Origin of the sequence: Paraburkholderia sp. 35.1, assembly GCF_050436525.1 — a bacterium.
Classification (GTDB): domain Bacteria; phylum Pseudomonadota; class Gammaproteobacteria; order Burkholderiales; family Burkholderiaceae; genus Paraburkholderia; species Paraburkholderia tuberum.
Genome location: NZ_JBNDMJ010000001.1, coordinates 283,041 through 338,120, shown reverse-complemented (window position 1 = coordinate 338,120; position 55,080 = coordinate 283,041). Strand labels below are relative to the sequence as shown.

Genomic DNA, 55,080 nt, shown 5'->3' with positions numbered 1-55,080 from the left:
CTTGGCTCCATGCGACCTTGGTCGGCGCGAACGTACCGATCTGGAATCGCCTGTAGGAGTTGATGTGGGGCGCCAGAAAGAGGGTGATGTCGTTCGAATATTTCTGCAGGCCCCCAAGGTAATGGTGCATCAGATTGAGACGTTTATATGCGGATGCGGTACGAACGCTTTGCCGCGCGGCAACGTTTCACAGGGGAATCTTCCTCTCCGTGCAAAATCTGGTGGTGGGCGAGTGCCGAGCTGCTTGCGGTAAGGCTCAGTAGCTTCCAGTTTTCACGGAGTCGACGGATAAACAAATCGTTAGTCGGTAAGGGATTTTAGAAACCAACTGCTAGATTCTCAACGGAAAGCACGATCGTCTCATAGCATCTAAGATAATTGGCGTGCACGATCACTCGTCGCTACAAACGCCGTCGTATGCCACCACCAACGTCGAAGAATCGCGCGTAAGATCCGCTCTGCCAAGCGCCATCGCAATACCGAAAATTCTGTAGCGTTCGGTCCCGCCTTCGGGTTTCCGGTGGCGGCCTGTTTCCACCCCCGTGTGGTACGTTGGCAGCAGCGCTTCGTGACAGCCAATCGCTATTGCTCAATGTACACAGCGCATAGACTTTCAGGGAGAGCAAGAGAAAGAGGTTAATGGGTGTGTGAAGAGAAAAGCCAAGAAATCGAAGCTGGCGAGCGCGAACCGATGCCACGCTACAGCGGATCATGGTCGATGATTCGATTATCAGGGCAGTCCACCACGGCACTGTCGCTGTCAATGCGAGCTGCGCGAGCCCCGCTAGAAGCGATAAGGCGAGAAATAGCGAGCCCAGATTCTGTCCGATCACGTCCAGCGTAAGGTAGCGATCTAGACAGGGCAGCAGGCGCAGCGAAAGCGACGTGTCCCGATAAGTACTGCGCGCCCAGCGCAGTTGTTGGCGCAGATACGCCCCCAGTCTGTCCGGAACGACTGTCGCCGCTATGGCGTCCGGAACCTACTCGGTCCGATAACCTGCCGTCAGCATGGGAATCGTCAGATGACGGTCCTCGCCGAAGTCGCTCGGCTTCCCGCGAAAAAGTTGCGTCTCGTACTGATCTAGCAGCAAAAGGACCGCGGAGCGCATAAGACGAGACAGCGACAGTGCTAGTTGCGCCAAGCATGTTCATAGGGTGTCTGGTTCGTCCGGTCAGGTTGAGGAAGCGATCGGATTGCAAACCCCCGGTCATGCAATGCTGGAATCATGAGGGAAAGCGCCATGAGGGTCTGCTCGCGCCGACCAGCGTGAGTGCATCGTCCCAACTCATCGGGAGGGCATCCGTCGTGCAAGAGCACAATTGCACCCGGCCGGACAGAGGCCAGCACTGCGCTGACAATCGCGTCCACGCCGGGACGAGACCAGTCTCGCGGGTCTACCGACCAGTGGAGGGGCGCCAGACCAGCGCTCGCTGACGTAGTGAGCACTGCTTCGGTCCACATGCCATACGGGGCACGCATATACCGCAGCGAAACACGCGGGCTCGCCATCCTGATGACCCTGCTTGCCGTTAGTATTTCCTGTTGTACTTCGGTGGGTTCGCATCTGGACAGGTCCGGATGAGTCATCGAGTGGTTTGCGACCTCGTGTCCTTCTGCGATCATCCGTCGGATCAGCTTCGGCTGGTCCGCTGCGTACGCGCCGATGACGCAGAAAGTCGCTGGCACCCGGTGTTGCGCCAGCACATCGAGGACGTCCGGTGTGCAAAGTGGATTAGGGCCGTCGTCAAACGTCAAATAGACGTCGCGACGTCCGTTGGTGTCAGCGCACTCGCTGCGCGCTTCGGATAAGCAGTGCCTCACAGCTCTGGCCCGTTCCGGTCAATTATCGTTCCGGTCGGCCAATCGCTCATTGGCCGTCCAATCGGTAAGACGACAATGAGTACGTCCTCGATGCGCGTGGGCGGCGTGTCGAGATGCACTTCTCGAAGGGTCGACCTCACGCGAACTCCAGACACAATAGTCGCCAGACCGGGTCGGCCGAGCAGCCTTGCAATATGTTGCCGCAACGCGTGTCGAACCGTGCCGAAGCCAAATGGAACGCCAAGTTCCTGCAACACGGGATACATCACGCGCATTAATTGAGGGATTCCGAGTCCCTCAAGATCCGGACGTACCGCGTACAATCCTAGTTCGGCCACTAGTAGATCGACTGCGCCAACCTTGATGAAACGACGCAGTGCGCCGATATGAGCCGCTACGCCGCGCGCGTCGTAGCCGATTGCACGGAACTCTGGCCTCGCACCAGCCCAACTGTGATTGCCTTCGAATGGTTTTGCATTAAACGCCCCGGTCGGTCCGTAGGTCTTTCGGAAGAACTCGGACAGTTCGATGTGGTCGGCGAGTCGCAACTCATTTTCCCAAACCAGCCTCCACCGCACCTGAGAGCGCACGGAGAGAGGTCCTCTATCTGTGGACACGGCCAAATTCACGACTGCCTCCTATGCGCCGTCCGGCCTTTGAGGGTGGACCTGACGGACGCGAAGGACTTGCTGAGAAAGCGGTTCGATTTCAGGATTCGTCGCGAAGCCAAGGCGAAGTCGAGGTTTGCCTCAACTGTACGAAGGTAAGCGGCCGATATAGAAAAAGTTTGGAGAACTATGCGCAGTTTTGCCGGTAGTAAGCGCCTACGCGACCTGCCGGACGCTTGTCGCGTCGTGTCGGCGCGATCCGGCTTGCCCATGCCGCCGAAGACCGTGGCCGCATTGGACATGTGCCTCGGTTGATGGTCGGCGTACACCTGAGGATTTTTCTCGGCGTCAGGGCAAAGACCGACAACCATCTTGATATGCCCAAATTCTATTTCTCCGGCCCGACGTTTTGCCACAGTATTCATGAGAGCGTCCACGAGAAATTGACTTGAAATTTGGTGCCGTGTCCGCCGAGAAAGTTCAGCGAGTTCGGGATCTGCGATTTCCTTCGTCCAGGCGATGAGGCGTCGCCAGTGGTGCTTCATGTGCCCACCGTTATGGCCGCCCATCGGGCCGGACACGCCGCTGTTGCGCCATGCGTGAGCCAGTCACAGATCGACTGCGCGCTCACGCCGAGTTGCTCGGCGGTGAGCTTGCGCTTGATCCTGTGTCCGAGCGGCGACAGGGCCGCCGCTCGCGTGCGCGTGTCCCGATGCATGTGATTGATCGACAACTGCTGCAACGTCATTTCCTCGGCTTCGCTCAGTTCTACGACACACTTCATCCGCTACCCCGGCACGACGAAGGCGCCAGCAGGTTTGCGAAATTGAAATGGATTTACCAGGAACACTATCCTCCATGCCGTACATTTCGTAAAATCGATTGTTTTGATGGAACGCATCCACACTATGGATAAGTTGGGATCATGCGTTTCAAGGGCCTCGATCTAAATCTGCTCGTCGTGCTCGATGCTCTGATGACCGAGCGTAATCTCACCCCGGCGGCACGCAGCAAGGCCCAACTCAACGTCGTTCGCTACGCCGATGACTTTGTTGTGACCGGTATGTCGAAAGAAGTGCTCGAATTCGAGGTGCTTCCGGCGCTCAGGCAGTTGATGGCCGCTCAAGATCTGGAGCGCTCGGAAGAGAAGACCCGGATCACGAACATTGCAGACGGTTTCGATTTTCTTGGCCAGAACGTGCGCAAGTACGACGGCTACTGGCCCAGCGCCTGTGAAGATACTTTGGATTGCCAAAACAATAGAGGTGGTGAGGATGGCTGGCACCTAGAGCCCGGAGGGGCTTTTTTTGCACTTGAAACGTTACGCTAACGCAGCCATGACTTACCAAACCAGATTGATCGGACCGATAGACTCGCATCTAACGATCTGAAAACAGTTTCCACACGTCCTCGGCCAGTTCAAGACGGACATTTTGTCGCCCGACACGGAAGCGCTTTTTGTGCCAAATATCCCGCTGCGCCGGGCGGGCACGCCCGAAGAGGTCGCAAAGATAGATCATCTTCGTCCTATGCTCGGATGCGGCGAGTTATCTCACGGGCACCGAGGCAGCAATCAATGATGGACGACACCTGTAATCGGCTGCACCTGGAGTAGACAAATCGCAGTTGATTTGAGCGACATCAATGGAACTCGCGTTCCTAACGGAATCCACGCAGCGAAATCGCAAAAGCAGAAAATAAGTACATCAAGGCACTACAGTTTCACCGTCCTTCCATGAAAGGGCATTATCTTTTGAAGTCAGCCCGTGAAATTGGGCGCTAGATCGAGGATGATATGCAACACAATGCCCGCAAATCCGAACAAGGTGACGGGGAGCACGGTCCCCACAACGGGGACGTCGTCATGCTGCATATCGCTTCCGTACGCGAAAGGCCTGGCTCAAAGTCCGAGACGGACCACGCGGTCCCTATTGTGCAGTGGCACGAGAGCGTGCTTACCGGCATCTTCGAAATATCGAAGGTACTCACCGCCCCCTACCGGCTCGAAGTCGCGTTGGCCAACGTCATCGATCGCCTGCAATCGTTTGTTCAGATGCGGCTCGGTATCGTCTCTCTCTTCGACGATGATGGCGTACCGGACATTACCGTTGGCGCGGACTGGAGCGAAGGCAGCGATGAGCACTACCGGATGCGCCTGCCGCAGAAGGCAATTGACCAGATCATGGCGACGGACAGGCCGCTCGTCGCCGAGAACATAGCGGTGCATTCGGGCTTCAGTGCCGCCGACATGGGCGTGCTCGGTGCCTCCGACAACATGCGAGTATCGTTCATTGGCGTCCCTATTCGTATCGACGCGAAAGCCGTAGGCACGCTGACCATCGACCGCATCCTGGACTATGGGTCGAACTTCCGGCTCGATTACGACGTGCGGCTGCTTACCATGGTCGCCAACCTGGTGGGGCAGACGGTGAAGCTGCATCGCTTTTTCAAGAGCGACCGCGAGCGACTGATGGCGGGGAAGGACGGGCTGCAAAAGCCATTGTCCGAGCTCAAGCACCCTGCAGGTGAGCGTAAGAAGTTTCAGATCGAGGGGATCATTGGCGACAGCCCGGCGCTGCGCGGGCTGCTCGCGAAGATCGCGGTGGTAGCCGAATCGAACAGCACGGTTCTGTTGCGCGGCGAATCCGGTACCGGGAAGGAGCTGGTCGCCAAGGCCGTTCACGAGCTGTCGCCGCGCGCCAAGCGGCCTTTCATCAAGCTCAATTGCGCGGCGCTCCATGAGACGGTGCTGGAATCCGAATTGTTCGGTCATGAGAAGGGTGCCTTTACCAGCGCTTTCAATTCGCGCAAGGGGCGCTTCGAGCTCGCCGACAAGGGGACGCTGTTTCTGGACGAGATCGGCGAGATCTCGGCCTCGTTCCAGGCAAAGCTGCTGCGCGTCCTGCAGGAGCAAGAATTCGAGCGCGTCGGCAGCAACCAGACCATTAAGGTCGATGTTCGCGTGATTGCCGCCACGAATAAAAACCTGGAAGAGGCTGTGGCAAGGAACGAGTTCCGCGCCGACCTTTATTATCGCCTCTGCGTGGTTCCCTTGCTGTTGCCGCCGTTGCGTGAAAGGCGCAGTGATATTCCGCTCCTCGCCGTTGAGTTTCTCGAGAATTTCAACAGCGAGAACGGCCGTACGCTGAGCTTCGATGCGAGCGCGATTGAAGTATTGATGAACTGCGGTTTTCCCGGCAATGTCCGCGAGCTCGAGAATTGCGTGCAGCGGAGCGCGACCTTGGCGCCGGGACCAGCGATCGTGAGAAACGACTTTGCCTGCTGCCACGGTCAGTGCCTGTCCGCGATGCTGTGGAAGAGCCGATCGGACGAAATCGCGCCGCAGCCCGGGCCAATCGTACCAGTGCCCGTGAAGCCGGCTACGCTGCGGGCTGAGGCTGCTACGTCGGGCGCAGTTGCTGCGGTCCAGCCTGTCGGCAGCGAGCGGACTCCGTTAGCGGCTGGCGGCGCAGTCCTCGGAAGTGATGCGAAGATGACCAACCGCGAGCGTCTCATCGCCGCCATGGAAAGATCCGGCTGGGTGCAGGCAAAGGCGGCGCGGCTGCTTGGACTGACGCCGCGCCAGATTGGCTACGCGCTGAGGAAATACGGTGTCGAGATCAAGCGCCTCTGAAAGGACTGTCGGACTTGCGGCGTGTCGGGGCCGCGACATCGCGACTGGGGCGAATGGCTCGGACAAGTCAAATCTGGATTTGGCGTGGACCTTGGCACGATCACGATGGGAAGCGGTCCGTATCTCGACTAAGGTGGTGCGAACGCGGCGCTGTCATCGCCGGTTCGTTGGCCATGTGTCTCCTCAGACGGACCGTTGCAGCAACGCTTCCACTACGGGCCGAGGCAGCCCGAATACGTAATCGCGACGGTATCGGGCGCCTGGCGTTTCTGCCGTTCCGCCCAGAAGGCCTTCAGCAGCGCCGTCGAGCCCTTGCCGCCCGGCGCCCCGCGGATGCGGCGGCGGCCGGTTCTCGGTGCAAGCAAACACATGTCGTTCTGGTCTGGCAATGACGATGTTCCTCAACCGAACTTGAACAGGATGCCGTGACCACCGCGCGGGTAGTCCCACTCGATATTCTGGTGGTCGGTACAGAGGATGCGGCAACTGCCGCATTCGAGGCAGCCGTCGGTGATCAGCGTCACCGCGCCGTTGCCTTCGGCCTTGTAGCACGAGGCCGGGCAGACGAAGGTGCAACTCTTCGCGCTGCATTCGCTCTGGCAGACGTCGGCATCCTTGATGTGGACGTGCGGCCGTCCTGCATCGACGCGATAACGGTTCTGGAACAGCTTTTCCTCTACGTTGACGGGTAGGGTGCTCATCGGAAGGCCCTCAGGAGTTTGTAGGCGTCACCCACGATGCCGGAAAGCGAACGGGCTGTGCGGAAGCTCGAAAAAATCTCGCGCTCCTTGCTTTTCTTGTCCTTACCGTCGACCGTGATCATCGTGCGCGCGGCGCGCGCCATGAGGTCGGGGTAGGTCGTGAAGAACTGCGGATTCTGGTGCAGCACGGCCGGCATGTCGCGGTACTTGTGCAGGTCTTTCATCACGAAGCTCTGATCGAGCGCGGCCTTGTAGGCCTTGAGCGTGCCGGCGCGGTAGCCGTGGCCCGCGGCTTTAGCGTGGATCACCGTTTCGGCGGCGAGGCGTCCCGTGGTCATCGCAAGATTCGAACCTTCTCGGTGCGCGGCGTTCACGAAACCGCCTGAATCGCCAACGATCATCCAGCCGTTGCCGTAGACCTGCGGGATTGCGTGAAAACCGCCTTCGGGAATCAGATGCGCGCAATACTCCTTCATCTCGCCGCCCGCAATCAGCGGTGCGATCGACGGGTGCTGCTTCATCTTTTCGAGGAGCACGTAGGGGCTCGTGCGGTTGGGGTTTTTCTTGAAGTCGCTCAGCATGCAGCCCACGCCTATGGTGAGCGATTCCTTGTTGGTATAGAGGAAGCCAGTGCCCATCATGCCGTCGGTGATCCTGCCGACCATCTCGATCACGACGCCGTCGTCCTCGCCGACGTTGAAGCGCTGGCGGATCGTCTCCTCCGGCATGAAGAGAATCTCCTTGACGGCGAGTGCAACGTTGCCGGCCCCGATCTCTCCATGAAAGCCCGCCTTGCGCGCGAGCGTCGAATTCACGCCGTCGGCGAGCACCACCACGTCGGCATAGACATCGCCGTGCTCGCGGTCGCACTGCACGCCGACCACCACGTCGCCGTCCATGATCAGTTCCTTCACCGTGGTCTCGCAGAGCAGCAGTGCGCCGGCTTCGCGCACTTTCGATGAAAACCACTTGTCGAACTGCGCGCGGATGATCGTGTAGCGGTTATAGGGCGGCCTGTTGTAATCCTCGCTGCGCACATGTGTACCGACAAACGACGTATCGTCGAGCACCCACATCCGCTGCTCGATAATGTGGCGCTCCAGCGGCGCATCGTCGCGGAACTCCGGGATGATCTCTTCGAGCGCCTTCGCGTACAGGATCGCTCCCTGAACGTTTTTGCTGCCCGGATATTCGCCCCGCTCGATCTGCAGCACTTCCAGACCTGCCTTGGCCATCGTGTAAGCGGCAGCGTTGCCGGACGGACCGGCGCCGACCACAATCACATCGAACTGTGAAGGTTTTCTCATCGTGATTCTCCTCAGGCAGCCTGCTTGCGGCGCCGGGTCAAATGCTCCACAAAAGCCTGCTTCAGCGCGGGCAACACTTGCAGTGCATTGCCGACAATCCCGTAGTGTGCGAAATCGAAGATGGGTGCGTTCGGGTCGGTGTTGATCGCCACGATCACGTCTGCGCTTTCCATGCCCACGCGGTGCTGGATCGCGCCGGATATGCCGGCGGCGATGTAGAGCTTGGGCCGCACCGTCTTGCCGGTCTGTCCCACCTGGCGCTCCCCCTCGACCCAGCCGGCCTGCACGCATGGCCGGGTCGCACCCACTTCGCCGCCGAGCACGTTCGCCAGATCGAACGCCAGCTGGAAGTTCTCCGGGCTCTTCAACCCCTTGCCGCCGCTCACGATCACATCGGCATAGGGCAGGTTGATCCGGTTGCTGCTCGCATCCGGGATAAAGTCGAGCAGCCTCGTGACGATGTCCGTCTCGATCATCCCCAGCGTTCCATGGACGATGTTGCCGGTGCGTTCGGCGTCGCGCAGCGGCATCGGCATCACGCGCGGGCGCACCGTCGCCATCTGCGGACGGTACGCGAGCGTCATGATCGTGCACAACAGCGAGCCGCCGAAGGTGGGGCGCGTCGCCGCCAGCGCACGCGACGCGGGATCGATGTTGAGTTCGGTGCAATCGGCGGTCAGCCCGGTCAACAGGGTCGTCGCTACGGAGCCGGCGAGGTCGCGGCCCATCGACGTCGCGCCCAGCAGCAGGATCTCGGGCTGATGCCGGTTGACGAGGTCGGTCAGCCCTTTCGTGAACGGCTCGTTGCGATAGCCTTGCAAGACCGGGTCGTGGACGATGTACGCATCGTCCGCGCCGTAAGTGAAGGCTTCTGCGGCGAACTGTTCGAGCGGTTCATTCGCGCCGCCGAGCACCGCGATGCCCACTCGGCTGCCGAGCGTGTCGGCCAATTTGCGCGCTTCACCGAGCAGTTCCCACGAGACGCTGTGCACGTGTCCACGGTCGTGCTCGATAAAGACCCAGACGCCTTTGTAGACCTTCAGGTGTTTCGGCAGTTCGAGATTGCGTCCTGCGCGGCCGGCGGGTTTCTTCGCGGGGGCGGCGGGTGCATTCATGAACCCTCCTTCATCAGCAGGTCAGCTTCCAGGGTAGGATGGCGCGCGAAGATCTTTTGCAGCAGGTTCACCGACACGTCGCAAAGACTCGATGCGTCGAGGTCGAGCATCTCCGCTTTCTCGCTGCGCGGCGTCGGTCCAAAGACTTTGCTGACCACTGTCGGCGAGCCCTTCAGGCCGATCTTGCTGAGATCTTCGATGCCGGCCTGTTCGCAGTTCCATTTGTGCACCGGATAGCCGGCCGCATGAATCATCGCGGGCAGCGTCGCAAAGCGCAGTTCGTTGGTGTTCTCCAGCATTGTGATCAGGCACGGCAGCGCAGTCCTGAGCACGTGCACGCCGCCCTCGGCGCGGCGCTCGACGGTGATCGTGCGCGCATCGAGAGCGGTCTCGACGATGCGCGACACGTAGGTCAGCAGTTGCAGCCCGAGGCGTTTGGCGATACCGGGGCCGACTTGCGCGGTGTCGCCGTCGATCGTCTGCTTGCCAGTGAACACGATGTCCACCGCCTGCTCCTTCGCGATCTGCTGGATACCCGCTGCCAGCGCGTACGACGTAGCGAGCGTATCCGCGCCGGCGAATGCACGGTCGGTGAGCAGCACGGCGTCGTCCGCGCCGAAGCTGATGCACTTGCGCAGCGCTTCCTCGGCCTGCGGCGGGCCCATGCAAAGCAACGTGACCTTGCCGCCGAAGCGGTCCTTCAGTCGCAGCGCCTCTTCGAGTGAAAACAGGTCATACGGGTTGACGATCGCCGGAACACCCTGGCGCATGATCGTGTTGGTGACCGGATGAACGCGGATCTGCGTCGAGTCCGGGACCTGCTTGATGCAGACGACAATGTGCATGGTCTTAACGATGTGCATGGTCTTGCTCCACCTGTCAGGCAAGGGTGCGCGCGGGCAGCGACGCGCGCAGACTGTCGAGTGAAACGTGCTGCCGCCCATTTGTGTCCCGGAACACCTTGAACACTTTTTCCTGCGCCGGCGTGGAGGTGACGAAGTCGCCGTAAGCCTTCAGCAGCAGCGCGTGATATGACGCGAACAGGGCGGGTTCGTCGCCTTCCGGCAGCGCGTCCTGTTGCTGGATGTACTGAAAGAAGCGCTTGAGGATGTGCAGTCGACTCACGTTGACGACCTTCTGGTCGAACGCAATGCCGAAGAACTGCAGGAAGTCCTCGGCTGAGGACAGCGCCTTGAGTTGCTGGACAAAGCTTTCCATCGCGTTTACTCCTTGCAAGCGGATGAGGATAGGTATGGACAGAGCGTCGGCTCGGCGAAGTACTTGTCGCAGGCGCCGCTGCTCGCGCACGGCGCCGTCGTGCCTGACTGTTCGGGTTTCGCGACGCACTTCGTGAAGCCGACCACAGCGCCGCTCATGACAAGTCTCCGACGGTGTAGCGCAACTCGATCAGGAAGCGATACAGGTCGGCGGCGCTGGGCGTTTGCTTGTGCTGGGCGGCATGGTGGCGGATCCGGGTCAGCAGCAGCACGAGCAGCTTTTCACTGACGGCCAGGCCGAGCGCGTCATAAGCCCGGCGCACGCTTTGCGAACCCGAATGCTTGCCAAGCGCGACCGAGCGTTCGCGACCGAGTTCGGCGGGATCGAAGCTCTCGTAGGTCGATGCATTCTTCGTGAGCCCGTCTGTGTGGATGCCGGACTCGAGCGTGAAAACGCTGGCGCCGACAATGCTTTTGTTAAGCGCGACCGGGCGTCCTGAAGCCCGTTCGACAAGCCGCGAGATGCTCAATAGCGCGGTCGTGTCGACGCCGGTGTTGCGACCCATGATATGGCGCACGCCCATCACGATCTCCTCCAGCGCGGCATTTCCGGCGCGTTCGCCGAGACCATTGACAGTGGTGTTGGCGTGGGTTGCGCCGGCGCGCAGTGCGGCAAGGGTGTTCGCGGTCGCGAGCCCGAGGTCGTTGTGCGCGTGGATTTCGATTTCCAGATCGACCGCGTCGTGCAATCGCGCAATCGCTTCATAGGTCGAAAAAGGATCGAGGACGCCGAGCGTGTCAGCAAAGCGGATGCGTTGCGCACCGCACTGTTGCGCGTGCCGCGCCACGTCGGCAAGGAACGAGGGGTCCGCGCGCGAGGCATCCTCCGCGCCCAGCGAAACCTTGCGGCCGCTTTTGACGGCGGCGCTGATCACGCGATTCACCTGCGCGAGCACCCACGAGCGCGGCTGGCGAAATTTGTGTTGAAGTTGGATATCGGACACGGGAATCGACAGGTGAATGATGTCGGGATTGCAGCACAAGGCCGACGCCAGGTCCGCGTCGGTGAGACGGCCCCAGACCATCAGATCGGCGTCGAGATTCAGCGCGACGATGGTCTGGATGCAATCGATTTCCTCGGCACCCCTCGCGGGGATACCGATCTCCAGTTCGGGTACGCCGGCGCTTGAGAGCGCCTCGGCAATCGCGCATTTTTCGGCAACCGTGAATGCGACGCCAGCGGTCTGTTCGCCGTCGCGCAGTGTGGTGTCGTTGATGATCGGATTCGACACGGGAAGTTGTCCTTTTGGCATTTGAACATACGGTTTGCAAGTACTGCGCCATGCACCGTTAGCGCGAATAGCCGCTTGCCGCGGGGCTTTCCGGTGTTCGCTGGCGCTGTGATGAAGCGGTTCCAACGAAGACCTGTCGCGAATGTCCTGTTTCGAACAGCCAGGTGTAGCGATGAACACGGCGCTGCAGAAAGCGATGCGCGATGCGATGGGCGTGGTCAGCGAGGACGTGCGGACGCGGCGATGACCGCTATGGCGCTTGAAGAGGCCGCACAGCGCTAAGGACGCATGCCCTCAATGCTCACGCGCGAGCTCGCGCGTATGTGGCGGCAGTTCGATCGTCAGGTCGGCATCGCGCAGCTTCACGCAGCACGCGAGACGCGATTGCACGTCAAGGCCCCACGCATTGTCGAACTGGTTGTTCTCCTCGTCGTCGGGAGGCGCCAGTCAGTGAGATTTCATGATTGCCTCACACGGAAAACGAACTGCCGCAGCCACAGGTGCTCTGCGCATTGGGGTTGTGAATGACGAAGCGCGAACCTTCCAGGCTGTCTTCGTAGTCGACGCGCGCGCCGGGCAGGTATTGCTGGCTCATCGAATCGACCAGCAGCGTGACGCCGTCCGTGACGGTCTGCATGTCGTCGTCCGCCACCTGGTCGTCGAACGCGAAGCCGTACTGCAAGCCCGAACAGCCGCCGCCGGACACGTACAGCCGCAGCTTCAGGTTGGGATTGCCTTCTTCCTCGATCAGCGAGGCCACTTTCGCAGCGGCCTGAGGCGTGAATTCGACTAGGCCGGGCATGACGCCGGGTGTGGCGGAAGCCGGTTGGGTGAGCGTTTCCATGGAGGTTCCTCTCAGGCTTGAATGGACTCACTTCGGGTTAGACGAGCAGGTCGGTTGCTCGGCGAGTTACAGGTCGTCGGCTGCTGCGCCTCGAATCGTCTGGCGCGAGCGAAAGTCAGACACGGCCGCCTTGATCGCGTCCTCGGCGCGAGAATCGAGCAGTGGATCTCGACCGGCGGCAATGGCAGTACCTCGACGATCTGATGCGTGCACAACGTCCCCGAGCGCATGCCGCGCTCGTGGACGCCGCCGTGCATTTGGCGCGCGATCCGCATGCGCGGCCGGAGCTCCACGAGGTCCAGACAATCTCGTGCGGGTCCCCGTTGACGAGCGAGCTGAGCTGCTCGCGGGCCAGTTCCACCGCTTCTTCGCCGAGCCAGCCGTAGGCATGCGAACGGCTGGCGGGATTGCCGTACATCTCGCTCAGGTAAGGCAGCATGCGTCTGATCACGCGCGGATCGACCGGCGTGGTGGCGGCATGATCCAGATGCACCGGGTTGGCGCCGCGCGGATGGAGGCCGGTACCGACGCGTTGGAAATCCGACATTGCAGGCTCCTAAAGCGGGGTAATGCGACCTTCAGGGCAACTTCCATGCCAGCGGATTTTCACGCTCTAGTGGCCTCTTTCAACTGGGCCGCTGTTGTTTCGCTGTTGTTTTGTGTCGATGCGCCCGACGAGTGAGGATTGCCGCCGTTCTTTTTGTCGGATTTGTCGTTACGCGCGCGGGATTGACATCGCGATGGCTGAATCATCAGGCGTAGAAATGCACTTACTTCAAACGCTGTGTCTTTGCGTCGATCGTGCGCCTTGCGCTGGTACATCGAAAGCGCGCAGCACACGAAGGGGAAGTCAACGGTGAACATTCAGGCAAGCGTTGGACGGCGTCTACGAGGTGAGCAAGACGCTGGTTTCGTCGCTCGATGTGGCGAAAGCCTTCCGCGAGTCCCTGAACTATCTTGTGCAGACGATGGAGTGGCGGCGCGCCCTTGTGGTGCTGGCCGAACCGGACGGGCAACTGCGCGGCCTGAGCGCTACGGGTCTTTCGCGTGACGAGCAGCAGCGGACGACCACACGTTCGCGACATCGCAAGCCGGGGAAGCCGGAGGGTGAACGCGAACGATTGATCTGGTTTGTGCGGGTCCATCTCGCTGGTTCAGAACATGCTGTCCGGGTCGTGTGAGATTTGTCGCGACACCGACACGACGCAACGAAATTGTAGGGATACGTCGCGCGCCGGGATCAAACAGAACTGCGAAATATATCCTAACCCGTTGATTCCTGGCGTTCTTGTCGAGTGGCATGGATCTGGCTCTATGGCTTGCGCGCGGCCGCCGTTGGTTGCGAGGAGATATCCATGCAAGCGAGTTCAAATGCGAGCGACTTGCCCGCAGCGGCCTATATCAGCGTCGGGCAGATTAAACCGCTCGGCGTGAAGATCGAAGACCCGTCCACCGGTGGCGGCTGCGGCACGCACGGTGGCGAGGGTAAGGCCAGCTGCGGCGCGTCGGGTAGTCTCGACGACATGCCGCCGGACATCTGGGAGAAGGTCAAGAATCACCCATGCTACTCGGAAGAAGCCCATCATCACTATGCGCGCATGCATGTGGCGGTGGCGCCGGCTTGCAACGTCCAGTGCAACTACTGCAACCGCAAATACGACTGCGCGAACGAGTCGCGTCCCGGCGTGGTCTCTCAGAAGCTAACGCCGCAACAGGCAGTGAAGAAGGTCGTGGCGGTCGCAAGCGAGATTCCCCAGATGACGGTGCTTGGCATCGCCGGTCCCGGTGATTCGCTGGCGAGCCCCAAGAAGACCTTCGAGACGTTCCGGATGCTGCAGGAACAGGCGCCGGACATCAAGCTGTGCCTGTCGACCAATGGCTTGGCGTTGCCCGACCTCGTGGACGAAATCTGCAAGTACAACATCGACCACGTGACAATCACCATCAACATGGTCGACCCGGCGGTGGGCGAGAAAATCTATCCGTGGATTTTCTGGAAGCACAAGCGCGTGACCGGTTACGAAGCAGCCCGCATCCTTCATGACCGGCAGATGAAGGGTCTCGAGATGCTCACCGCACGCGGCGTGCTGACCAAGATCAACTCGGTGCTGATTCCCGGCATCAACGAGGAGCACCTGATCGAGGTCAACCGCGACGTCAAGAAACGCGGCGCGTTCCTGCATAACATCATGCCGCTGATCTCGCAGCCCGAGCACGGCACTCACTTTGGCCTGAGCGGCCAGCGCGGACCGACTGCGCAGGAACTCAAGGCCGTGCAGGACGCCTGCATGGGCGGCGCCAACCTGATGCGTCATTGCCGCCAGTGCCGCGCGGATGCGGTTGGCCTGCTGGGCGAGGACCGCAGCGAGGATTTCACGCTCGACAAGATCGACCGGATGGAAGTGGTCTACGACCTCGACCGCCGCCGTGAATACCAGCAGCGCGTCGAAGCCGAGCGTCAGGCGCAGCACGACGCGAAGCAGGAAGCGCTGGCTGTCTCTCGCGAGATCGACGTCGCCGACGACATGAAGGTGCTGGTCGCGGTCGCAACGAAGGGCGGCGGCCGGATCAACGAGCACTTCGGCCACGTCACGGAGTTTCAGATCTTCGAGGTCTCGGCAGCCGAAGCGCTGTTCGTCGGCCATCGCCGGGTGGACCTGTATTGCCTGGGCGGTTACGGCGACGACGAGCAACTCCCGTCGGTCGTGCGCGCGCTCGACGACTGCCACGCGGTGCTGGTCGCGAAGATCGGCGCCTGCCCGAAAGACGAACTGGCGCAAGCGGGCATCGAGCCGGTCGATCAGTACGTCGGCGAATTTATCGAAAAAGCGGTGCTTGCCTGGTTCAACGACTACCGCAGTCGCATCGCCAGCGGCGCCATCGTGCACCGGGACCGCGGCGATGCTTCGATCCGCCAGGGCGCTTACACCTCGTCAGCCTCAGCGGCGTGACACCCCACACCCTTCCAGACAGGACAACAGGAGAGCCTCCATGCCTCTGAAGATTATCGCGTCCACCTGTACGGGATGCTCGGCCTGCGAACCGGAATGCCCCAATGTCGCGATCAGCGACAAAGGCGGCGTGTTCGCGATCGACCCCAAGAAATGTACCGAATGCGAAGGCCACTTCGACGACCCGCAGTGCGTCGCCGTGTGTCCCGTGGACGGCTGCATCGTTCAGGTTTGAGTCTGGCTCGTGGCCGGGCCGGCCATTCATCCATCAGGAGACTACGCATCATGCTGTCCAACGTAACTGTTACGAGCGCCGCCGAGAAGTTCATGCGTCGTATCGTGCGCTTTTCGGGCCTGCCGGCTGGGGCCGGCTTTCGTCTGGTGGTGAGCGCCGGCGGCTGTTCCGGCTATACCGCGGAATTCACCGCCGAGCCGGCGCTGCAACCAGGCGAACAGGAACTCGACATCAACGGCCTGCGCGTATTCCTGCCGGCTGAGAGCCGGCTGATGCTCGAAGGCATAACGATCGATTTCGCCGACACGCCAACCCAGTCCGGCTTGATCTTCTTCAATCCGAACCAGGCCGCTTGTGGTTGCAGCAGCAGTGCGGAGTCGGCGCCGCCGGGCGTGGCGACCATCGATGTCAGCGCGATTGGCCGCGGGCGGCCGCCGCTGCCGCGTCAGATCTCCTGAAGAGGAGCGATGGCGATGGAGTCCGGCGACCGTGCCCTCGACGACGTAATGACCGCATTTGCGCAGAGCGCGATTGGCGGCGGCTTGCCGTCGGGCGTCAATGCATTGATCGCCGAGGCGGGTCGGTTGCGCGAGCGCCCCGACGAGGCGCTCGCGCTGTTGCAACGCGCCCGCGCCGCCGCGCCGCGCCATCCGGTGCCGTTGATCGCGCTGTACCGCTTTTACTTCTACGGCCATCAATTGGCGCAGGCGCGTGCGATCGGCGAAGACGCGCTGGCGGTCGCCCGCACCGCGCTGGGCTCGGATCTCGGCGACGAACCGCTTGCGGCCGCGATCGTGACCACGCGTTATGACGCGGCCGCGCGTTTTTATCTGTTCACGCTGAAGGGCCTCGCGTACCTCAACATGCGTCTCGGCGACTTTGAAGAAGCGCGCATGCGACTGCGCGAATTGCGCCGGCTCGATCCCGAAGACCGGGTGGGGGGCGCGCTGCTTTCGCAAGTCTTGGATCGTCATGAGACCGGCGTCGGGTCCGACGATGCAATGGATGCGCTGAGTGCGTATCCGACGCGCGGCTGGACGGGGACGCAACCATGAGCGTACAGAACGTGCGCGTACCAGGCGGCGACATTGCACCGCGCCATTGGCAGGGCGGCCCGCTCGACTGCGCCGGCCGTCGAGCGAGGTCGCGAACCTGATGACCACCGGACAGACGCAACGATCCAGCAGGAGTAAAGCATGGCTGACATCAACCGCGACGACGACCTGCTCGAGGTCGCGTTTCCCCCGCGCTTCAACTACGGCGAGCGCGTGATCGCACGCGCGGTGATCCGCAACGACGGCACCTACAACGGCAAGGACATCGGCGAAGTGCTGGTGAACAAGGGCGAGATTGGCTACGTCACCAGCATCGACACCTTCCTTCAGCAGTTCTATATCTACGCGGTGGATTTCGTCGAGAGCGGCCACCGTGTCGGCATGCGCGCGAAAGAGCTATGCACGCTCGACAACCTGCCGGACGACGTGCTGCAAGGCTTGGGCGAGCGGGCCGAAGCGCTGCACAAGATCGGCACGCGGGTCCAGCCGGAAACGTCGCAACCGCAGGAGCCGTCAGCATGAGTATCGAACCGGTTCAGCCTGCTTATCAGTGGGGCATGCGCGTGATCGCGCTGGATGACCTGTGCAACGACGGCAGCTTTCCGGAGCGCGGCCAGGACGATTGTCTGGCCGAGGCGGGTACGGTCGGCGAAATCGTCAACGTCGGGCAGGTGGTTGAGAGCGGCGAGCCGGTCTATCTGGTGCAGTTCGGCAACTGTGTCGTCGGATGCACGGAGAATGAAATTGCGCCCGCACCCGCCGGCCTGCTACCCGAAGAAGGAGCCATGTCATGACGGTTCAAGCGAGCGCGCCAGAAGCGGCGCCGCCGCGCGACGGTTTGCGCGCGGGCCGCCCGTTCGACCTGACCCAGCGCCAGATCGAGCAAGCGTTGCGCGAGCGTACCCGCTACCGCTATGTGCTGCCGCGCGTGCTGCGCGACGGGCAGGGGTTCCGTGTCGAGAGCCCGTGCTGCTCCCGCAATGTCGACGCGAATGGCGGGCTGATCGACATAGCCTGGCTCACGCGCGATGAAGACGGTATGTGGCACCTGAGCGCGCGCGATCATGCGTCGCACCGATGGATGCCCCAGCATGAGAGCACCGATCTGGCCGAGCTGCTGGACACGCTGTGCATCGATCGCGAATGCGTGTTCTGGCCGTGAAGCAAACTAACGGAGCCGGCCGACGATCTATCTCGACCACAACGCGACCATGCCGCCAGCCTCCGCCGTGGCAGGCGATGCTGTCCATCCTGACGGATGTGTGGGGCAACGCGTCGTCGCAGGATGCCGTCGGGCAGCCGGCGAAGGGTACGCTCGCTGCGGCCCGCGCGACGATCGCGCGAGCGCTCGGTGGCAAGCCCGCAGAGTTGATCTTCGCCAGCGGCGCCACCGAAGCCAATCACCTGGCTGTGTGCGGGCTGCACGCGGCGGCGCCGGAGGGCCGGGACCGTGGCGTATTCAGCGCGATCGAACATGCAGCGCACCTGAAGCCGGCGCGTGCGCTGGCTGCACACCGCTGGAGGAAGCAGCGCATCCCGCTTGAACCTGGTTTGAACCTGTCATCAATCTCCGGAGTCCGCAACCATGAAAGTCATGATCCGCAAGGACAGCAAGGGCGCGCTGAGCGCCTACGTGCCAAAGAAGGACCTGGAAGAGCCCATTGTCGCGATGGCGCAGCCCGGAATGTGGGGCGGTCTCGTCACACTTGCGAACGGCTGGCAACTCGAATTGCCCGCGATGGCCGACGATACGCCACTGCCCATCACGGTCGAAGCGCGGCGCATTGCTGGCGTGGAGGAGTGAGATGAGCCTGAACGCCGAGCAATTGGACTTCGCGGCGAACCTGCTCCGCACGGCACCGACGCTACGCGACGCCGCCGCGCAATGGCACGAACGTTATCCCGAGGTGCGCACAATGCATGTCAGCGCAACGGTGATGCGCGACGAGACAGCAGCGCTCCGGTTCGGTGTGCGCAGTATCTATTTCGCGATATCGGCCGGGTATTACAGGACCATCACGCAGCGGCCTGAAGAGGCCGATGGGTTGATCCTGACTGAGGACAAGGCGCATGGAAATCGATGAGATCGCGCTGAGCGAACCGGCCTGCGCGGCGCGCGAGATCGATCTCGTCAACGCGGTGCTGCAATCCTCGCGTTGGAGCGACGGGCCGATGCTTGATTCGTTCGAGCGCGCGTTTGCGGGCTGGGTTGGCCGGGAGCATGCGGTCGCGGTCGCGAGCGGCACGCTCGCCACCTGGATTGCGTTGCGCGCGACGGGGATCGGCCCGGGAGACGAGGTGGTCTGCGCGTCGCACACCTGGCATCAGGTGGCGCAGGCGATCACGCTGGCGGGAGCCGTGCCGGTGTTCGCCGACATCGACTACTGGAGCGGTTGTCTGAGCGCCGAAAAAGCCGCGCAGAAGATCGGCCCTCGCACGCGCGCGATCCTCGCCGGCAATACCAACGGCCACCCGGCCGCGTGGGCGCTGCTGCGCGAACTGGCCGACGCGCAGCGCTTGCGGCTGATCGAAGACAGTACTGAGGCGTTGGGCTCGCGCTACCGGGGCCGCAACGTCGGCTGTTTCGGCGACGTATCAGTGTTCGACTTCTCCAGCCCGTCCGCGCTGTGCACAGGAGCGGGCGGCATGCTCGTCACCGACGATGACGAACTCGTCCATGAACTGCGCTATCTGCGCGAGCGGCGCGTCACGGACCGCGCGTCCGTCTCGGTCGGCTCGCGGGTGCCGCTGCAGGCGGGCATCAGTGATCTGACCGCCGCGCTCGGTCTCGCGCAACTGGCCGAACTCGACACGCGCCTCGCGCAGCGAAAGCAGGTCGAGACCTGGTATCACGAAGAGATGCAAAGCTTCGAAGGGATCAAGCCGGCCTACGTGGCCGAGGACGTCGAAGAAGTGCACTGGATGCTCTATGTTGTGCATTTGGGCAAGCGTTTTACGCAGAGCGCGCGCGCCCAGATGATCGACGACATGAAATCTTGCGGCATTGAGACGGTGGCCTACAGCCATCCGCTGCATCAGCAGTTCCACTACACGAACGCGGGCGATGCGATCGGCCGCAAGAGCGGCCTGTTGCCCGACACCGAGCGCATCGGCGAACGCGCGCTGGCGCTGCCGCTGCACACGCTACTCGACACCGACCAGGTCAAGTACATCGTCAAGACGCTGAAAGACACCGCGACCAACGTGGGCGCCGGCGCTGCCATTTATCTGTGAGGCGCACTGCATGACCGTTTCAGTCCAGACCATCGCCGAACGCCTGTGTGCGGGCGGGGTCATTCCGTACCTGGGACCGGCGCTGCTCGCGCTGTGCCCCGATACGGCCGTCCCTGCCACGCCGCTCGCGCTCGCCGAAATCATCACGGCCAAGGTCAGCGTGCTGCACAAGATCCGCACCCGGCTGACCCAGGCGGCGCAGTTCATCGAAAACTTCAAGCATCGCAAGTCGCTGGTGAGCGTCATGAATGAGGCCTTCGCCATGACGCCGACGCCGTCGGCACTGCATTGCGCGCTGGCGCAGGCGCGGCCGCAGGGCGGCTGGGCGCAGTCGCAGGGGCTGTCTCAGGCCGAGCATTTCGGCCATTGGTTCGCGGCCTATAGCGCAGACGGCGCGTTGCTGGATGACGTGCCGGCCTCGGGCGCGCTGCTCTACAAGCCGGCAGGACGTTTCCGTCATGGTCATCGAAGCGCGCGAGCGCGAGGGCGGCCGTGCTGACGCAATGTTGCGAAGCCACGCGTCGAGATACGGGCAGATGCCCTTCGCGCGTTCCAGCAGGCTGTCGGCGGTGGCCCGATCCAGCGTGCCGGCCATGAAGACGGTGAGACTGAGTGCCATCCCGTAGGCGCCCTCGAGGTTCATCTACATCGACAGCGCGATTCCCCGTTGGGCTCAGCGCAGCAGCTTGCGGCGCTCGGCCGGCGAATAGTTGCTGAGGTGCCCTTCGCGCGCCGCCTGACGCCGCGCGCGGGAGATGATCGCGCGGCTCTTGCCGGGCGAGGCCGGCGCGCTGACCTGCTTGTCCAGCGCGGTGCCGCCGCATTGCGGGCAGACGGGCGCGTGGCCGGCGCGCACCAGCGTTTCGAATGCGTGGCCGCAGGCCGCGCAGCGGTAGTCGTACAGGGGCATAGTGACCAGATCTCCGTTTCAGGTGGATGGGGCGCAGCGGATCGCCCGCTGGTGCGAGCTGTGGTCTGTCATTGCGCGCTCGCTAGAACTTCATCCCGACGCCTATTCCCAGTACCAGTGGGTCGATGTCCAGCCGGCCCAACGAACTATCGGCGACCGAGGCGTCCGTGTGCATCCAGATCTTTTTGATATCCGCGTTGAGAAAGACGGTCTTCGTGATCTGCACGTCGACGCCAGCCTGCACCGCCGGACCGAAGCTGCTGCGTGACACCTGGATGCCTACGGGGCCCGCGCTCAGGCCGTCGTTGTAGAAGTACGTGTAGTTGACCCCCGCGCCGACATACGGTCGGATCATGCCAGCATGGTTGAAGTGATATTGCAGCAGCAGCGTCGGTGGCAGCACGTTCACGCCACCGAGATCGCCGAGGCCGGACGTCACGTGATGCCGCGAGGTGGCGAGAATCAGCTCGATGCCGATCGCGTCGCGGATCATATAGGTCAGGTCCAACTCCGGCACGAATGCGTTATTGACACCCACGCCGAGCGACGACAACGTGCCGCTGGTGTGAACGTCCGGCTCGATCGAGATGGCACGCAGACGCACGAGCACGTCGCCGGCGTGGATCCCATCAGCCGTCACCTCGCCTGCCATCGTGCTTCCGTTCGCGCTGACGTCATCCGCGTATGCCAGCACTTCGAACAAACCGGTAGCGCACAGGCTTGCCACGATCATGACGGCCTTAATCATGTGCTTCATCGCTTTCCCCTTGTTGACGTATGCGGGGAATTGTCGACGCGCAAATCAGGGCTGCCCTTGCGCAGGGTCAACCGGTCCCGATCCCGAAGTCAAGATGCGACACCGGGTCACGCGTAGGAATGTCGAGATAGCGGGAGCCTTGAGGTCGGACTATTGGCCTTCAACCGCATTGACTGGTACCCAAGATGTTTCTCGCACCCGGAGACACCGATTTCGCAGCCATTGCCGGACTGGCTGCAGCCGCCGAACGGCACGCAGATCACTCTGCTACTTCTGCGCATGCAACAAGGTCGTTACGCAAGCTTCGGCGTACAGGACTTTGCTACCGACGTTCAGCAGGCTGTCAATCGCATCCAGCCACTCGATGTGGTGGAACGCGCACTCAGCGGCGCACTGCGTCAGTGCACCGCACCCCGCCGCTTTGTTCGTCCTTGATCGACATCAATCACAAAGCTGGCCGGTTGTCGGACCATGACGCTGCGAGTGTGATGCCGCATGCGTCAAGCCAGCTTGAGGTCAAAAGTGCCACAACCCGGACTTAACCACTATGACAGACAGAAAAGCCTTAAGGAAACGGTCGATAGCCATCGTCACGACATTGAGCGCCTGTCTATCGGGATGTGATCTGACTGTGCTTGATCCAAAAGGGAGCGTCGGCGCGGCCGAGAAGTCGCTGATCGCCACCGCCACGTGGGCGATGCTGATCGTCGTGATCCCGGTGATCCTGCTGACGCTGTTCTTCGCGTGGCGCTACCGTGCGTCGAACCGTCACGCGGTCTATGCACCCAAATGGGCGCACTCGACGGCGATCGAGATCGTCGTCTGGACGATCCCCGCCCTGATCATCCTGTACCTCGGTATCCTGACGTGGCGCACCACGCATGAGCTCGACCCGTACCGGCCGCTGCAGTCGAGCGTGAAGCCGATCGACGTCGAGGTGGTCGCGCTCGACTGGAAGTGGCTCTTCATCTACCCGGACCTCGGCATTGCGTCGGTGAACCAGCTCGCCGTGCCAGTCGATACGCCGGTGAATTTCCGGATCACGTCGGACTCGGTGATGAACTCATTCTTCATCCCGCAACTCGGCACCCAGGTGTATGCAATGGTCGGCATGCAGACCCGTCTGCACCTGATCGCGGATGCACCGGGAAATTTCGAAGGCATGTCCGCCAACTTCAGCGGCAAGGGATTCGCCGACATGAAGTTCCGCACGCTCGCGACGAGCGCCACCGACTTCGACGCATGGGTGCGGAAGGTCAAGGCTTCGCCGGACCGCCTGAGCATGGACGAATACGCCGAAGTCGCAAAGCCGAGCGAGAAGCAGTCGGTACGCTACTTCTCATCGATCGACCAGTACCTGTTCCGCAACATCGTTGCCCGATACAACAACGGCAACGTCACGGCCTTCCGCGACGCCGCCTGTCGCACGCAGACCACGGAGTAAGCCATGTTTGGAAAACTCACGCCCGGCGCGATTCCGTTCGATCAGCCGATCATCATGGGCGCGGCCGCGTTCATGGCGCTCATCGTGCTGGCGGTCATCGTCACGCTCACGAAGCTCGGCCGCTGGAAGTGGCTCTGGACCGAGTGGCTGACAAGCGTCGATCACAAGAAGATCGGCATCATGTACATCATCGTCGCGGTGCTGATGCTCGTGCGCGGTTTCGTCGACGCCGTAATGATGCGGCTTCAGCTCGCGATCGCGTTTCACGGCCCCGGTTACCTGCCGCCGCACCACTACGACCAGATATTCACCGCGCACGGTGTCATCATGATCTTCTTCATGGCGATGGCGCTGATGGTCGGCCTCTTCAATCTTGTCGTGCCGCTGCAGATCGGCGCGCGCGACGTCGCCTTCCCGTTCCTGAATTCGCTGAGCTTCTGGATGACGGCGATCAGCGCGATCCTGATCAATCTGTCGCTCGTGATCGGCGAGTTCGCGCAGGTCGGCTGGCTCGCGTATCCACCGCTGTCGGAGCTGCAGTTCAGTCCCGGCGTCGGGGTCGACTACTACATCTGGAGTCTGCAGCTCTCCGGCGTCGGTACGCTGATTACCGCGATCAACTTCTTCGTGACGATCGTCAAGCTGCGCGCGCCCGGCATGACGCTGATGAAGATGCCGGTGTTCACGTGGACCGCGCTGTGCTCGAACGTGCTGATCATGGCAACGTTCCCGATCCTAACCGTGACGCTCGCACTGCTCGGCCTCGACCGCTACGCAGGCATGCACTTTTTCACCAATGAGCTCGGCGGCAACGCGATGGTGTACCTGAACCTGATCTGGGCGTGGGGCCACCCGGAGGTGTACATCCTCGTGCTGCCCGCGTTCGGCATCTACTCGGAAGTGATCGCGACCTTCGCGAAGAAACCGCTGTTTGGCTACAGAACGATGGTCTACGCGTCGTGCGCGATCACGGTGCTCGCATTCCTCGTGTGGGCGCACCACTTCTTCACGATGGGTTCCGGCGCGGACGTCAACGCGTTCTTCGGCATTATGACGATGGTCATCGCGATCCCCACCGGCGTGAAAATCTTCAACTGGCTGTTCACGATGTACCGCGGTCGCATCGAGTTCACCACACCCGTGCTGTGGACGATCGGCTTCATGGTCACGTTCACGATCGGCGGCATGACGGGCGTGATGATGGCGATCCCGGGCGTGGACTTCGTGCTGCACAACAGCCTGTTCCTGATCGCGCACTTTCACAACGCGATCATAGGCGGCGTCGTGTTCGGCTACCTCGCGGGCTTCCATTACTGGTTCCCGAAGGCGTTCGGCTTCAAGCTTGACGAGAAGCTCGGCAAGCGGGCGTTCTGGTGCTGGTTCGTCGGCTTCTACGTGTCGTTCGTGCCGCTCTACGTGCTCGGCTTCATGGGCATGACCCGGCGCCTGAATCACTACGACAACCCGACCTGGCATCCCTGGCTGTTCGTCGCCGCATGCGGCGTGGTGCTGATCGCACTCGGTGTCGTGCACCAGATCGCCCAGGTCGTCGTGAGCGTGATCCATCGCAACGAGCCGGAATACGGCGACCTGACGGGCGACCCGTGGAACGGCCGCACGCTCGAATGGGCCACCTCGTCGCCGCCCGCTGTCTACAACTTCGCGCGCATACCGGTCGTCCACCAGCTCGACGCGTTCGCGCACATGAAGGAAAGCGGCGCAGCAAATGCCGCACTGGCGCATTACGAGGACATCCACCTACCGTCGAACACCGCGGACGGGTTCCTGATCGGCGCATTCAGCCTCGTGCTCGGCTTCGCCGGCGTCTGGCACATTACGTGGCTCGCCGTGCTGGCCTTAGTCGCGATCGTCGCCGCGCTGATCGCGCGTAGCTTCCGCGACGACCATGGCTACGTGATTCCGGCCTCGCGCGTGCGCGAAATCGAAGCACGTCGCGGCAGCGCACGCACCCCGGCCGCCCTTGAACTACCCGAATCCGCGGAGACCTGATCCATGTCGCAATCTGCATTACTCGTCCATCACGGCAGGTCGAGCGCTGACCACGGCCCAACGCCCACCGTATTCGGCTTCTGGCTGTACCTGATGACCGACTGCATGCTGTTCGCGTCGCTGTTCGCCGTGTTCGCCGTAATGGCGCACGAGTTCGCGGGTGGCGCGTCCGGACGGGACCTGTTCGACATCCCGGGTGTCGCACTTCAAACCGGCGTGCTGCTGCTGAGCAGCACCACCTACGGCTTCGCGATGCTCGGCGCGCAGCGCCAGGGGCGTGGTGCCGTGATCGGCTGGCTCCTCGTGACGTTCGTGCTTGGCGCGCTGTTCCTCGCGTTAGAGCTGCGCGAGTTCTCGCACCTGGTCGCCAATGGTGCTGGGCCCAGTCGCAGCGCCTTCCTGTCGTCGTTCTTCACGCTGGTCGGCACCCACGGCCTGCACGTGACAGCCGGCCTCGTCTGGATGGCCGTGCTCGTCGTGCATGTCGTCCGCTCGCCTGAACTGTCCGGTCGCGACCTCACGAGTCTGACATGCCTGAGCCTCTTCTGGCACTTCCTCGACATCGTGTGGATCTGCGTGTTTTCGTTTGTCTATCTCGGGAGCATGCTCTAAATGGTCCATTCACACTCGACGTCCACGACCGCCTCGCGTGGTGACGTCGCCGGTTATATCACCGGTTTCGTGCTTGCCGTGGCGCTGACGGCTGGCTCATTCTCGATCGTCACGCAACGGTTGCTGCCGTCCGGCTCCGCGATTATGGCGCTCGCGTTGCTGGCGTTCGTGCAGATCGTCGTGCATCTGGTGACGTTCCTGCATCTCGACCTGTCGCGCGGCCAGCGCTGGAACGTGCTGGCGTTATGCTACACCGCGCTCGCCGCGCTGTTCCTGATCTTCGGCACGATCTGGGTAATGCACAATGTCAGCATGAACATGATGTCGCGCTGACTCGCCACCAGCGCGAAACGGTCTGGTCACATCATCGCGGACACGGCATGCAGCCGTCGGCCGCGTGCGTAGTGTTGTCCTGCACCGCTCTACCGGTCTTCTTCATGAACAGTCCGAATCACCCCGTTCCCGCCAATGAGCCATTGCCCCATCGCAAGGTCATCCGCTCGTGGCTGACACCGTTCGCCGAACGCCGCACCGCCTACGCGCTTCTGCTGCTCGTGTTCGACTACGTTTTGCTATTGTGTGCGCTCGCCGCGAGCGTGTTCGCGCACGGGTTCGTGCTGAAGACCGTATTCGGATGCATGGCGGGCTTTGTCATCGGACGGCTCTTCGTCATCGGTCACGACGCATGTCATGAGAGCCTGACCCGGCACCGCACGCTCAACCGCTGGCTGGGCCGGATCGCCTTCCTGCCGTCGCTCACGCCGTACAGCCTGTGGCAAGTGGGTCACAACGTGGTGCATCACGGCTACACGAACCTGAAAGGCGTCGATTTCGTGTGGGCACCGCTGACGATCCAGGAATATCGCGCCTTGAGTGGGCCACGGCGCGCACTGGAACGTATCTATCGCAGCGGCTGGGCGCCCGGTCTCTACTACATGAACGAAATTTGGTGGACGAAGATGCTTTTCCCGTCGCGGGCCGCAATGCCGACGCGGCGCCCCATGTTCTTCCGTGACTGCACGCTGATATCGGTGTTCGCACTGCTTTGGATCGGCGCGCTCGCGTGGATCGCTCGCGCGACGCAGCGGGGGGTGGTCCCGTCAATCGCATGCGGGTTCGCGGTGCCGTTCCTGTTCTGGTGCGCGATGGTGGGTTTCGTCGTGTACGCGCACCACACGCATCCGCAAATCCGCTGGTACGACGATCGCGCGAAATGGGGGCGTTCAGATCCGTTCGTATCCACGACGGTGCACTTGACCTTTCGCTGGCGTGTTGGCGCGCTGTTTCATCACATCATGGAGCACACCGCGCATCACGTCGACATGAGTCTGCCTCTATACGGGCTCGTCGGTGCCCAGCGAACCCTCGAAGCGATGCTTCCGGAACGGATCGTCGTGCAGCGGTTTTCGTGGCGTTGGTACTTCGACACCGCACGAGGCTGCAAACTATACGATTTTTCGGCTGATCAGTGGACCGACTTCGCTGGTCGCGCGACGCACGTCCCTCTTAGTAATTGAATCGGTCGTAAGAAAAATGTCACACCGTACGGCAAAATTCGCCCTATTAGCCTTCTGGCTTTGCAGGGAATCAGTGCAAGCCGTAACGCATAAAAAAGCCTGCAGGCCAGCACTACCATAAGCCGGGAAGACGATTAATACGAACACTGCGGTTCGCTCGGGGGCCTTCATCTAATCCCGCAACTCGGGGTTCCGTGCTTTCGCTCGGCGTTCGTTACGTGCGGCCACTTCAGGTCGCGTTCAATGCAATTTGAATTCAATAACGAGGGTAAAAATGCCGGATATCAGCGGAAATGCGACAGCAATTGGCGAGGCAAACACTCAGCAAATGTGTGCTGCCCTGACCGTTCAAACCTATGTAAATAGCGTTCTCGAACAGCCCCAGGTGGATTTTTCTGGCATCGACGGTCTGTCGCAATACCAGACACAAATCAACGACGGGCTCACCACCGCGAAAGGCCATGCGATCTATTATCTGGACACGCTGCAGCCCAGCCTGATCGAAAACATGGCAAACATCGACAACTACTACCAGCTCAACAAAGCACTACCGGCGACGCTGCCGGCAGGCTCGACTGTTGCTGAGTGGACAGCCGCCCTCACGGCGGTGCAGCAGGAGTCGGTGAAATACCAAGGCGCCGCGAACCAGATTGTCACCAACCTCCAGACGCTTGGCGCGAATCTAACGACGGACTCAGCGGACTTCACAACCACCGTTACCAATATGAATAGTGCGGTTGGCGGAGGAGACGGGATTCTCGCCATCATCATAGGGGAACTCAGCAAAGCTCAGGCGGAAATCGACGGCGCAATCGCCGGAATCGTTCTGAGCGGGCTGACTGTCGTAGGCGGCGTATTTGTCATCTGCGTAGGGGCGATCGCTGAGTTTGTCACCGCTGGCGCGTCTACCGGTGCAGTCGTCGGCGGCGTTGGCATTGTCTTGGCGGGAGTCCTCGGTGAAGTCGGCGCGGCAGCCGGGCTCGTCGCAGCGAATAAGGCGAAGGCGTCGCTGCTCACCGAACAAGCGGACCTGAAGGAAGAGGTAAAGCTCGCTACGGCGATTAGTGGCGGCTACACATCACTTTCTACGCAGGTCAATGGTGCCATCACTGCAGCATCGGCGATGGCAAACGCGTGGGAAAGCATCACATCTGATCTGGGCGACATCATCGCCGATTTGAACAAGGGGATTTCGAGTGCGGACGAGATCCGCACCCTGTTCATAAACGCGGCAAACGGCGAAATCGGGACGCTCCTGGCGGACATCCAGACGGTCAAGGGCCAAATGGCTGGCGTAACCGTGCAATCGGCCGCCGCGCATCAGACCGTAAGCGATCTCATCGCGAAGGTCGCCAATCTGCGCGCCTCAGCAGGAGTGGCGTAACGCGATCCGCTAGCCCGTGCGGCCTCCGTCGGGATTGATTCCAACGGAGGCGGCCCCGTCATACCACAACGAAGGAAAGAGACAACATGGGTCCTTTTTCACAGACTTTGGCCGCCCTGAACAGTAGTGTCTCCAAATTGCGGTCCATCCAAGAATTGCCCGGCGACGCGGTGCCAATTCAGAACTCCGTCTGCAATTCTCTTATCGGTATTCTGAAGGACGCCGCTCCTTTTCAGACGGCCCTGCTCGGCTATACCGGTTCGGCAATCACCGCGCTGAATGGTGCGCTCGCTGACCTTAAAAAAGGTGCAAGTCCGGGCTCGATAGCCAAAACTGTCTCGGACGTCGCTGCCACCATCAGTACGTACCAACAAAGCGCGACATCACTACTGACCCAATCGAACGCTGCCGCGGCTCTCATGTCGTCGTCGTTTACGCAGCTAGCCCACGTCGAAGGCTCTATCCAGAGTCAGATGACGACTTTGCAGGCACAGGAAGGCGCGGCACGGGGCCAATTGGCTGCCGCACAAAAGCGTTACTACTATCTCCTTGCACTGGGGCCATTCGGTCTACCGGGCCTTGCGGCTGCGCTTGGTCTTTATCTCAAATGGAAAAGCGATGCTGCCGCGATTCAGAATCGCATCAACTCGCTATCGAGTCAGATCGGCGTGCTGCAGGGTTTGGTCACGGCGTGCAAGACATTGGCCACCGCCGAGGCCTCCAGCCTTAGCGACCTGACAAATCTGAAGACCGCGATCGATAACACTGCCGCAGACTTCACCGTGATTATTAACGATCTCAATCAGGACCCGTCTCCCTCCGTCGTTGAGCTTCGTTTAACCACTTGTATCGCAATGCTCGGCGTTCTACAGGCCGACGCTTCCTGATAGTTCGAAGCTTTCGCGCTGCTCAATCGGTGGCGGAAGCCACCGATGAGTGGCAACCAGCGTGCCATACTGAACGCATCTCAAGACGTGCCACCGGGGCTCGGGGTGAACATACCGTGTTTACGCCGACCGAAAATTCGGCCACATGTAGGGATCGCGCCGACTGAAAATTGAGCCGGGCAATCAACCTATCTTGCTAGTTTTTCTGGCAGGGTGTTTGGGGATGATCCCGATGACGATGATTGGCAAGGTGCGGCGGATGTTCCACCGCCAGAACAAGTCGGTACGCGAGATAGCACGTCTCACAAGCCTGTCGCGCAACACGATTAGTAAATATCTGAACATGGATGTTCAGGACGAGCCGAAGTATCAGCGGCGCTCCCAGCCGACCCGGTTGACGCCGTTTCATGAGGTGCTGGTGCAGGTGCTCAGTGTCGACGCGCGGCGGTCGAAGAAGGAGCGGCGCACCGCCCGGATGCTGTTTCAGGAGATCAAGGCGGGCGGCTACGACGGCTGTTACTCGCGGGTGACCGATTTCATCCGGGGCTGGCGGCAAGGCGAAGGCAAGGCGGTTTCGAAGTCGGCGTTTGTGCCGTTGCGATTCGAGCTGGGCGAGGCATTCCAGTTTGACTGGTCCGAGGAAGGACTGGTTGTCGGCGGCATTTACCGCAAGCTGCAGGTGTCGCACATGAAGCTATGTGCGTCGCGGGCGTTCTGGCTGGTTGCCTATCCGAGCCAGGGGCACGAGATGCTGTTCGATGCCCATACGCGCTCGTTCGCGGCCTTCGGCGGGATGGCCCGCCGGGGCATCTACGACAATATGAAAACGGCCGTAGACAAGGTTCACAAAAGCAAGGGTCGCACAGTAAATCCGCGTTTCGCAGTGATGTGCTCGCACTACCTGTTCGATCCGGACTTCTGCAACGTCGCCAGTGGCTGGGAGAAAGGCGTCGTCGAGAAGAACGTGCAGGACAGCCGTCTGCGCATCTGGATTGAGGCGCGTGCGCAACGCTTCGGCAGTTTCGCTGATCTGAATGCATGGCTGGCGACCCGGTGCCGGTCGTTGTGGGATCAGGTGAAGCATCCGGACTATCGTGACCTGAGCGTCGCCGACGTGTTCGAGCAGGAGCGCGCCCATCTGATGCCGATGCCGACACCGTTTGACGGTTACTGTAAGACTCGCTAACAAAGCCTGTCATCCGAAAGCAAGCAGCAGTTGCAGCCCGAGGTCGGCTGCCATGTCGAGCGCGCAGCGGCCATCCGGTGCGCACAGTTCTGCGTTCGCCCCATGCGCAAGCAGCATCTGCAGGACGTCGAGGCGACCGCTCGCGGCTGCTTGCATCGGGCATGTGATGTCGTCGTCGTTCACATGGTCGATCGGCGCGCCGGCGTCGATCAGCCGCAGGATGGTCGCGGGGCCGCCGTGCAGGCACGCGAACCAGAGCGCATGGTTGCCGTCGTCATCGAGCGCGTCGACGCGTGCGCCGAGTGCGAGCAACGCTTCGACGACCGCGTCCTCGCCATGCTGCGCGGCGCGCATCAACGGCGTTTCGCCGTTCACGCAGCGCGAATGGGGAGCAGGGAAGCCGTGGTACGCCAGCCAAGTGGAAAGTGCGGCGGGCACGATCGTATCGAGTTGTGCATCGGCGTTCCGGACAACGCGCGAGGCCAGGCGTTCGCGGACGACGAAAGCAGTGTCAGTGTGCATGATCATGGTTGCGTTCGGGGGCAAGGGAACATCGGTTGGCGCAGCAGTCGGGACCCGCGCCTCAGACAGGCCGGTTCTCGTTGGGGTTGCGCACTGGCCCCATCAATTCAAGTCCTTCGCTGTAGGTGATCGTCTCGAAGGTCACGTCGAACTTGATGGCCGCGTCCGCTACCGCATCCAGCTTGCCGCCGGAGTCCCTTTTCTTCAATTCGTTCTTTTCGAGGTACAGCAGTTCGAGCATCTCGTTGTAGACGGTGGACTCGAGAATCGGCAGCACATAGAACATCGCGCCCTTGTACGGCACCTGATATCGCTTGCTCAGGTCGATGTTGTCGCAAAACAGAAAGTACTTGCCGTCCGCCGAGAGCGTGTCGCTGAGCACCTCGGCCACGTCCTTCAGATGCTCGAAGCTCAACAGATACCCGGCGAAGAACGGCAAGTGCTTATGGCCGATCGTCGCGCATGCCATCACCTGATCGCAGGTCAGCTCCGGCGGCCGCGCTTCGTCGGCGAGCTTCGGGGCAAACCGCAGCGCAAGTTCGCCGCGGAAGCCGACCCGGCCGAGCCTGTTCGTCAGCCCCTTGAGAACCGGGTTGAGCAGACGGCCTTCATGTTCGAGACGGGCGAACGCGGTGTCGTCGATCTCCTTGTGCGCGAGCGTTTCGGTCATCACAGATCCTTGGGTTAAACAGCGTTGAAGAGGGATTCACGTCTGCGTATTGCGCATCCGGTCGGCGATTTTGAAAAAGGCCTGCATCAGTTCATCGCGTAGCACCGGATCGACACCCGTCTCGTCGAACGCGGCGCGCATGCAAGCTAGCCACGCATCCCGTTCGGCGGTGCCGATCGCGAATGCGGCATGACGCGTGCGCAACCGTGGTTGGCCGCGCTGTGCCGAGTACCGCTTGTCGGCGCCGAGCCATTCGCACAGATACAGCACCAGCACGGCCTTCGTCGAAGACAGGTCCGGGTGATGCATCGCGCGAATGCGCTGCGCGTCGGCCCGCGTATCCATGTGCCGATAGAACGCATCGACCAGGCGGATGACGGCGGTCTCGCCGCCTAGACGGTCGAAGTGCGTCTCGCGCGGCACGGGTCGCGAAGCTTGGGTGGCTGGTGTGTCCATGGCGCGATCAATGCAATAACCGAACCAGGCCGCAACCCGGCGATTGTCCGGCTGCACGCAGGCCAATACGACAGAAATCGCACGACAAACGCGCCCGAATGGTTTCATTGGCGACGAAGTTCGCGTGGTTTGTCGCGAAATCGACAAGACAGAAGAGGAGTCCGCAAAAGTCCCGAACCAACCGCCGCAGCGCGGCGGGGCGGACGCGACGCAGTACCGCTGGTGACGTGGCACAGAAGCTGCGTTTGGAGTCCAGCGCGGACACAGGTCCGGCCGATGCGTGACTCGATATAAGAAGACCCATACAGGCACGACAGGCTGACATGGTCGCGGTTACGCAACCCTGGTTTCAACCCTTCTTCCTGAATGGAGAAATGCAATGTCTAAACTTCGGCAAATCGCTTTCTACGGTAAAGGCGGTATCGGCAAGTCGACCACCTCGCAGAACACCCTGGCAGCCCTGACTGAACTCGGGCAGAAAATCCTGATCGTCGGCTGCGATCCCAAGGCGGACTCTACCCGCCTGATCCTGCATGCAAAGGCGCAGGACACTATCCTGTCGCTAGCGGCCGAAGCCGGCTCGGTGGAGGACCTCGAACTCGAGGACGTGATGAAGATCGGTTACCGCAACATCCGTTGCGTGGAGTCCGGCGGTCCGGAACCGGGCGTCGGCTGCGCGGGCCGTGGCGTCATCACGTCGATCAACTTCCTCGAAGAAAACGGCGCCTATGACGGCGTGGACTACGTGTCGTATGACGTGCTCGGCGACGTGGTGTGCGGCGGTTTCGCAATGCCGATTCGTGAGAACAAGGCGCAGGAAATCTACATTGTGATGTCCGGCGAGATGATGGCCATGTATGCGGCCAACAACATTTCAAAGGGCATTCTGAAGTACGCGAACAGCGGCGGTGTGCGGATCGGCGGGCTCGTGTGCAACGAGCGTCAGACCGACAAGGAACTCGAACTCGCCGAAGCGCTGGCGAAGATGCTCGGTTCGAAGCTGATCCACTTCGTGCCGCGCGATAACATCGTGCAGCACGCCGAGTTGCGCCGCATGACGGTGATCGAGTTCGCGCCCGAATCCAAACAGGCGGAAGAGTATCGCCAGCTCGCCACCAAGGTGCACAACAACGCGGGCAACGGCACGATCCCGACGCCGATCACGATGGATCAACTGGAAGACCTGTTAATGGAGCACGGAATCATGACGTCCATCGACGAATCGCAAGTCGGCAAGCCTGCAGCGGAACTGACCGCCTAAGCGAGCGGCGCTGCGCGCGGCCCGGTGTTCTTCTTCACGCGAAGAACCGGGCCATGCCGGCTACCCGCTGCCAGGCTTGATACTCACCCTATGGAGCATTCCCCCATGAGCGTCACTGTTGAAGAGCGCAAGGCCGCGAACAAGGCCCTGATCGATGAAGTGCTGAAGGCCTATCCGGAGAAGATGGCCAAACGGCGCGCCAAGCATTTGGGCACCTTCGAGGACGGCAAGCCCGACTGTGGCGTGAAATCAAACATCAAGTCATTGCCGGGCGTGATGACGATTCGCGGTTGCGCGTACGCCGGCTCGAAGGGCGTGGTCTGGGGGCCCATCAAGGACATGATCCACATCAGTCATGGTCCGGTCGGTTGCGGCCAGTACTCGTGGGCCGCGCGTCGCAACTACTACATCGGCACTACCGGTATCGACACCTTCGTGACGATGCAGTTCACGTCGGACTTCCAGGAAAAGGACATCGTCTTCGGCGGGCGACAAGAAGCTCGACAAGATCATCGACGAGATTCAGGAACTGTTTCCGCTGAACAAGGGCATCTCGATCCAGAGTGAATGCCCGATCGGCCTGATCGGCGACGACATCGAGGCCGTCTCGAAGACGAAGAGTGCGCAGTATGAAGGGCACACCATTTTGCCGGTGCGCTGCGAAGGTTTTCGCGGCGTCAGCCAGTCGCTGGGCCACCATCTGGCTAACGATGCGATTCGAGACTGGATATTCGACAAGGCCGATCCGGACAAGCGGCCCGAATTTGTTTCGACGCCTTATGATGTTGCGATCATCGGCGATTACAACATCGCCGGCGATGCCTGGTCGAGCCGGATTCTGCTCGAAGAGATCGGCCTGCGCGTGATCGCGCAATGGTCGGGCGACGGCTCGATCGCCGAGCTCGAGAATACGCCCAAGGCCAAGCTCAATTTGCTGCATTGCTACCGCTCGATGAACTATATCAGCCGGCACATGGAGGAGAAGTACTGCATTCCGTGGGCGGAATACAACTTCTTCGGCCCGTCGATGATCGAGAAGAGCCTGCGCGAGATCGCCAGCCACTTCGACGACACCATCAAAGCCAACGCGGAGAGGGTGATCGCCAAGTATCGTCCCCTGGTCGATGCGGTGAACGCGAAGTTCAGAGCGCGCCTGCAGGATAAGACCGTGATGCTGTTCGTTGGCGGCCTGCGTCCGCGCCACGTAATCGGCGCCTACGAAGACCTCGGCATGAACGTGGTCGGCACCGGCTACGAATTCGGCCACAACGACGACTATCAGCGCACCACGCACTACGTGAAGGACGGCACGCTGATTTACGACGACGTGACCGGCTACGAGTTTGAGAGGTTCGTCGAACAGGTCCAGCCCGATCTGGTCGGCTCCGGCATCAAGGAAAAGTACGTGTTCCAGAAGATGGGCGTGCCGTTTCGCCAGATGCACAGCTGGGACTATTCCGGTCCATATCACGGCTACGACGGCTACGCCATTTTCGCGCGCGACATGGACATGGCCATTTCCAGCCCGGTATGGGGGCTCGCCAAGGCGCCCTGGAAGAAAAACCCCTAAGCGCCGGCCACCGCACCGATCACCGGACTGATCACCGGCCGGCAGGCCTTTGAATTGAATATCAGGAGCATCCCGTGCCCCAATCCGCAGACCAGATTCTCGACCAGGAACTCCTGTTCCGTGAGCCCGAGTACCAGAAAATTTTTCGCGCGAAAAAGGAAAATTTCGAGTTCAACCATTCAGACGAGCAGGTCAAGCAGATCGTCGAGTGGACCAAGAGCGAAGACTACCGGCAAAAGAACTTTGCACGCGACTCGCTCACCATCAACCCGGCCAAGGCCTGCCAGCCGCTCGGCGCAGTGTACGTGGCCAACGGCTTTCACAAGACGCTCAGTTTTGTGCATGGCTCGCAGGGCTGTGTAGCGTTTTACCGCTCGCACTTCTCGCGTCACTTCAAGGAGCCGACCTCGTGCGTCAGCTCGTCGATGACCGAGGACGCGGCGGTGTTCGGCGGCATGAACAACATGATCGACGGCCTCGCAAATGCGTACAACCTGTACAAGCCCGACATGATCGCGGTCTCCACGACCTGCATGGCGGAAGTGATCGGCGATGACCTCGACGCGCTCATCAAGAGCAGCAAGCAGAAGGGCAGCGTGCCGGAAGACTATGACGTGCCGTTCGCGCACACGCCGGCCTTCGTCGGCAGCCACGTGACCGGCTACGACAACGCGCTCCTCGGCATCCTCAGGCACTTCTGGGACGGCAAGGCCGGCACAGCGACGCCGCTTGAGCGCGTGCCCGACGACAGCGTCAACTTCATCGGCGGCTTCGACGGCTACGTGGTCGGCAACATGAAGGAAATTCGCCGCATCTTCGATCTGTTCGGCGTGACGGTGAACATCATCTGCGACCCATCCGAAACGTGGAATACGCCGACCGACGGCGAGTTCCGGATGTACGAAGGCGGCACGACCAAGGAGGAAGTCGAGCGCGCGTTGAACGCGAAGGCGACCTTCGTGTTCCAGGAATACTGCTGCGAGAAGACCAGCAAGTTCATTGGCGAGCATGGCCAGGAAGTGGTGGTGCTGAACTCGCCGGTTGGCGTCGCGGGCACCGATCAGTTCCTGATGGAAATCTCGCGCGTGACCGGCAAGCCGATTCCGGCGCAACTGGAGAAGGAGCGAGGCCAGCTCGTCGATGCGATGGCCGACAGCCAGGCTCACCTGCACGGCAAGCGCTTTGCGCTCTACGGCGACCCGGACCAGATGCTGGGCTACACGCAGTTCCTGCTGGAACTCGGCGCCGAGCCGGCTCACGTGCTGGCGACCAACGGCAACGAAACCTGGGCTGCGAAGGTGCAGGCGCTGTTCGACGCGTCGCCCTACGGCGCCGGCTGCAAGGTGTATCCGAAACGCGATCTGTGGCACATGCGCTCACTGCTGTTTACCGAGCCGGTGGATTTCCTGATCGGCAACACCTACGGCAAATATCTCGAGCGCGATACCAAAACGCCGCTGATACGCATGGTGTTCCCGATCTTCGATCGCCACCATTACCATCGCTTCCCGACCTGGGGCTATGAAGGTGCGTTGCGGGTGCTGGTCACGCTGCTGGACGAGTTCTTCGAAGCGCTCGACGCCAACACGATCGACGTGGCGAAGACCGACTACAGCTACGACATCATTCGCTGACGAGGAGAGCGCGGCCATGGCAGACACAGCAGATGCATCGGGCGCGGCTGGTCAAGATGACGCAGGACGGCCTTAACGTCGAGGTCATCAACGGCTAGGTTTGCCTGGCCGGTGTGGGCGAGGCCGGATGCGTTGCTGGAGACGCGCGCGAATGCGATCGCGCGGGTCCTGCTCCATACGGAACGGCAAGGCAGGCAGTGAACGTGTGTTGTCGTTTTCTGTGTCGCGAGCCGTCTGTCGCAAACCGTTCAAACCCGCCATGGCGATGCGCGCGAGCGACTGCCTCAGCGCCAATTGGCACGTTTTCAAGGCGTTTCCCGGTGGTATGGGACTTGCCACTAGAGAAACGTCCATCCATCAGGAGCACGTCATGTCTGCTTCGCTCAATGCCCAAATCGCCGAAGTTTTCGACGAGCCGGGTTGCGACAAGAATCAAGGCAAGAGCGAGAAGGAACGCAAAAGGGGCTGCACGAAGCAGCTTTCGCCGGGTTCGGCCGCAGGCGGGTGCGCGTTCGACGGCGCGAAGATCGCTCTGCAGCCGGTGGTGGACGTCGCACACCTCGTGCACGGGCCGATTGCCTGTGAAGGTAACTCGTGGGACAACCGGCACGCCGCTTCATCCGGTCCGCAACTCTATCGCACCGGCTTCACCACCGATATCAACGAACTCGACGTGGTGTACGGCGGCGAGAAGCGCCTGTTCAGAAGCGTGCGCGAAATCATCGAGAAATACGATCCGCCCGCAGTGTTCGTCTACCAGACCTGCGTCACTGCGCTGATCGGCGACGACATCGAGGCAGTCTGCAAGCGCGCCACCGAACAATTTGGCAAGCCGGTAATTCCGGTCATTTCCCCCGGTTTCGCCGGGCCGAAGAATCTGGGCAACAAGCTTGGCGGCGAGGCGATCCTCAACTATGTGATCGGCACGCGCGAGCCCGAGTACACGACGCCGTACGACATCAACGTCATTGGCGAATACAACCTGTCGGGCGAACTCTGGCAGACCAAGCCGCTGCTCGACGCGCTGGGCATCCGTATCCTCTCGTGCATCTCCGGCGACGGGCGCTACAACGAGATCGCAAGTTCGCATCGCGCCAAGGTCAACATGATGGTCTGCTCGAAGTCGATGATCAACATCGCGACAAAGATGCAGCGGCGCTACGGCATCCCTTACTTCGAGGGCTCGTTCTATGGGATCGGCGACATGAGCGACACGCTGCGCCATATCGCCAGCCTGCTCGTGCAGCAGGGCGCGCCGGACGATCTGCTCGAGCGTACCGAGCGCCTGATCGCCGTCGAGGAAGCGCGCGCGTGGGAGCGCATCGCGCACTACAAAGCGCGCCTTACCGGCAAGCGGGTGTTGCTCATCACAGGTGGCGTCAAGTCTTGGTCGGTGGTTTCCGCGCTGCAGGAAGCAGGGCTCGAAATCGTCGGCACCAGCGTCAAGAAGAGCACTAAGGAAGACAAGGACAAGATCAGGGAGATCATGGGCGACGACGCCCACATGATCGACGGCATGACGCCGCGCGAGATGTACGCGATGCTCAGGGACGCGCGGGCCGACATCATGCTGTCGGGTGGCCGCTCACAGTTCGTCGCATTGAAAGCCCGCATACCGTGGCTCGACATCAATCAGGAACGCCACCACCCTTATGGCGGCTACGAGGGGATCGTCGAGCTGGTGCATGAGATCGACCGCGCGATCTACAACCCGGTGTGGCAACAGGTGCGGATCCCTGCTCCGTGGGGCGACGACGGGGGAGCGCTCGGTGTGGTCCAGGCGCAAGCCGCCCGCCCGCTGTCGAGCGCCGTGGGGTGGGGGCGATGAGCCTCGAACCCAGTATGCCGACCTGACGCCCCCGAACTCGAGAACATGCCATGGCCGATGTCGTCGAATCTATGAAAGCCTGTGCGGTCAATCCGCTCAAGATGAGCCAGCCGCTGGGCGCGAGCCTCGCGTTCCTTGGGCTCGATGCCTGCATGCCCGTGATGCACGGCTCGCAGGGCTGCACGTCGTTCGGCCTCGTGCTGCTGGTGCGCCACTTCAGGGAGGCGATCCCGCTGCAGACGACAGCCATGGACGAAGTCACCGCGGTGCTCGGCGGCTACGAGAACATCGAGGCCGCGCTGCTCAACATCCGCAAGCGCGCTGCGCCGAAGATCATCGCGATCTGTTCAACAGGTCTCACCGAGACCGAGGGCGACGACGTGGACGGCTATCTCGTTACCGTGCGCAAGCGCAAGCCCGAACTCAACGACACTGAGATCGTCTATGTGTCGACCCCCGACTATGTCGGCGCATTCGAAGACGGCTACCGGCATGCGATTACCGGCATCGTCAACGCGCTGGTCAAGGCGTTGCCAACGGTGGCCAATCAGGTGACGCTGCTGCCCGGCAGCCATCTGTCGCCTGGCGACATCGACGAACTGCGCGAGATCATCGAAGCGTTCGGCTTCGATGTCATTGTGCTGCCCGACATTTCCGGCTCGCTCGACGGCCATATCGCGCCGGACTGGCGCGGCACCACACTGGGTGGTACCACGCTCGCGGAGATCCGGGCCGCGGGTGCATCGGCATTTACCATCGGCGTGGGCGAGCAGACGCGCGACGGCGCCGAGGCATTGCATGCTATCGCCGGCACACCGTTCGAAGTGTTCGGGCGGCTCACCGGACTGGAACCCAACGATCGTCTGCTGCAATTGCTCGCGCAGCGCTCCGGACGACCCGTTCCCGCGAAATACCGGCGTCAGCGCAGCCAATTGCTCGATGCGATGCTGGACGGCCATTTCTACACCGGAGGCATCAAGGTCGCGATCGGCGCAGAGCCCGATCTGCTGTTCGCGGTCGGCAGCATGCTGCACGAGATGGGCGCGCAGTTGCGCTGCTGCATCAGCACGACGCGATCGCGCGCGCACGCGTTGCTGCCCGCTGAACAGGTCGTGATCGGCGATCTCGAAGACATGGAGCGCGCCGCGGCGGACTGCGACCTGCTGATCACCCATTCGCACGGCAGGCAGATGGCCGAGCACCTGCAAAAGCCGCTCTTCCGGATCGGTTTTCCGGTCTTCGACCGGGTTGGAAACGCACATCGACGCTACGTCGGCTACCGCGGCACGATGAACCTGATCTTTGAGATCGCCAACCTGATGATCGAGCAGATTCCGCATCACGATCCGGGCGACTGGCCGCTGCCGCAGGCCGCTATCGATCTGGCCGCGCGCGATCCGGCGCGCGAAGCGAACACTCCTGTCGTCGCGGCCGGTGCTTGACCCACCTAAAGGAGCACACAGCATGAAGATCGCGTTCGCCACCCAGGACAGGCAGTTCGTCGATGCGCATTTTGGCTGGGCGAGGAGCATCGTCACCTACGACGTCACACCGGACGGCTACCGGTTCGTCGAGGCGTTCGACTTTGGTGACAAGCTCGAAGAGGACGGCGACGAGGACAAGCTCGCGCCCAAGCTCGAAGCCGTCAAGGATTGCGCGATCCTGTACGTCGCCGCAATCGGCGGCTCGGCCGCGGCTCGAGTGGTTGCGCTGAAGATTCATCCGATCAAGGTGCCGCGGCCCGAGTCCATCGAGGAGACTCTCGGCAAGTTGCAACAGGTGCTGAAGGGCACGCCGCCACCGTGGCTGCGCAAGGCGCTGGCGAAGGATGGCGAACGTGTATACGACTTTGAAGACGATGAGGTATCCCATGGCTGAAACATCCGCAATTCCGTCCAAGGCCGGCGACGAAATGCTGCTGGTCGCGCCGTTCGTGCAGGAGCTCGTCAGGCAGTTGCGCGCGCAGGACACCCACGGCGTGTGGGAAGGAAAGACCGACCTGCAACTGCTCAAGCCGTACATCCACACGCCGGAGGAACGCCGCGCGATTCCGATCATGGGCGACCCCGCCCCCGAAACGCTGTGGCGGCTCGAGCTTTTCTATAGCGCGATTGCCGTGGCGATCGAGCGTGAGACCGGCCAAATGGTTTCGCCGATGATGAAGATGAGCCAAGAGGGCTTCGGCCGCATGGTGTTGATCGCGGGGCGGCTCGTTGTCGTCAACAAGCAGTTGCGCGACGTACACCGGTTCGGCTTCGCTTCGCTGGAGAAGCTCGCCGAGGCGGGCGAAAAGCTTTTCGACGAAGCGGTCGAGGTGATCCGGATGTACCCCGCCGTCGCACAGTACGGCGCCTGAAGGAATCGTGAGGGGACCGAGACGATGAGCACCGATGCCGATGAACTCAAGGCGCACCTGAAGAAACTCAACGCGCAAGCGACCCGGGCGAAGTTGGACCTCCACGACCTCTCAGAGGAACTCCCGACCAACTGGGAGAACATTCTCGCTGTCGCCCAGCGCTGCCATGACGCCCACGCCGCGCTGATGGCAGCCCGCAAGGCTGCCGCTGCGGCAGCGGCCTGAACCAGCGAAGCCATGGAGCCACATCATGAGCGATACCTTCAGCGTTACGCTGCCAAGCGGCGCCACCTGGACGCCGACCTTCGTCAACAGGCTCGACGAAGAAAAATGCATTGGTTGCGGACGTTGTTTCCGTGTCTGTCCGCGTGGCGTGCTGCAACTCGTCGGGCTTAACGAGGACGGCGCGCACGTCGCACTAGACGGCGACGACGAAGACGAAGACGACGACGAGTACGAGAAGAAGGTGATGATTATCGTGCATCGGGAACTGTGCGTCGGCTGCACCGCGTGCGCGAAGATCTGCCCGAAAAAGTGCTACACGCACGCGGCGGCCGTTCTCTGAGCGATGCCGCGATGGACGCCTATGCGACCCTGATGGCGTGTGCGGTGGATGCGGGCGATCCCACCGTGCTGGCACTGGCCGGCGTGCTGTCGAGCGGGTTCGAGCACCACGGCGTCGATGTGCTGCCGATGCCCGGACTGGACGCCGACCAGACGCGCCGGATGCTCGCGCGCTGGTTCCCGGGTGCCGGCTCGGCGCTCGGTCTTACGTGCGTCTTGTCGCCCGCCACGATGCCGCGTGGCGACGAACTGGAAGACCTCGTGGCGTTGCTCAATCACCATGCCGATCCGCGCGCCGGCCCGGCAGACGAGGCGAACTGCGTGGCCCATGCATTGGCCTGCGCGAGCCTCGGGCAAAACCACCTTTGGCAAGACCTGCTTCTGCCGTCGCGGCGCGAGTTGTCCGCATTGATCAGCCACTGGTTTCCGCGGCTGGCCGCGAAGAATACGCATGACATGAAGTGGAAGAAGTTCTTCTACAAGCAACTGTGCGAGCGCGAGGGCCTGTTCATCTGCAAGGCGCCGAGTTGTGGCGTCTGTTCGGACCATGCGCTTTGCTTTGGAGCGGAGTAGGCAGCACGCGTCGGCCACCGCTTCGATTGTGTCGCGTCGCGGGTGGCCGACTTCTGGGGCTGGGCGAAGCCGCTGTCCGAGCATCGGCTGGCGCCGCACGCGCGTCATGCCGGCCGGACGCGCTACACGTACGACACGGTGCGTAGCTGGTTTTTCACTCCGGCAGCGGGCGAACGGCTTGCGGGCCATGTCACGAGGCGCTCTCCATGAGACCCATGCCGCCTGCCGTTGCCGTAACGGTGCGATCCGAAGCGCAGCCCGTCATGAATCAGAACCGCGGCACATGCCTTCCCGACAGCAGTGCGAGCCTGTCGCTGGAGCGCGCGCGGGCACATGTCGCGAGCCTGCAGCACGAGTTGTTCGCGGTTGAGCAGGCGCTGCTCGACGACCGCGCATTGACGCGCGCATTGAGCGGGCGTCGATGGGTTTATGTGGGCGGGCGGCCAAGCATCAACGCCGTGCTGCGTGCGCTGGTGGAGGCGGCCGGAGGCGAGTTCGTTCATCACACCGGAACCATCGACGACGATAGCCGTGCCGAAGGCTTCGAGGCTTTGCTGTCGGGCGCCTACCGGGTGCTGTGCCCATTGGATCTGATCGACCCGGATTCGCTGGTCGCGCTGCGGCGATTGTGCGCGCGTCACCGCACGCCGTGGTCCGCTTTGCGTTCGTCGAGCGTGACGAGCTTCATCGCGGGCGTGTTGCGGGCTCGGCCTGCCCAGCCGCGCGGCGTGGTCGCAGCGTCGCGCTTCTGCCTGAGGCATGGCTGACGTCGTCATGACTTTACGTACCGCGAGATGTGGGCGCAAAACTTGCCTTTGACGTGGTCTTTCCACGAGAGGGCCTGCAATGCCCGATTCCGCACAACGCTACGGCCTTTTCCTCAACGTCGAGAACCCCGACGGCGACGCGCGCGATGCGCAGACGCAAACCGTGCGTAATGCGCCGGCCATAGCTGGCATTAAGACATGAGGCGTCGACGTAACAGCGCCACCGACAGAAAGAACGGCAACACCGTGCAAATGCAGAGAGCGCCAATATGCAGGGCAACACTGCCCACCGGGCGTCCGAGCATCGCGGGACGGATAAGGTCGACGGAATGTGCGAGCGGCAAGAAGCGCGCTACGTCGCAAAAAACGGCAGGTAGCTTACTGATCGGGAAGATCACGCCGCTCAGGAGCACCATGGGCGTGAGAACGAGCGTTTGATAGAACACGAAGTAATCGTGACTGGGTGCAAGCGCCGTGAGGATCATCGCCAGACTCGCGAAGGCGAGGCCAGTCAGGGCGATGGCAGGCAATGCATAGAGAATGGATGACCACGCTGCATAACCCAGTACGGTGGCTACCACCATGACGGCGATGCCGGCAAAAAAGGCCCTGGTGGCGGCCCATGCCAGTTCACCGAGAACGATATCGCCGAGCGTGAGCCGTGTACACAGGATCGCTTCCCACATGCGCTGAACATGCATGCGAGAGAAAGCTGCGTAAATCGTTTCGAAGGTCGCGGAGGTCATCGCGCTCGTGGCGACCATACCCGCCGCGAGAAACGCGATATAAGATGCGCCATCGACGCGACCTACCATTATCCCGAAACCAAAGCCGAGGCCGAACAGATAAATCATAGGATCGGCAAGATTACCGAGAATCGAGGCAAACGCGACTTTTTTCCATGCCAGATAGTTGTGGCGCCACACTGCAACCCAGTTCCACACGTTCGCGGGCAGGGCCGCTGCATAAAACTCTCTCATCGTTCACTCCTTCATCCCGCGCCCGGTTAACTGCAAAAAGACATCCTCGAGATTTGCTGGACGCTGTAAAAGGCGCAGCGCCGCGCGCCCGCGCAACTGTACAGACACCCGTTCCGGATCGGACACATAGCAGAAGAGGGTCCCACCACTGACCTCGATACGCTGCGCGTGCGGCGCGAGCAACGTGCGCAGCTCATGCGGATTGCCGCCGTGGATCTCGACCACGTGGCTCCCGATCTGTTCTTCGATCAGCACGCGAGGCCCGCCTTCGGCGATCTTTCGCCCCTCCTCCAGCACACACAGTCGGTCGCACAGCCGCTCGGCCTCTTCCATGAAATGGGTGGTCAAGAGGATCGTCTTGCCGCGCGCCAACAATGACCGCAGGCTTTCCCAGATCAGGTGGCGCGCATGCGGGTCGAGACCCGTTGTAGGCTCGTCCATGACCAACAACTGTGGATCGTTGATCAGCGCGCGTGCCAGCATCAGCCGCCGCTTCATGCCACCGGATAGTTCGGTGACGCGCGCATCGACCTTGCTTTCGAGGCAAGCGAATTCGAGCAGCGACGGCACGACCGCTTCAATTTCACGTGTGCTCATGCCGAAGTAGCGCCCAAACACCAGAAGGTTCTCGCGCACGGTGAACCCGGGCTCAAGGTTGTCGAATTGCGGCACCACGCCAATGCTCATACGTGCCGAGCGAGCGCGCGCCGGCACTGGCTCCCCGAGCACGATGATCTTGCCTGCGTCGGGCGGCGCCATGCCGAGAACCATACGCACCGTCGTGCTCTTGCCCGCGCCATTTGGCCCTAGCAGACCGAAGCACTCTCCAGGCGCGACGCTGAACGACAATCCGTCGACTACGATCTTGTCGCCATATGACTTCCTTACGCCGGTGAAGCTGATTGCTGCTTTGGACATGGAGATAAGAAGGAAATTACGCACTCGTCTTAAAGAAAAAGAAGCCGTTCTGCTGCCGCGGCCCGATTGAAAACGCCCTGGTCGATAGAAGATCCTTGCCTGCCAAGCGCGAGAGTTACTGACAATGAAGTACCAGGATTTCGGTGAATGCACTGGCGTTGGGAAGACGACAATCGAGCCTTTGCGTGAGACGATCGCACTCAAGCGGACCAGTGCCGATGGTGGGCGGTTCTGGGTTGGCGCAATACTCGAGATCTATATGTACGATTAACTAATCGCCATCGAATGCTTCGTGAGACGTCGCTAATGTTGAAGACTCGCACGCGTGATCCTGCCCACGGTGTGGAGTCGCAGATCTTGACGCTGAAGTGGCGTTCGGCTTTGTAACCGGATTCGGAGTATCGACCTGTTTTTCACGAACGTTCGATACGTTCCCTGCAGAGCCACGGGACAGCCAATCGCTATTGCTCAATGTACACAGCGCATAGACTTTCAGGGGGAGCAAGAGAAAGAGGTTAATGGGTGTGTGAAGAGAAAAGCCAAGAAATCGAACCTGGCGAGCGCGAACCGATGCCACGCTACAGCGGATCATGGTCGATGATGCGATTATCAGGGCAGTCCACCACGGCACTGTCGCTGTCAATGCGAGCTGCGCGAGACCCGCTAGTAGCGACAAGCCGAGAAATAGCGAGCCCAGATTGTGTCCGATCACGTCCAGCGTAAGGTAACGATCGAGACGGGGCAGCAGGCGCAGCGAAAGCAACGTGTCCCGATACGTACTGCGCGCCCAGCGCAGTTGTTGGCGCAGATACGCCCCCAGTCTGTCTGGAACGACTGTCGCCGCAATGGCGTCGTGAACGTACACGGTCCGATAACCTGCCGTCAGCATGAGAATCGTCAGATGACGGTCTTCGCCGAAGTCGCTCGGCTTCCCGCGAAAAAATTGCGTCTCGTACTGATCTAGCAGCAAAAGGAGCGCGGACCGGCGGTACATGGCACATGGACCGCAGCAACACATAACAGCGCCGAAGCGAGCCTGTGCGGCGCGTTCTTCATTGCAAGCCAACCAGTACTCCATATCGATCAGACGGGTCAACCAGGTGTCGCTGCGGTTGCTGGCCGTCAACTGCCCCATGGCGGCGCCTATCGTCGCGTCTCGCATTGTCAATACGAGCTTCTTGACGACATCGGGCGCCAGCGTCGTGTCCGAGTCGACGTTGAGTACCAGTTCCCCGGATGAAGAGCGTATCGCGGCGATCTGTGCCTTGCGCTTTCCCATATTTTTGGGAAGCGTAATGAAGTTGAATCTCGGGTCGCGCGAGTACTCATCGTATACCGGCCTCACGGCGTCGAGATTCGCAGAACCATCATCGACCACATAGACGCGCAGTTTTGCGGCGTAGTCCTGGTTTGCGATGGACTCCAGGCATGCCGAGAGCGTGCGCGGGTCCTCATTGAAGCAGGGAACGATGACATCCACGCCCGGCAGAGTGTCGGAGTCGATCAGACCGTCCGACAGCGATGACACGTTTGTCGGCTGAGCATAAAGCGTCTGGGTACTTTTATAGACAGTCGAGAGCAGCGCATAAAACGAGACAGCGACAGTGCTAGTTGCGGCAAGCATGTTCATAGGGTATCTGGTTCGTCCGGTGAGGTTGAGGAAGCGATCGGATTGCAAACCCCCGGTCATGCAATGCAGGAATCTTGAGGGAAAGCGCCGTGAGGGTCTGCTCGCGCCGACCAGCGTGATTACATCGTCCCAACTCATCGGGAGGGCATCCGCCGTGCAAGAGCACAATTGCACCCGGCCCGACAGAGGCCAGCACTGCGCTGACAATCGCGTCCATGCCGGGACGAGACCAGTCTCGCGGGTCTACCGACCAGTGGAGGGGCGCCAGACCAGCGCTCGCTGACGTAGTGAGCACTGCTTCGGTCCACATTCCATACGGGGCACGTATATATGGCCCGAGTAAATCGAGCAAATTCGGTATGAAAAAGGAATTGGTACTGTCGTCAAAGGTTAAGTAGACGTCGCGACATCCGGCGCGATTGTGGCACTCGTCGCGCGCCGCGGATACGCAATTGAGGACCTTCACAGCTCTGGACCGTTTCGTTCAATTATCGAGCCAGTAGGCCGATCCACGGTCGATAGTCCCAACCGAAAGGCTGCGACGGGCACGGTTCCGGTAAGCTTAGGTGGCGCGTCGAGAGATACATCTAAAAGTATGATCATCATGAAGACACGTCTAAACATTGTCGTACTACTTATAAATTTGAAGTATTCGATCAATCAACTTCGATTCCGATTTCCGCAACGAGAGGCTTCACTGTGCAACACAAAAATTGATTTGTAAAATCGATTGCGTTGATGCCTTGCATCTATAGCATGGATATGTTGAGAAATGGGTTTTAAGGGTTTCGATCTAAGTCTGCTCGTTGCGCTCGAGCGTATAGACCAATCCGCTGGCGTTAAGGTAGCTCCGTTTTTGGAGCGACCGACGATGCCGGCTCATCGCACAACCATGCGCAAAATCAAGGAAGTACTCCGCCTGAAGTGGGCATGCGATCTCACGCACCGCCAGCGTGCAGGGCGCCCTCAGCGTCGGTCTGGGGACGATCACGCAGTATCTTCAGCTTGCCACAGCGGCAGGACTGGGCTGGGCGTCGGTCGAACATCTGGAAGAAGACGAGCTTGAGCGGCGCGTCCTGTCGCTCGCGTCGTCACCTTTGCGGTACTCGACTGCGAAAGTCATATCAGTATCTGGTCGTGGTCCTGCGCAGATTGCTCTATCACGAAAGATCATTTAGGCGCGACACGACAGGTAGAGCACACTTGCAATAATTATGACCGTCCCGAGTGCTACCTGTAGAGAAATGACCTCCCCCCAAATCAAATAGTCGAAAATGATTGCCCATACAATGCTGAGGTAACCAAATGAGGCGACGATTGGGGTGGCGACAGTCGCGACTGCGATCGTTAGCATAAGTTGCGCTACACCTGCAGTCAGCCCAAAAAGAACCATGTACCCGAAATCCCTTAGATCTGGCGCTACCCAAGCGACGGGAAGTGACACTCCGCTAACAATCGTCGCTATGATTGTGTAATAGAAGACGATTGTCGCTGGCTCGTCAGTTCGCGAGAGTCTCTTGACCTGGATGACTGAACCGGCGCTAAACATAGCACTCAGCAGAATTAGAATCATTGCGCGCAGCGACGCACCATTGGCGCTAAATGGTGAGGAAGCCACCGCGACTCCCACGAATCCGGACATCGACGCTATCGCCGTAGGTAGACGAAAACGCTCACCCAAGAACACGATGCCGAAAAAGCAGACAAAGATTGCTTCTGTCTCCTTCAGCGTTACAGCAGTTGATAAAGGCAGATATGGCACGCCGGCAATGAAAAATCCTACTGCGGCAAGCCCTGTGGCGGCTCTGATGAAATGACCGCCTAAGCGATAAATCGTCAGTTCCTTCCATTGAATGTGACGAGTCCCGAACAGGAACGCGGCGGGAATTAATCCGGATAGCATCCGAAAGAACATCATCTCGTTCGCCGGATATCTTGCCGGAATGATCCTCGCAACCGCATTGCTTATTGCGAAGAGCAGAATCGCGTAGAACATGAACGCAATCCCGCGCAGCTTTCTAAATCGTGTGCGAAAAAGCCGATTTTCGGTCGGCAACTTGTAGCTAGACTGCTCCGATGTCTCAAAAGAATCGTGACTTATATGAGCATTCCCTAACGTAACACAATTCAAACCGACATACCGCAGAAGGCAGAATTTCGTTGTGCGCGTCATCACGAAAAGTTTTTTCATGTTGCGAAGGTCCCACGAAAAAGGAGTGCCTGCTCGATCGCGTGTGGTAACGAAGCCCACACGGCGCATACCGGCTAACTGTCGGGGCCATTTCAGCGTGGACGGAATTGAGCCGCGTTACGGGACGTCGCGGTTTGTCGAAATATCCCAGGTCCGATAGCTGTCTGCATGCAGCTTTCGCACCATGTCGGCCTGAAAGCTCGAAATCCCCGGTGAACGAACTTTTGGCGCATTTCGCGAAATTGCCTCGGCTGACATTGCCGACGTCGGATTCCCGACAAACGGCGCGCGGTTTGTCGCAAGCGGTGCCTTCGTGTTCTGTCCTGGCGCGCGATTGGGTCTGTCACACTTCACGACGGATGACCCAGTCGCGCAGCGTCGGCTACTACGCGACGACAAATGGAATGAACGCCCCTACGTACAGATTGGGAGGCTCTATTGGAGGTGTTCGCGGGCCTACGGCACTAGGGCGCCAAATTGAAGATCATTGAGATGTATCCGTCAGCGGAACCCGTGTTGTAAGAAGCTCGCACCAACATACCTACGCGATCCGGGTGCCAAAACACCGTTTTGGCCTTATAACCTTTCCGCACAGATGATTGTTCAGCGGAGGTTAATACGCATTGCCTTACAAACACGTCGAGATTCGGACAGACCCAACTCAAGATGCTGGATTTGTAACGTTCGCGACATGATCTGCACTGGACGAGGAATCGCATCTTGTTCTCCTCACCACATTAACCGGTATATGAGCCGTTTAAAGAGGTGGCCTCGTTCCGCGGTGGCACGCTCGTTGCGTGCCGTCGTCGCGCTAACGCACAACTACTGATCGACGTTCAGCCTTGCATGACGTCGCAATATTGGGTGGCGTCACAGAAAACTTCTGTTTGTTTATGCGGAGAGGACATGTCATTAAGGTTTCCAGTTTCAATCATCGGCGCCGGAAATTGTGGATGCGCTTTCGCGGCCGATTTGGCTAGTCGTGGATTCGAGGTTCTCCTTTACGGGAATCCAGATCATCGTCGTAATATTGATGCGATCCGAGCGAACGGTCGCTTGTTGGCTAGCATGGCTATCACGGGTGAGTTTTATCCGACTGTAACTACTGATATGGATGAGGCCGTAAACTTCTCGCGTTTTCTCGTGATTGCTGTTCCAGCATACGCGCATGACAATCTCATTGGTGATCTAAAAAATTTCGATTTGAGTCGACATGTCATCATAGTCAATAATGCCAATTTTTTTTCCCCAATGGGTTCAAAAGAGCTAAACCCGCAGGCAGTTCTAGAGACAAATTCCTCGCCCTATGCGTCGTCGGTCAGGGACGGCGAAGTCCGGATCACTGGAATTAAGAATTGTTTGCCGATTGCTGCTTTTTCGAACGCCATGGATGAGAAACAGTTATCGCAAATCACCGCGATCTTTCCGGAAAGGCTCTTGTGGTGGGATAACATTTTCGCAATTGGAATGCAGTCGAATAATGGTGTCATTCATCCTGTCGGGGGTATTTTAAATACGGGATGGATAGAAAGCACAAAAGGAGATTTTTTCTTCTATCGTGATGGGATCTCACCCTCGGTCGGGAGGGTCGTAGAGGCGTTGGACAATGAGCGATTGAAAATCGGAGAGGCTTTCGGTTTTCGACTGCCGACAGTCCTCGAGGAAATGATCGGCTTTTACGGCGGAGATTGTTCCAACTTCTCCGATTTCGCTTTCCAATCCAAAACTCATAACTCCACGAAGGTCAAAACGCCTGATCGTATGCAACATAGATATATATGTGAGGATATTCCATATATTTTGGTCCCTTGGTACGAACTCGGCGCCAGAGTGGGCATAGAGTGTCGGGCAATCAAAGCCGTGATTGAAATCGCTTCCTCCATCAACGGCGTTAACTATTTTCAAACTGGCCGTAATCTGAAGCGCCTCGGTGTAGACCACATGTCGAAGGCGGAGCTTTTGCGATTCGTAGATAGCGCGACTTTCCGATTGCCGTTAGCTTCGGCTACTAAGAAGTGAACGGATCCATCGGGTAAATCGAATCGCCTTCGGACTCCTGGAAGCCGCTTGGTTTAAGTCGATACCGGCTGCAACAGTATTGTTGAATTGCCGGTAGTAGTTTGCTTCAGCATCATCAGGCGGGGCGGGATATGGTTGAGCCGTTCCATCACCCTATGGCAGTTGGGCGCCGAAGAAAGGGCCGACGCAGCCACGCGCTGATGCGACGAACGCGCGCCTACATGTGCAAGCGCAAACATCACTCGCAGGAGATCACTGCGGAGGGCCGGCACGTGGGTGCGTTTATGAGGACGCTCTCCGCTTCTGTAGGAACTGGGCTGGCGCAAGGCGCCGCCCAACAGGTTCGCTCGGAACGTGGACGAACGTCAATCGAGCGATATCTGGCCGGTTTAGAATTTATGACGCAGGCCGACGCGCGCAACCACCTGATTGCGATTCGACGATACGTCATCGGCCACCGGCACAAAGGCGAAGTCGAGGGCGCTGCCAGTACGGTCACCACCGACGTGCTGATACGCACTCTGTACATAGACGTCCGTGCGCTTTGACAGTGAGTAATCAGCCATCAGCCCCGCAGTTTCGTAATTCGGCTTTAGCTTTCCAGTGGTGGCGTTGAAACCGCTCAGGGTGTACGTATACATCGCCCCGACGAAGAAGGCTGGCGTGAACTGGTACTTGCCGTTGATTTCGAAATTCTGGTAACGCAGGTTGGAAAGCGTGCCCGAGGCTGGCGTAATCTTGCCGACGTATCCCGAAGACACCGGATTGGCGACGAAGGTATTCGAATACGAGATGCCCACGTTGGCCGAACCAAACGTGTAGGTTGCCCCCGCGCCGAAGATGCGCAACTTGTTCCCCAGAAAATTTTCATCCGCAGCGGGATTGTTCCCGATTGCACCACCGGCGGTGGACGACTGGTTGTTCGCCTGCAGATAGGCGGCTTCCAGCAGCAAGCCGCCTATGACGTATTGGACGCCCATGCTGTACGCGCGATTGTTGGCGAAGTTGGTGTCGTTGCTAAAGCTGTACGTGCCGCCAAATTTAAAGCCAGCAATCTCGCGGCTTGTGTACTTGACAGTATTGTTGACACGGAAGGTGTTGTCCGTGTTGTCGTTGTCGTACGGATGGGAGAACATGCCCCCGCCCCATGTGCCATTCGCCGTCGTTTGAGCCAGATAGTTGACGACGGAGTCGTACTGTCGACCGAGAGTAACCGTCCCGTATTGGTTGGATGCGACGCCGACCCACGCCTGTCGCCCAAACATCAGGCCACCCTGACCGAGCTTGCCATTATTGACATTAAAGCCGCTCTCCAACTGGAAAACTGCCTTAAGACCGCCGCCGAGATCCTCCGCTCCCCTCAAGCCCCAACGACTCCCTTGGACCGTACCGCTCTGGAGCTCGAACAGCTTATCGCCACCGACGTTATTCGTATAGTTGATTCCTTCATCGATCAGACCGTAGAGCGTCACCGTACTTTGGGCCATTGCGGGAGCTGCGGCGGCTGACATCACGAAAGCTGCAAGAAGTTTGATTTTCATTGAGGTCTCCAAACCTTATATTCTGTGTCTCGATGCTTTTTTATGCGCAACCCTGGGTCGGGCACGCGGTCTGTTTTGCTGGGCAGTTGACGTCGATTAACCGCCGTAAACGTCGAACGTGAAGTACTTCTTTGCAATTCGGTCATACGTCCCGTCCTTGCGGAGACTGTCGATCGCACCGTTGATTGCTTCGAGCAGGGCTCTGTCACCCTTTCTCACACCGATGCTAACGCCGGGACTGAAGATGGCGGCGTCGTGCACGGCCGGACCTCGCGCGAAACCGAAATCACGACCCCGCGCAGTATTCAGGAATCCCGACTCAGCCGTCGGCCCCGAAACCAGTGCCGCATCGAGCCGCCCACCCGCGAGGTCATTCCACACCTGGTCTTGCGAAGGGTAGGGCACAATGTCAACTCCATTCGTCCAATGCTTCCGTGCATAGGCTTCCTGTGTGCTTCCCTGCAAGACTCCGATATGCTTTTCGTTGAGCGATTCGGGCATTGCCACCAGAGCCGAGCCGCCCCTTACAACCAGCGCTTCGAAGTTGGCGTATATCTTGTGGCTGAAACCGATTGCCTTCGCGCAAATTGCATTACCCAGATCAATGTCAAATCCAACGAGCTCGCCACTTGGGGTTTTCGACTCAAATGGCGGGTAAGCGCTGTCGACTCCGAACTTAAGTTCCTTTCCATCGTACGCGAATGCCGCAAATGGAATGCACATTGCGCACAAGGCGACCAGTAGCGTTTTCATCTTCATTTTGGTTTCTCATAAACTCCAAGTCTGGATTTGCGGCATAGTACTTCTGCTTTTATTGCGTCGGTGGCGTCGGACTCGGACGCCCATCGAGCGCCGCGCCGGATGTAATGGCATCTAGGTTGGAACGGCATAGCCGTCGACCACAAGCCTCTTGAGGGTGTCGATTTGAAGCGGTCCAATCTCGGGAAGAATGTCGTTGTCCGCCACAAAGTCCCGACCGTAACAAGCGCCGAGAATTACCACGCCGCCCTCGTGCAAGGGTGCTCTCACCCCAGCCAGCTCGGCGAGTCGAAGCGTCGGTACCAACCCGAATGGCACGTCTTCGAGCACGTAGCGTGTCGCGATGTCTCTCGGGCCGAGCGGATCACTCCCTTGCCGGACCAGTTGCTCCGATATTGCCGAAAGTGAGTCACCAACCACGCCAAAAGACAGCCTGCAATGATCAAAGGTCGTTCTCACTGACTTTCCGAATGCTGCTGCAATGGTAAGTCTCTCTTGGTCTAGAGCCTCAAGGAGCCTCCCGACTGTTGGTGTCAGATTGGAGTTTTGCCTCCAGCTTTCGCCCTTCTCAATACGGGTCAAGTTGGCTAGCGCAATACCCATGTGATCTTGCGGATTAATGTTGCTGAGCGTCAGCGTCAGCATGTCGTCCTTCAGTGCGAACCGGTCTCCGAAGAGTGAAACGCAAGTGGTATGAATCCGGTGGATGTGGCGGGTTGGAAATGCGGCCATGTCGACCTTGGCGCGGATCGTGCCTACCGTGATAGCTCTCGCAGACTGAGTCTTGCACGTTAGCACCGTGGTGCTCCAAGCTGCTATGGGGATGACGAGCCTCCGCGCCGCAAGGCGCTGGGAAATGTAGAGAGCGGCAAATGAAAGATGAGCGCTGATAATTACGCTATGGTGTGCGCGGATATGAGGGATGATGCTGTCGAGGACGAATCGGTATCCGTAGGCCGGCAATGCCAAAATAATGACATCGGCGTCGCCGACATCTTCCGCTTTCCCGCAGACTTCCAAGTAGAACTCTCCCTCGACCGCTCCCTTCACGTGAAGGGGAAGTCCAGCAACGAAGTCTGCAGTCCGGGCTCCAGATGGAGACCAAACTTTCGGTTTATGTCCATTCTGTATGAGATACGCCGCATAACCCAAAGCGATTGCGCCGGCTCCCACGATTGTCACTTGCATGTGCCTTATACCTTGAAATAGTTTACTGGCCGTGCACGACCTAGGCGGTTATGTATTAAGTTTCTCAGCCAAGCCAAAACCCATCGCTTTTTGGAGAGGGCAAACGAAACGTCACCTACACGTTTTTCGCATATGAGATAGCATCGATCTGCAAAACTACATTGAGTGTGGCGGGTTTTGGTGCTCAATGCGATGCTCTTACGTGCGAAAACACTAGCGGTTGCAAGACAAGCGTTTGTCCTTGTAAAAACTTTTATTGGCTGCATCAAACTGCGGCAGAAAAGGCACGTTCCGTCTTATCCAGTGAGAAGCAAAGCTAATGGGGCTCAGAATAGAGAGGCAAATATCTCGTGTCAAAGTCCGGTTTGATCGTGGATGTATTCTGGAAGGTTATGGGTGCGGAGTTGCCTTTAGGAAAGCGAGCAACTCAGGCCCAGTTCGCCTCGCACCTTTGCTCCAAGCCATTTGTCTTCATCGTTTCAGCAACGTCTGCAGCTTCGTGATCTCCCGCGCTGGACGTCGAGATCAGTGCATCATTCGGTACGCTGCGCATGAAAGGGGCTTCGGTCCCGGCCAAAAACGGCATCCCGTCCGTAGTGCAACGACATATCCCCGCCTCTTTCTGGTGTTTATGCAGAGACGATGTACTCGCCAATAGACCCTGCATTTCGTTAAATGCTCGGGATAAAACAATGCAGCGCTATAACCTTCTGGAATGTTGACGTTTGAAAATCAGACTTTGATTTTTCGACGAGACGCGCCTAACATGTCTCGTCACTCGAGTGAGCATCGGGTGGGTTGGCAGTAGCATCAGCGCACAATTGTTATTAAGGACGGTCGGGCGTCGCAGATCGGCGTAGATGTTGCCAAAGGTGGTCGGGTTCGGGTTACTTGCGAAAAGGGGCATTCCGATTTTTCAGGGCAAGTACTC

58 protein-coding genes and 7 pseudogenes (1 of these 65 cut by a window edge) are annotated in these 55,080 nt (G+C 60.2%); 37 read left to right on the top strand and 28 right to left on the bottom strand.

Annotation, left to right across the window (positions count from 1 at the left end):
- The 5 genes from OKW27_RS01855 to OKW27_RS01835 form a co-directional block, all read right to left on the bottom strand.
- Nucleotides 1–130, bottom strand: the 5' portion of a protein-coding gene (locus tag OKW27_RS01855; protein WP_429332352.1) for a hypothetical protein. 176 nt of this gene lie to the left of the window's left edge; only the first 130 of its 306 coding nucleotides appear in the window; it begins with the start codon at nt 128–130; the stop codon falls past the left edge of the window.
- A 999-nt stretch (nt 131–1,129) separates the two neighbouring features.
- A complete protein-coding gene (nodB, locus tag OKW27_RS01850; protein WP_429332351.1) occupies nt 1,130–1,822 on the bottom strand; it encodes a chitooligosaccharide deacetylase NodB in 693 nt (230 codons plus the stop codon).
- Nucleotides 1,819–2,400: a NodA family N-acyltransferase gene (locus OKW27_RS01845; protein WP_429332829.1), complete on the bottom strand. Its 582-nt coding sequence runs from the start codon at nt 2,398–2,400 to the stop codon at nt 1,819–1,821. Before OKW27_RS01845 ends, nodB begins: the two co-directional genes overlap by 4 nt.
- Before the next feature lie 47 nt (nt 2,401–2,447).
- Nucleotides 2,448–2,975 carry a hypothetical protein gene (locus OKW27_RS01840; protein ID WP_429332350.1) on the bottom strand — a complete coding sequence of 176 codons (528 nt, stop codon included), beginning with the start codon at nt 2,973–2,975 and terminating at the stop codon, nt 2,448–2,450.
- A complete protein-coding gene (locus tag OKW27_RS01835; protein WP_429332349.1) occupies nt 2,972–3,214 on the bottom strand; it encodes a hypothetical protein in 243 nt (80 codons plus the stop codon). The genes OKW27_RS01840 and OKW27_RS01835 overlap by 4 nt, the downstream gene beginning before the upstream one ends.
- Before the next feature lie 234 nt (nt 3,215–3,448).
- Between OKW27_RS01835 and OKW27_RS01830 the strand changes: the two are divergent.
- A pseudogene (locus OKW27_RS01830) lies at nt 3,449–3,760 on the top strand (hypothetical protein); the annotation flags it as partial.
- 465 nt (nt 3,761–4,225) lie between these two features.
- Complete coding sequence (nifA, locus tag OKW27_RS01825) at nt 4,226–6,064, top strand: nif-specific transcriptional activator NifA (RefSeq protein WP_429332348.1); 1,839 nt, start codon at nt 4,226–4,228, stop codon at nt 6,062–6,064.
- A 212-nt stretch (nt 6,065–6,276) separates the two neighbouring features.
- Here nifA and OKW27_RS01820 read toward each other — a convergent pair whose 3' ends face one another.
- The 11 genes and pseudogenes from OKW27_RS01820 to OKW27_RS01770 form a co-directional block, all read right to left on the bottom strand.
- A complete protein-coding gene (locus tag OKW27_RS01820) occupies nt 6,277–6,429 on the bottom strand; it encodes a hypothetical protein (RefSeq protein WP_429332347.1) in 153 nt (50 codons plus the stop codon).
- A gap of 36 nt (nt 6,430–6,465) precedes the next feature.
- The gene (locus OKW27_RS01815) at nt 6,466–6,765 is read right to left on the bottom strand and encodes a ferredoxin family protein (protein WP_018423212.1); all 300 of its coding nucleotides are present in this window, start codon (nt 6,763–6,765) and stop codon (nt 6,466–6,468) included.
- Nucleotides 6,762–8,072, bottom strand: coding sequence for an FAD-dependent oxidoreductase (locus OKW27_RS01810; protein WP_429332346.1), 1,311 nt, complete (start codon nt 8,070–8,072; stop codon nt 6,762–6,764). Before OKW27_RS01810 ends, OKW27_RS01815 begins: the two co-directional genes overlap by 4 nt.
- A gap of 11 nt (nt 8,073–8,083) precedes the next feature.
- Nucleotides 8,084–9,187, bottom strand: coding sequence for an electron transfer flavoprotein subunit alpha/FixB family protein (locus OKW27_RS01805; RefSeq protein ID WP_429332345.1), 1,104 nt, complete (start codon nt 9,185–9,187; stop codon nt 8,084–8,086).
- The gene (locus OKW27_RS01800) at nt 9,184–10,032 is read right to left on the bottom strand and encodes an electron transfer flavoprotein subunit beta/FixA family protein (RefSeq protein ID WP_090811342.1); all 849 of its coding nucleotides are present in this window, start codon (nt 10,030–10,032) and stop codon (nt 9,184–9,186) included. Before OKW27_RS01800 ends, OKW27_RS01805 begins: the two co-directional genes overlap by 4 nt.
- Nucleotides 10,033–10,066: 34 nt before the next feature.
- Complete coding sequence (gene nifW, locus OKW27_RS01795) at nt 10,067–10,405, bottom strand: nitrogenase stabilizing/protective protein NifW (protein WP_090811340.1); 339 nt, start codon at nt 10,403–10,405, stop codon at nt 10,067–10,069.
- Between the two features lie 154 nt (nt 10,406–10,559).
- Nucleotides 10,560–11,696: a homocitrate synthase gene (gene nifV / locus OKW27_RS01790; protein ID WP_429332344.1), complete on the bottom strand. Its 1,137-nt coding sequence runs from the start codon at nt 11,694–11,696 to the stop codon at nt 10,560–10,562.
- Nucleotides 11,697–11,990: 294 nt separating this feature from the next.
- Nucleotides 11,991–12,143: pseudogene (locus OKW27_RS01785) on the bottom strand (2Fe-2S ferredoxin); the annotation flags it as partial.
- A 22-nt stretch (nt 12,144–12,165) separates the two neighbouring features.
- Complete coding sequence (gene erpA, locus OKW27_RS01780; protein WP_429332343.1) at nt 12,166–12,540, bottom strand: iron-sulfur cluster insertion protein ErpA; 375 nt, start codon at nt 12,538–12,540, stop codon at nt 12,166–12,168.
- Between the two features lie 292 nt (nt 12,541–12,832).
- Nucleotides 12,833–13,087: pseudogene (locus OKW27_RS01775) on the bottom strand (aminotransferase class V-fold PLP-dependent enzyme); the annotation flags it as partial.
- A gap of 59 nt (nt 13,088–13,146) precedes the next feature.
- Nucleotides 13,147–13,404 carry a hypothetical protein gene (locus tag OKW27_RS01770; RefSeq protein ID WP_429332342.1) on the bottom strand — a complete coding sequence of 86 codons (258 nt, stop codon included), beginning with the start codon at nt 13,402–13,404 and terminating at the stop codon, nt 13,147–13,149.
- A gap of 29 nt (nt 13,405–13,433) precedes the next feature.
- On the opposite strand from OKW27_RS01770, the gene OKW27_RS01765 reads away from it, so the two are divergent.
- The 13 genes and pseudogenes from OKW27_RS01765 to OKW27_RS01705 form a co-directional block, all read left to right on the top strand.
- On the top strand, nt 13,434–13,721 hold the full coding sequence (locus OKW27_RS01765) for a hypothetical protein (RefSeq protein ID WP_429332341.1): 288 nt from the start codon (nt 13,434–13,436) through the stop codon (nt 13,719–13,721).
- Between the two features lie 174 nt (nt 13,722–13,895).
- Nucleotides 13,896–15,491: a nitrogenase cofactor biosynthesis protein NifB gene (gene nifB / locus OKW27_RS01760; RefSeq protein ID WP_429332340.1), complete on the top strand. Its 1,596-nt coding sequence runs from the start codon at nt 13,896–13,898 to the stop codon at nt 15,489–15,491.
- Between the two features lie 40 nt (nt 15,492–15,531).
- Nucleotides 15,532–15,726, top strand: a complete 195-nt coding sequence (locus OKW27_RS01755) for a 4Fe-4S binding protein (RefSeq protein WP_090811334.1) — start codon at nt 15,532–15,534, stop codon at nt 15,724–15,726.
- Nucleotides 15,727–15,776: 50 nt separating this feature from the next.
- Nucleotides 15,777–16,184 carry a HesB/IscA family protein gene (locus OKW27_RS01750; RefSeq protein WP_090811332.1) on the top strand — a complete coding sequence of 136 codons (408 nt, stop codon included), beginning with the start codon at nt 15,777–15,779 and terminating at the stop codon, nt 16,182–16,184.
- A 15-nt stretch (nt 16,185–16,199) separates the two neighbouring features.
- Entirely contained in the window at nt 16,200–16,781 is a 582-nt protein-coding gene (locus OKW27_RS01745; RefSeq protein ID WP_429332339.1) for a hypothetical protein, read from the top strand.
- A 141-nt stretch (nt 16,782–16,922) separates the two neighbouring features.
- On the top strand, nt 16,923–17,303 hold the full coding sequence (locus OKW27_RS01740; RefSeq protein WP_090811330.1) for a nitrogen fixation protein NifZ: 381 nt from the start codon (nt 16,923–16,925) through the stop codon (nt 17,301–17,303).
- The gene (locus OKW27_RS01735; RefSeq protein WP_090811328.1) at nt 17,300–17,575 is read left to right on the top strand and encodes a nitrogen fixation protein NifZ; all 276 of its coding nucleotides are present in this window, start codon (nt 17,300–17,302) and stop codon (nt 17,573–17,575) included. Before OKW27_RS01740 ends, OKW27_RS01735 begins: the two co-directional genes overlap by 4 nt.
- Nucleotides 17,572–17,943, top strand: coding sequence for a hypothetical protein (locus tag OKW27_RS01730; RefSeq protein WP_184072322.1), 372 nt, complete (start codon nt 17,572–17,574; stop codon nt 17,941–17,943). The genes OKW27_RS01735 and OKW27_RS01730 overlap by 4 nt, the downstream gene beginning before the upstream one ends.
- Nucleotides 17,925–18,236 (top strand): annotated as a pseudogene (locus OKW27_RS01725) (aminotransferase class V-fold PLP-dependent enzyme); the annotation flags it as partial. The gene OKW27_RS01730 and the pseudogene OKW27_RS01725, both read left to right, overlap by 19 nt.
- A 130-nt stretch (nt 18,237–18,366) precedes the next feature.
- The gene (gene nifT / locus OKW27_RS01720) at nt 18,367–18,585 is read left to right on the top strand and encodes a putative nitrogen fixation protein NifT (protein WP_007177241.1); all 219 of its coding nucleotides are present in this window, start codon (nt 18,367–18,369) and stop codon (nt 18,583–18,585) included.
- A 1-nt stretch (nt 18,586) separates the two neighbouring features.
- Nucleotides 18,587–18,865: a hypothetical protein gene (locus OKW27_RS01715; protein ID WP_090811324.1), complete on the top strand. Its 279-nt coding sequence runs from the start codon at nt 18,587–18,589 to the stop codon at nt 18,863–18,865.
- Nucleotides 18,852–20,015: a DegT/DnrJ/EryC1/StrS family aminotransferase gene (locus OKW27_RS01710; RefSeq protein ID WP_429332338.1), complete on the top strand. Its 1,164-nt coding sequence runs from the start codon at nt 18,852–18,854 to the stop codon at nt 20,013–20,015. Before OKW27_RS01715 ends, OKW27_RS01710 begins: the two co-directional genes overlap by 14 nt.
- Before the next feature lie 10 nt (nt 20,016–20,025).
- Nucleotides 20,026–20,490, top strand: a pseudogene (locus OKW27_RS01705) (SIR2 family protein); the annotation flags it as partial.
- Nucleotides 20,491–20,688: 198 nt separating this feature from the next.
- Here OKW27_RS01705 and OKW27_RS01700 read toward each other — a convergent pair.
- Both OKW27_RS01700 and OKW27_RS01695 read right to left on the bottom strand, forming a co-directional pair.
- Complete coding sequence (locus OKW27_RS01700; protein WP_429332337.1) at nt 20,689–20,925, bottom strand: FmdB family zinc ribbon protein; 237 nt, start codon at nt 20,923–20,925, stop codon at nt 20,689–20,691.
- A gap of 82 nt (nt 20,926–21,007) precedes the next feature.
- Nucleotides 21,008–21,682: an OmpW/AlkL family protein gene (locus OKW27_RS01695; protein ID WP_090811318.1), complete on the bottom strand. Its 675-nt coding sequence runs from the start codon at nt 21,680–21,682 to the stop codon at nt 21,008–21,010.
- A gap of 153 nt (nt 21,683–21,835) precedes the next feature.
- Here OKW27_RS01695 and OKW27_RS01690 point away from each other — a divergent pair, with 153 nt between their 5' ends.
- The 9 genes and pseudogenes from OKW27_RS01690 to istA all read left to right on the top strand — a co-directional run.
- Nucleotides 21,836–22,117, top strand: coding sequence for a hypothetical protein (locus tag OKW27_RS01690; protein ID WP_429332865.1), 282 nt, complete (start codon nt 21,836–21,838; stop codon nt 22,115–22,117).
- A 112-nt stretch (nt 22,118–22,229) separates the two neighbouring features.
- Entirely contained in the window at nt 22,230–23,126 is an 897-nt protein-coding gene (gene cyoA / locus OKW27_RS01685) for a ubiquinol oxidase subunit II (RefSeq protein ID WP_260330634.1), read from the top strand.
- A 3-nt stretch (nt 23,127–23,129) separates the two neighbouring features.
- Complete coding sequence (gene cyoB, locus OKW27_RS01680) at nt 23,130–25,136, top strand: cytochrome o ubiquinol oxidase subunit I (RefSeq protein ID WP_429332336.1); 2,007 nt, start codon at nt 23,130–23,132, stop codon at nt 25,134–25,136.
- A gap of 3 nt (nt 25,137–25,139) precedes the next feature.
- Nucleotides 25,140–25,748, top strand: a complete 609-nt coding sequence (gene cyoC, locus OKW27_RS01675; RefSeq protein WP_429332335.1) for a cytochrome o ubiquinol oxidase subunit III — start codon at nt 25,140–25,142, stop codon at nt 25,746–25,748.
- A complete protein-coding gene (gene cyoD / locus OKW27_RS01670; RefSeq protein WP_090811308.1) occupies nt 25,749–26,081 on the top strand; it encodes a cytochrome o ubiquinol oxidase subunit IV in 333 nt (110 codons plus the stop codon). It begins immediately after the preceding gene.
- A gap of 104 nt (nt 26,082–26,185) precedes the next feature.
- Complete coding sequence (locus tag OKW27_RS01665) at nt 26,186–27,265, top strand: fatty acid desaturase (protein ID WP_429332334.1); 1,080 nt, start codon at nt 26,186–26,188, stop codon at nt 27,263–27,265.
- Nucleotides 27,266–27,539: 274 nt separating this feature from the next.
- A complete protein-coding gene (locus OKW27_RS01660) occupies nt 27,540–28,649 on the top strand; it encodes an HBL/NHE enterotoxin family protein (protein ID WP_429332333.1) in 1,110 nt (369 codons plus the stop codon).
- A gap of 86 nt (nt 28,650–28,735) precedes the next feature.
- The gene (locus OKW27_RS01655; RefSeq protein WP_429332332.1) at nt 28,736–29,536 is read left to right on the top strand and encodes a hypothetical protein; all 801 of its coding nucleotides are present in this window, start codon (nt 28,736–28,738) and stop codon (nt 29,534–29,536) included.
- Nucleotides 29,537–29,768: 232 nt separating this feature from the next.
- Nucleotides 29,769–30,707: pseudogene (gene istA / locus OKW27_RS01650) on the top strand (IS21 family transposase); the annotation flags it as partial.
- A 24-nt stretch (nt 30,708–30,731) separates the two neighbouring features.
- On the opposite strand, the gene OKW27_RS01645 reads toward istA, so the two are convergent.
- From OKW27_RS01645 to OKW27_RS01635, 3 genes are all read right to left on the bottom strand, one after another.
- Nucleotides 30,732–31,244: an ankyrin repeat domain-containing protein gene (locus tag OKW27_RS01645; protein ID WP_429332828.1), complete on the bottom strand. Its 513-nt coding sequence runs from the start codon at nt 31,242–31,244 to the stop codon at nt 30,732–30,734.
- 61 nt (nt 31,245–31,305) lie between these two features.
- Complete coding sequence (locus OKW27_RS01640) at nt 31,306–31,914, bottom strand: hypothetical protein (protein ID WP_429332331.1); 609 nt, start codon at nt 31,912–31,914, stop codon at nt 31,306–31,308.
- A gap of 36 nt (nt 31,915–31,950) precedes the next feature.
- Nucleotides 31,951–32,370, bottom strand: coding sequence for a group II truncated hemoglobin (locus tag OKW27_RS01635; protein WP_026226291.1), 420 nt, complete (start codon nt 32,368–32,370; stop codon nt 31,951–31,953).
- 379 nt (nt 32,371–32,749) lie between these two features.
- On the opposite strand from OKW27_RS01635, the gene nifH reads away from it, so the two are divergent.
- The 12 genes and pseudogenes from nifH to OKW27_RS01575 all read left to right on the top strand — a co-directional run bounded on the left by nifH (nt 32,750) and on the right by OKW27_RS01575 (nt 43,125).
- The gene (gene nifH / locus OKW27_RS01630) at nt 32,750–33,631 is read left to right on the top strand and encodes a nitrogenase iron protein (RefSeq protein ID WP_018423167.1); all 882 of its coding nucleotides are present in this window, start codon (nt 32,750–32,752) and stop codon (nt 33,629–33,631) included.
- 105 nt (nt 33,632–33,736) lie between these two features.
- A pseudogene (gene nifD, locus OKW27_RS01625) lies at nt 33,737–35,201 on the top strand (nitrogenase molybdenum-iron protein alpha chain).
- Between the two features lie 74 nt (nt 35,202–35,275).
- Nucleotides 35,276–36,835, top strand: coding sequence for a nitrogenase molybdenum-iron protein subunit beta (gene nifK, locus OKW27_RS01620; RefSeq protein ID WP_429332330.1), 1,560 nt, complete (start codon nt 35,276–35,278; stop codon nt 36,833–36,835).
- A 370-nt stretch (nt 36,836–37,205) separates the two neighbouring features.
- A complete protein-coding gene (gene nifE / locus OKW27_RS01615; protein WP_429332827.1) occupies nt 37,206–38,663 on the top strand; it encodes a nitrogenase iron-molybdenum cofactor biosynthesis protein NifE in 1,458 nt (485 codons plus the stop codon).
- Between the two features lie 50 nt (nt 38,664–38,713).
- Nucleotides 38,714–40,105, top strand: a complete 1,392-nt coding sequence (gene nifN / locus OKW27_RS01610) for a nitrogenase iron-molybdenum cofactor biosynthesis protein NifN (RefSeq protein ID WP_429332329.1) — start codon at nt 38,714–38,716, stop codon at nt 40,103–40,105.
- A gap of 22 nt (nt 40,106–40,127) precedes the next feature.
- Nucleotides 40,128–40,541 (top strand): nitrogen fixation protein NifX, encoded by a 414-nt coding sequence (nifX, locus tag OKW27_RS01605; RefSeq protein WP_429332328.1) that lies wholly within the window; start codon nt 40,128–40,130, stop codon nt 40,539–40,541.
- Complete coding sequence (locus OKW27_RS01600) at nt 40,534–41,019, top strand: NifX-associated nitrogen fixation protein (protein ID WP_429332327.1); 486 nt, start codon at nt 40,534–40,536, stop codon at nt 41,017–41,019. The genes nifX and OKW27_RS01600 overlap by 8 nt, the downstream gene beginning before the upstream one ends.
- A gap of 24 nt (nt 41,020–41,043) precedes the next feature.
- A complete protein-coding gene (locus OKW27_RS01595; protein ID WP_105512102.1) occupies nt 41,044–41,244 on the top strand; it encodes a CCE_0567 family metalloprotein in 201 nt (66 codons plus the stop codon).
- Nucleotides 41,245–41,269: 25 nt separating this feature from the next.
- Nucleotides 41,270–41,584, top strand: a complete 315-nt coding sequence (fdxB, locus tag OKW27_RS01590) for a ferredoxin III, nif-specific (protein WP_184038030.1) — start codon at nt 41,270–41,272, stop codon at nt 41,582–41,584.
- Nucleotides 41,585–41,595: 11 nt separating this feature from the next.
- Nucleotides 41,596–42,156 (top strand): nitrogen fixation protein NifQ, encoded by a 561-nt coding sequence (locus OKW27_RS01585; protein ID WP_429332326.1) that lies wholly within the window; start codon nt 41,596–41,598, stop codon nt 42,154–42,156.
- Between the two features lie 263 nt (nt 42,157–42,419).
- Nucleotides 42,420–42,923 carry a hypothetical protein gene (locus OKW27_RS01580; protein ID WP_429332325.1) on the top strand — a complete coding sequence of 168 codons (504 nt, stop codon included), beginning with the start codon at nt 42,420–42,422 and terminating at the stop codon, nt 42,921–42,923.
- A 79-nt stretch (nt 42,924–43,002) separates the two neighbouring features.
- Entirely contained in the window at nt 43,003–43,125 is a 123-nt protein-coding gene (locus OKW27_RS01575) for a hypothetical protein (RefSeq protein ID WP_429332324.1), read from the top strand.
- Here the strand turns inward: OKW27_RS01575 and OKW27_RS01570 are convergent.
- The 4 genes from OKW27_RS01570 to OKW27_RS01555 form a co-directional block, all read right to left on the bottom strand.
- Nucleotides 43,115–43,903 (bottom strand): ABC transporter permease, encoded by a 789-nt coding sequence (locus tag OKW27_RS01570; protein WP_090811273.1) that lies wholly within the window; start codon nt 43,901–43,903, stop codon nt 43,115–43,117. The genes OKW27_RS01575 and OKW27_RS01570 overlap by 11 nt on opposite strands.
- A gap of 3 nt (nt 43,904–43,906) precedes the next feature.
- Nucleotides 43,907–44,845: a nodulation factor ABC transporter ATP-binding protein NodI gene (gene nodI / locus OKW27_RS01565; RefSeq protein ID WP_429332826.1), complete on the bottom strand. Its 939-nt coding sequence runs from the start codon at nt 44,843–44,845 to the stop codon at nt 43,907–43,909.
- 247 nt (nt 44,846–45,092) lie between these two features.
- Entirely contained in the window at nt 45,093–46,451 is a 1,359-nt protein-coding gene (gene nodC / locus OKW27_RS01560; RefSeq protein ID WP_429332323.1) for a chitooligosaccharide synthase NodC, read from the bottom strand.
- A gap of 1,174 nt (nt 46,452–47,625) precedes the next feature.
- A complete protein-coding gene (locus tag OKW27_RS01555; protein ID WP_429332825.1) occupies nt 47,626–48,507 on the bottom strand; it encodes a DMT family transporter in 882 nt (293 codons plus the stop codon).
- A gap of 1,041 nt (nt 48,508–49,548) precedes the next feature.
- Between OKW27_RS01555 and OKW27_RS01550 the strand changes: the two genes are divergently transcribed.
- Nucleotides 49,549–50,661: an NAD/NADP octopine/nopaline dehydrogenase family protein gene (locus OKW27_RS01550; RefSeq protein WP_429332322.1), complete on the top strand. Its 1,113-nt coding sequence runs from the start codon at nt 49,549–49,551 to the stop codon at nt 50,659–50,661.
- A 389-nt stretch (nt 50,662–51,050) separates the two neighbouring features.
- Here OKW27_RS01550 and OKW27_RS01545 read toward each other — a convergent pair whose 3' ends face one another.
- The 3 genes from OKW27_RS01545 to OKW27_RS01535 all read right to left on the bottom strand — a co-directional run bounded on the left by OKW27_RS01545 (nt 51,051) and on the right by OKW27_RS01535 (nt 54,149).
- Nucleotides 51,051–52,202 (bottom strand): porin, encoded by a 1,152-nt coding sequence (locus OKW27_RS01545; RefSeq protein WP_429332321.1) that lies wholly within the window; start codon nt 52,200–52,202, stop codon nt 51,051–51,053.
- Nucleotides 52,203–52,298: 96 nt separating this feature from the next.
- On the bottom strand, nt 52,299–52,961 hold the full coding sequence (locus OKW27_RS01540) for a transporter substrate-binding domain-containing protein (protein WP_429332320.1): 663 nt from the start codon (nt 52,959–52,961) through the stop codon (nt 52,299–52,301).
- Nucleotides 52,962–53,075: 114 nt separating this feature from the next.
- Nucleotides 53,076–54,149, bottom strand: coding sequence for an NAD/NADP octopine/nopaline dehydrogenase family protein (locus OKW27_RS01535; protein ID WP_429332319.1), 1,074 nt, complete (start codon nt 54,147–54,149; stop codon nt 53,076–53,078).
- Between the last annotated feature and the right edge of the window lie 931 nt (nt 54,150–55,080).

What these genes read in the sequence shown, in the direction of transcription:
- OKW27_RS01840 (WP_429332350.1), bottom strand. Translation starts at nt 2,975, where the DNA reads ATGAAGCACCACTGGCGACGCCTCATCGCCTGGACGAAGGAAATCGCA.
- OKW27_RS01835 (WP_429332349.1), bottom strand. Translation starts at nt 3,214, where the DNA reads ATGAAGTGTGTCGTAGAACTGAGCGAAGCCGAGGAAATGACGTTGCAG.
- nifA (WP_429332348.1), top strand. Translation starts at nt 4,226, where the DNA reads ATGCAACACAATGCCCGCAAATCCGAACAAGGTGACGGGGAGCACGGT.
- OKW27_RS01815 (WP_018423212.1), bottom strand. Translation starts at nt 6,765, where the DNA reads ATGAGCACCCTACCCGTCAACGTAGAGGAAAAGCTGTTCCAGAACCGT.
- OKW27_RS01810 (WP_429332346.1), bottom strand. Translation starts at nt 8,072, where the DNA reads ATGAGAAAACCTTCACAGTTCGATGTGATTGTGGTCGGCGCCGGTCCG.
- OKW27_RS01805 (WP_429332345.1), bottom strand. Translation starts at nt 9,187, where the DNA reads ATGAATGCACCCGCCGCCCCCGCGAAGAAACCCGCCGGCCGCGCAGGA.
- OKW27_RS01800 (WP_090811342.1), bottom strand. Translation starts at nt 10,032, where the DNA reads ATGCACATTGTCGTCTGCATCAAGCAGGTCCCGGACTCGACGCAGATC.
- nifW (WP_090811340.1), bottom strand. Translation starts at nt 10,405, where the DNA reads ATGGAAAGCTTTGTCCAGCAACTCAAGGCGCTGTCCTCAGCCGAGGAC.
- erpA (WP_429332343.1), bottom strand. Translation starts at nt 12,540, where the DNA reads ATGGAAACGCTCACCCAACCGGCTTCCGCCACACCCGGCGTCATGCCC.
- OKW27_RS01770 (WP_429332342.1), bottom strand. Translation starts at nt 13,404, where the DNA reads ATGTTCACCGTTGACTTCCCCTTCGTGTGCTGCGCGCTTTCGATGTAC.
- nifB (WP_429332340.1), top strand. Translation starts at nt 13,896, where the DNA reads ATGCAAGCGAGTTCAAATGCGAGCGACTTGCCCGCAGCGGCCTATATC.
- OKW27_RS01755 (WP_090811334.1), top strand. Translation starts at nt 15,532, where the DNA reads ATGCCTCTGAAGATTATCGCGTCCACCTGTACGGGATGCTCGGCCTGC.
- OKW27_RS01750 (WP_090811332.1), top strand. Translation starts at nt 15,777, where the DNA reads ATGCTGTCCAACGTAACTGTTACGAGCGCCGCCGAGAAGTTCATGCGT.
- OKW27_RS01745 (WP_429332339.1), top strand. Translation starts at nt 16,200, where the DNA reads ATGGAGTCCGGCGACCGTGCCCTCGACGACGTAATGACCGCATTTGCG.
- OKW27_RS01740 (WP_090811330.1), top strand. Translation starts at nt 16,923, where the DNA reads ATGGCTGACATCAACCGCGACGACGACCTGCTCGAGGTCGCGTTTCCC.
- OKW27_RS01735 (WP_090811328.1), top strand. Translation starts at nt 17,300, where the DNA reads ATGAGTATCGAACCGGTTCAGCCTGCTTATCAGTGGGGCATGCGCGTG.
- OKW27_RS01730 (WP_184072322.1), top strand. Translation starts at nt 17,572, where the DNA reads ATGACGGTTCAAGCGAGCGCGCCAGAAGCGGCGCCGCCGCGCGACGGT.
- nifT (WP_007177241.1), top strand. Translation starts at nt 18,367, where the DNA reads ATGAAAGTCATGATCCGCAAGGACAGCAAGGGCGCGCTGAGCGCCTAC.
- OKW27_RS01715 (WP_090811324.1), top strand. Translation starts at nt 18,587, where the DNA reads ATGAGCCTGAACGCCGAGCAATTGGACTTCGCGGCGAACCTGCTCCGC.
- OKW27_RS01710 (WP_429332338.1), top strand. Translation starts at nt 18,852, where the DNA reads ATGGAAATCGATGAGATCGCGCTGAGCGAACCGGCCTGCGCGGCGCGC.
- OKW27_RS01700 (WP_429332337.1), bottom strand. Translation starts at nt 20,925, where the DNA reads ATGCCCCTGTACGACTACCGCTGCGCGGCCTGCGGCCACGCATTCGAA.
- OKW27_RS01695 (WP_090811318.1), bottom strand. Translation starts at nt 21,682, where the DNA reads ATGAAGCACATGATTAAGGCCGTCATGATCGTGGCAAGCCTGTGCGCT.
- cyoA (WP_260330634.1), top strand. Translation starts at nt 22,230, where the DNA reads ATGACAGACAGAAAAGCCTTAAGGAAACGGTCGATAGCCATCGTCACG.
- cyoB (WP_429332336.1), top strand. Translation starts at nt 23,130, where the DNA reads ATGTTTGGAAAACTCACGCCCGGCGCGATTCCGTTCGATCAGCCGATC.
- cyoC (WP_429332335.1), top strand. Translation starts at nt 25,140, where the DNA reads ATGTCGCAATCTGCATTACTCGTCCATCACGGCAGGTCGAGCGCTGAC.
- cyoD (WP_090811308.1), top strand. Translation starts at nt 25,749, where the DNA reads ATGGTCCATTCACACTCGACGTCCACGACCGCCTCGCGTGGTGACGTC.
- OKW27_RS01665 (WP_429332334.1), top strand. Translation starts at nt 26,186, where the DNA reads ATGAACAGTCCGAATCACCCCGTTCCCGCCAATGAGCCATTGCCCCAT.
- OKW27_RS01660 (WP_429332333.1), top strand. Translation starts at nt 27,540, where the DNA reads ATGCCGGATATCAGCGGAAATGCGACAGCAATTGGCGAGGCAAACACT.
- OKW27_RS01655 (WP_429332332.1), top strand. Translation starts at nt 28,736, where the DNA reads ATGGGTCCTTTTTCACAGACTTTGGCCGCCCTGAACAGTAGTGTCTCC.
- OKW27_RS01645 (WP_429332828.1), bottom strand. Translation starts at nt 31,244, where the DNA reads ATGCACACTGACACTGCTTTCGTCGTCCGCGAACGCCTGGCCTCGCGC.
- OKW27_RS01640 (WP_429332331.1), bottom strand. Translation starts at nt 31,914, where the DNA reads ATGACCGAAACGCTCGCGCACAAGGAGATCGACGACACCGCGTTCGCC.
- OKW27_RS01635 (WP_026226291.1), bottom strand. Translation starts at nt 32,370, where the DNA reads ATGGACACACCAGCCACCCAAGCTTCGCGACCCGTGCCGCGCGAGACG.
- nifH (WP_018423167.1), top strand. Translation starts at nt 32,750, where the DNA reads ATGTCTAAACTTCGGCAAATCGCTTTCTACGGTAAAGGCGGTATCGGC.
- nifE (WP_429332827.1), top strand. Translation starts at nt 37,206, where the DNA reads ATGTCTGCTTCGCTCAATGCCCAAATCGCCGAAGTTTTCGACGAGCCG.
- nifN (WP_429332329.1), top strand. Translation starts at nt 38,714, where the DNA reads ATGGCCGATGTCGTCGAATCTATGAAAGCCTGTGCGGTCAATCCGCTC.
- nifX (WP_429332328.1), top strand. Translation starts at nt 40,128, where the DNA reads ATGAAGATCGCGTTCGCCACCCAGGACAGGCAGTTCGTCGATGCGCAT.
- OKW27_RS01600 (WP_429332327.1), top strand. Translation starts at nt 40,534, where the DNA reads ATGGCTGAAACATCCGCAATTCCGTCCAAGGCCGGCGACGAAATGCTG.
- OKW27_RS01595 (WP_105512102.1), top strand. Translation starts at nt 41,044, where the DNA reads ATGAGCACCGATGCCGATGAACTCAAGGCGCACCTGAAGAAACTCAAC.
- fdxB (WP_184038030.1), top strand. Translation starts at nt 41,270, where the DNA reads ATGAGCGATACCTTCAGCGTTACGCTGCCAAGCGGCGCCACCTGGACG.
- OKW27_RS01585 (WP_429332326.1), top strand. Translation starts at nt 41,596, where the DNA reads ATGGACGCCTATGCGACCCTGATGGCGTGTGCGGTGGATGCGGGCGAT.
- OKW27_RS01580 (WP_429332325.1), top strand. Translation starts at nt 42,420, where the DNA reads ATGAATCAGAACCGCGGCACATGCCTTCCCGACAGCAGTGCGAGCCTG.
- OKW27_RS01575 (WP_429332324.1), top strand. Translation starts at nt 43,003, where the DNA reads ATGCCCGATTCCGCACAACGCTACGGCCTTTTCCTCAACGTCGAGAAC.
- OKW27_RS01570 (WP_090811273.1), bottom strand. Translation starts at nt 43,903, where the DNA reads ATGAGAGAGTTTTATGCAGCGGCCCTGCCCGCGAACGTGTGGAACTGG.
- nodC (WP_429332323.1), bottom strand. Translation starts at nt 46,451, where the DNA reads ATGAACATGCTTGCCGCAACTAGCACTGTCGCTGTCTCGTTTTATGCG.
- OKW27_RS01550 (WP_429332322.1), top strand. Translation starts at nt 49,549, where the DNA reads ATGTCATTAAGGTTTCCAGTTTCAATCATCGGCGCCGGAAATTGTGGA.
- OKW27_RS01545 (WP_429332321.1), bottom strand. Translation starts at nt 52,202, where the DNA reads ATGAAAATCAAACTTCTTGCAGCTTTCGTGATGTCAGCCGCCGCAGCT.
- OKW27_RS01540 (WP_429332320.1), bottom strand. Translation starts at nt 52,961, where the DNA reads ATGAAGATGAAAACGCTACTGGTCGCCTTGTGCGCAATGTGCATTCCA.
- OKW27_RS01535 (WP_429332319.1), bottom strand. Translation starts at nt 54,149, where the DNA reads ATGCAAGTGACAATCGTGGGAGCCGGCGCAATCGCTTTGGGTTATGCG.